This is a genomic window from Pseudomonas sp. Marseille-Q5117 (assembly GCF_946901175.1).
In the GTDB taxonomy this organism is placed as follows: Bacteria; Pseudomonadota; Gammaproteobacteria; order Pseudomonadales; family Pseudomonadaceae; genus Aquipseudomonas; species Aquipseudomonas iranensis.
Genome location: NZ_CAMPPP010000008.1, coordinates 1 through 56002 on the forward strand (window position 1 = coordinate 1; position 56002 = coordinate 56002).

A 56002-nucleotide genomic window follows, 5' to 3' on the forward strand; every position below is an offset into this window, starting at 1 on the left:
CAACGTCGTTGTCCCGGACGCGACGGACCCGCACCAGGGCGGACTGGCGGCGGGGCGTTACGTCTGCATCGCGATCGCCGATAACGGCGTGGGCATTGCCGCCGACGATCTCGACAAGGGCATGGAGCCGTTCTACACCACGAAAGAGGAAGGTAGCGGCGCTGGCCTCGGGCTATCGATGGTCTACGGCTTCGTCAAGCAATCCGGCGGTGTGGTCAAAATCGAATCGACGCCGGGGCTGGGCACCACGGTGCGCCTGTTCTTCCCGGCGGATGACAGTCAGCTATCGACACCTGGCTCCGCTGAAACCGCAGAAAACCTCAAGGGCACGGAGCGCATCCTGATCGTCGAGGATCGCGCCGAAGTCGCTGAACTGGCGCGCTTCGTACTGTCCGAACAGGGTTACCGGACCACCATCGCTGCAGACGCGAGCGAGGCGCTGGCGATGTTGCAGAGTAGCGAATTTGAGCTGGTCTTCACCGATCTGGTCATGCCCGGTGAGATGAACGGGCTGGCACTGGCGCGAGAAATCAGCCAGCGCTATCCGGCCATGCAGATCCTGCTGACGACCGGCTACTGCGCGGACAAGTCGACGCCCAATGAGCTGGCTGACAATGAGTTCGAATTGATCGCCAAGCCCTACGCGCCGGTGGATCTGCTGCGCAAGCTGCGCTCGATGCTCGGCTGAAAAAACGAACTGACGGCGCACGTTCGGCGTCCATCCTAAAGACCGCATTGAACAACCAGTGAGGGGCCCGATCCCCGAGGAGATGTTGGCAATGAGCGATTATCCGATGGACGAAACCGATTCCGATCACCGCAGCCGCCAGTTCGGCCAGGCGCTGGGGCTGGATGCTGACGAGGTGGAGTCGTGGGTCAGTGCAATCGAAGAGGACGGCAGCGGCATGGGCTATGTCGTGCATTTTTCCAGCGAGACGCCGGTGGACGTACTGGCCAAGGTGCAAGGACTGGGCGAAGACCTGATGATCAATATCGGACCGATTGATTGAGGTCAGGGAGGCGATCCATGCAGGAGCAACCTTTGGTGGTGATAAGTGGCGCCAGTGCCGGCGTCGGGCGTGCGGTGGCTCACCGGTTTGCCGCTGGCGGCTACCGTATCGGCCTGTTGGCGCGTGATCCGGCGGGACTGGCCGCCACGCAAGAGGAGCTGCAAGCGTATGGCGTTCAGGTTGAAGCCATCAGCGTCGACGTCGCCGATGCGCTCGCCGTGCAGCAGGCCGCGCAGCAACTGGAAGCCACGCTCGGACCGCTGGCAGTCTGGGTCAATGTGGCGATGGTCACAGTGCTTGCGCCGATAGAACAATTGTCTGCCGCCGAGATCGAGCGCGTCACTCAGGTGACCTATCTCGGCACGGTTCATGGCACCTTGGCGGCGCTGTCGTTGATGCGTCCGCGCAACAAGGGCCTGATCATCCAGGTCGGCTCGGCACTGGCCTATCGCGCCATTCCGTTGCAGGCCGCCTATTGCGGGGCGAAGTTCGCTGTGCGCGGTTTTACTGATTCATTGCGCTGTGAGTTGCTGCATGAGCGCAGCCATATTCGCGTGTGCATGGTGCAATTGCCGGCGATCAATACCCCGCAGTTCGATTGGGCCCGCAACAAATTGCCCAAGCGTCCCCAACCGGTGCCACCGATTCACGACCCCGACGTGGCAGCACGGGCGATTTTCAGTGTGGTAAAGCATCCGCCGCGAGAGTTGTGGCTAGGGTGGTCGACGATCAAAGCGATTGTCGGCCAGTCGGTCATGCCGGGTTTGCTCGACCGCCTGATGGCGCGCGCCGCCTGGTCCGGTCAGCAGACCAATGAGCCTGAAGACAACGAGCACCCGGACAACCTGTTCGAAGCGCAGCCGGATCGGCATCAGATTCGCGGCCGCTTCGTCGGCCGTTCCAGGGATGCGGCGCTGGCCTTGACCTCGACGCAAGTGCTTGCGGTGTCTGCGCTGATCGCCGGCCTCGTGGCCGTGGTGCTTCTACAGCTCTGACGGTTGCCGGCGAAACCAGCGATAGCCGAAGCCGGCCAGGGTCAGACTCTCGTGCTCGGGGGCGGCATGATTGCGGTCTGCGAGTATCGGTTCATAGCCTTTCAACGTGGCATTGAGCTCGTCGCCGAGGCGCACCGGTTTACCGCTGAGATTGCAGATCATGACCGAGGACGATTGCGCGCGGTGCACGATTGCGAATACTGCCGGATGACCGCTGTCGAGAATTTGCCATTGGCCTTCGCCGACTTCAGCAAGGTTCGCGCGCGCTTGCAGAATGCGCCGGCAGCGACTCAGCAGCGATAGATCATCCGCTTGCTGCGCGACGACGTTGAGTTGCGCAAAAGCGAACGGCCCTTGGTCGATTATCGGTGCGGCCAGCCTGGCTGACGCGGCGGTTGAAAACCCGGCGTTGCGCTCGGCTGACCACTGCATCGGCGTACGCACCGAGAGTCTTTCCGGGCGTCGCAAGTCATCGCCCATGCCGATTTCTTCGCCGTAACGCAGAATCGGCGTGCCGGGCAGCGACGCCAGCAATGCCTGGGCCAGGGCCTGATGAGCAACGTCGCCGCGCAGCATCGGCGCCAGGCGACGCCGGATCCCGCGACCGTAAGCGCGCATGTGCGGATCCGGTGCGAACACTTCCATGACTTCCTTGCGCTCGCGCTCGGTCAAACGTTCCAGATCCAGCTCATCATGGTTGCGCAGCCACACGGCATAACTGGCGCCATCGGGCGGTGTCGGGCGCCGGTGCAGGGCACGGATCAGCGGTTCGGCCTGACCGCGAGCCAAGGCCAGGAACAGGTGATTATTGACCCAGAAATCCAGCGCCAAAGCCAGGCGGTTGCCGTCACCGAAGTAATGGACGAAGCGCTCCGGCTCGACATCGACTTCGCCCATCAGGACGCATTCGGGATTGATCCGCCGCGCCAGCGTCGACAAGCGCTCCAGCAGCCAGACACCTTGTTCCTCGTCGCCACCACCAGCCTGTTCCACCGCATGGGACGCTGCGTCCAGGCGAAAACCTGCCACACCCAGGTCGAGCCAATAGCCCATGATCTGCTCGATTTCCGCGACCACCGCCGGATTGGCCAGATTCAAGTCAGGTTCATGGCGATAGAACAAATGGCGGTAAAACTGCCCGGCCCGTTCGTCCCACTGCCAGATGCTGTCCTCCACCGACGGGAAAATAGGCTGGTTACCATCGTCCACTGGCTGATCCGACCAGATGTAGTAATCACGATAGCGACTATGCCGATCACGCCGTGCTTGAACAAACCACGGGTGCTGATTGCTGGTGTGTTGCAATACCAGTTCCAGCACTACACGTATGCCGCGCTTGTCCGCCTCCCTGAGCAACAGGCGCCAATCCTCTTCGCTGCCGAAGCGCGGCTCGAGCTGTCGATGATCACTGATGTCATACCCGGCATCGCGAAATGGCGAAGCGAAAATCGGTAACAGCCACAGCGTGCCGACGCCCATTGTCTGCAGGTAGTCGAGTCGGTCGATGACTCCGCGCAAGTCACCGCAGCCGTCGCCGTTGCTGTCGAGGAACAGTGATGGATCAATCTGATAGATCAGGGTTCTGCGATACCAGTCGGCGCTCATGTTGAGCCCTCGGCCGGGCGCAGGATCAGCGCTTGTTCCGGTGCCAGCATTCCGTTGAAGGGCTGGTCTGCGGCAACGGTGTCACTAGCGACGTCGACCCGCCAACGACCGGACATTGGAAAGCTGTGTTCGCGCTGGTCGAAATTGATGCAGACAATCCGTTCGTCTCCCGTGCAGTGACGCCGATACGCCAGCACTTGCGGGTGTGACGGCAATTCCTGCCAGTCGCCCAGACGCAACGCTTCACTCTTGCGGCGGCAATCGAGCAATTGGCGATACAGCGTGAGCGTTGATTTGGTTGAGCCTTGTTGCACCTGCACCGCCAGATCGGCGGCGTCCGGCGGGAAGGGCAGCCACGGCGCGGACCCGCTCCAGCCGTGTGGCGGATCGGCAGCCCAGGGAATCGGCCCGCGACTGCCATCGCGGCCGCCGGGGTCCACGCGAGTTTGCGCTTCGACCACGGTGTCCTCCAAGGCCAGCTCGTCGCCCTGAAAAATGAGCGGCGTGCCACGCAGGGTCAGCAGCATCACCGCGGCCGCCCGCGCCCTGCGCAGAGAGCCACCGTAACGACTGCGGATGCGTCGGTTGTCATGGTTGGACAAGGCCCACGTCGGCCACGCTGACTGCGCCCCAAGAAGGTTTTCCACGTCGCGAATGCACAGGCGAAACACCACTGGATCCCAAGGTGCATCCAGGGGCGGAAAATTGAACGACATATGCAGTTCATCGCTGGCGCCGTAGTACGCGGCCACCCGAGCGGTGGAACGGATGTTCACTTCGCCGATCAGCACGCGGTCGCCGGGGTAGCCGTCGACCAGACGGCGCAACCCACGCAGCACTTCATGGCTGTACGGCTGATCATTGATCTGCACCATGGTTTCGCCGGCCAGGCAGCGCGGATCATCGGCGAACGTCGGATCCTTGCCGACGCAATGCACCACATCGATCCGGAAGCCATCGACGCCGCGATCCAGCCAGAACCGCAGCACCTCGTGCATGGCCTGCACGACTTCGGGGTTATGCCAGTTGAGATCCGGCTGTTGCGGCAAAAAGAAGTGCAAATAGTATTGCTGGCTGCCTTCGTCCCAGCTCCAGGCACTGCCGCCATCGATCGAGGCGCGCCAGTTGTTCGGTTGATCTCGCCAGATGTACCAGTCGCGCTTGCGACTGTCGCGGCTGGCGCGGGATTCGATGAACCACGGATGCTGATCGGAAGTGTGATTGGGCACGAAATCCATCAGCACCTTGATGCCACGGTTGTGCGCTTGTGAAATCAGGTTGTCGAGATCGGCGAGATGGCCGAACAGCGGATCGATGTCGGTGTAATCGCAAATGTCATAGCCGGCATCGACCATCGGCGATCGGTACACCGGCGACAGCCACAATGCGTCGATGCCCAGCGCCTTGAGGTAATCGAGCCGAGCGATCAGGCCGGGCAGATCACCAATGCCGTCACCGTTGGCGTCGGCGAAGGAGCGCGGGTAAACCTGATAGATGACTGCGTGTTTCCACCAGGGCGATGTCGACATGGTTTCTCCTTGAACCGTGCTGTGCGGACTCGATCTAGGGCTTGGGCGGCGTCAGTGCACCGGCGGAGGGTTTGAGCTTTTCCTGTAGACCGCGGGCGGTTTTCGCCTGTTCTTCAATGCTTGGCAAAGCGGATTGAGCGAAGGCTTTGAGCTGCGGATTTTGCGATGACATGGCTTCTTTCTTGAACAGCATCAGCTTTTGCTCGAGGGTTTCGGCCTGGCTGTCGATGTAGATGCGGTCGAAGGCGTCGTCCCTTGATTCAAGGCGTAGCTGCTTGGCTTTGGATGCCATCGAGGGCTCGGCGGGAACCGCCATATGCTGGCTTTGCCCCAGTTGCCGGATTTGCTTATCGAAACGCTCGTTGTCGGCGATCATTTGGCTGGCGAACGCTTTGACCTCGGGCAGGCTGGCCTTTTCCAGCGCGATGCGCGAACTGTTGCTCTGGAACAGGCTTTGCTGCGCCGCCTCTTCGATGAAGGCATCAATAGTGTCCGCATGGCCAGGCTGAATACTCATAGCCAGCATCGCCAAGCAGATCGCGACGAATGATTTCATGGTGCATAACCTCCGCAGCCTCTAAGAAATAGTGGCGGGCCCGGCACGGCTCATGGCTGCTGATAGTGGCCAGGGACATTGTCGCCTTCATCGGGCCTGGTGCGTTTCTGTACCTGCACGTCGCTCAGTGAAGCGGTTTTCAATTCAGGGAAAGCGGTCTTGACCAGGGTTTCCGCGAGACCGGGATCAAGGGTGTCGCCATCGTGGATCAGCGTGCGGCTTTGCGGCTGGTTGTCGACGATGAAACTGATGAGGTAGCGGTGCTCATGGGACATGGCTGAAATCCTTGGGTGCATGGCAGCAAAAATTGCAGTACATGCACCTTTGATGAACACCGCTGACAAGCATTCAAATAAACGCTTTGAAGAGCGACAGACGGTGCCGCTTCGCCGATGAAAAGGGTCTCGCTCAAATTTCCTTGATTGGCGTCTCGCCCTGTACGGCTTTGATCAGGTTGATCACGTGCAGGCAATCGGCCTTGTTCACATACGACTCGCCGCTGGCCACCGTCTCGTGGTTGCGCGCGCGCAGACGCCAGCGCCATTGACCTTTGCCAGAGCTCGGGGTGCCGCGGGTTTGTCGGTAGATTTCGAAATACATGGGTTCGCTCCCTGCGATTGATAGGCGCGCCAACCTCTGTGGCGCATCGACGCAAGCCTAGCGCAGCGGTTTTTTTTGGCTATCGCGGATTTGTTTCCAATCGTTCGCGGATGTTTCTGCAAAAGCCGCCGCATAAACGTTTATGGACGGCATCCCCAAGGCCTTTCTACACTGCCGCTATTCCGGGAGCAGGGGCAATGGATGAACCGCAATGAACTACGCAAGGCCGACATCAACCTGATGGTGGTGTTCGAGACCCTGATGCTGGAACGCAATGTGACCCGCGCAGCGGAGAAGCTGTTTCTTGGCCAGCCGACCATCAGTTCGGCACTCAACCGTTTGCGCACGATGCTCAATGATCCGCTGTTCATCCGCGTCGGCCATCGCATGGAACCGACGGCCCGCGCCGAAGACATTTACCGCCATCTCAAACCGGCACTGGATTCACTGTCGGCGGCGCTGAGCCTGACCCGCGATTTTGATCCCGCCACCAGCACCATGACCTTTCGCATCGGCCTGTCCGATGACGTCGAATTCGGCCTGCTGCCGCCGCTGTTGCGCGCATTGCGTCAAGAGGCGCCGAACGTGGTGTTCGTGGTGCAGCATGTCGATTACTGGCGCATTCCCGACCTGCTCGCTGCCGGCGATATCACCGTCGGCATCAGCCAGACCCGGGGCCTGCCGGCCAACGCCAAACGCAAACTGCTGCGGCACATCCAGCCGAGCATCCTGCGCGCCGATGCCTCTGCTACACCGCTGACCCTCGACGAATATTGCGCTCGCCCGCATGTGCTGGTGTCGCACACCGCCAATGTCAGTGGCTACGCCGATGAGTGGCTGGCGGAGCTGGGCCGCACGCGGCAGGTGGTGTTGTCGGTGCCGCAGTACAGCGCACTGCCAGCGCTGCTGGCCGGCACCGACCTGATCGCCAGTCTGCCGGATTACGCCGCAGCGGCGATGGCGGCGTCCGGGGCGCTGTTCCAGGAACCGTTTCCGTTCAAGACGCCGACACTGGACCTGTCGATGGTCTGGCTCAGCCACGTCGACAGCGACCCGGCCGAACGCTGGCTGCGCTCGCGGCTCGAAGCGTTCATGAGTGAACGGCCGCTGATTCCGTCCTGACAAGCACCACGCAACCCTGTGGGAGCGAGCCTGCTCGCGAAGCGGTTCGGCAGGCGCAGATGTGCAACCTGAAAGGACGCTTTCGCGAGCGGGCTCGCTCCCACAAATGACGCTGTGTGATTGTGGTATATGTACGCCCCCCGCACCCACCGACTGGAGATCCGTAATGCCACACCTGCACATGGAATACACCGCCAACCTGACGCAGTTGAACGCTGACATCGCCCTGATTCGGCTCAACAACACGCTGGTCGGTTCCGGTCAGTTCGGCGCAGAGTTCGATATCAAGAGCCGCGCGATCAAGATCGACAACTTCAAGGTCGGCACGGCGCAAGGCGAGCGTGCCTTCGTCCATGTGAAGCTGGCCTTGCTCAGCGGGCGCTCGGCGGAGATCAAGAAGCAGCTCTCGCAAAGTCTGCTGGCAGTGTTGCAGGAACTCTGCGAATGGCCGGCCGGGCTCGAAGTGCAACTGTGTGTCGAACTGCTCGACATCGATCGCGAGTCCTACAGCAAAGCTGCGATCGGCGTCTGACGCTCAGGCGTTTTCCAGCTCGCTGCACACTTGAATCACCTGTTCGCGCAGCCAGACGTTGGCGCTGTCCTGATCGGCGTTCTGGCTCCACTGCATGTCGAGGGTGAAACCCGGCAAGCCATTGGGCGCCTCGCAGTGGTTGAACACCGCGTCGTTGGTCAGCAAACGCTGGATACGCCGGGGCAGGGTGAGGATGAAATCGGTGCCGGTGATCATCTTCAACGCGGCGCTGTAGCTGTTCGAGCGCGCGACGATCTGGCGTTTCTGCGCCTGCCGCGCCAGCCAGCCATCGACCATGTTGGTGCTCGAGGTCCACGGCGTCGGGAACACATGCCGACGTTCGGTGAATGCTTGCAGGCTCAAACGCGGTTCCAGTGGCGTGGCGCGTTTGTCGAAGACGCAGACCAGGTCATCTTCCAGCAGCATCCGTGATTTCAGATCCGCATGCTGGCGGTGAAAGTGCGGGCCGAAACTGATCACCAGATCGAGGCTGCCGTCGCGCAACTCTTCGGCCGGAACGTCGGTTTCAAACTTGTGCATGTTGACCATCACCGGCAAATCGTCGAAGTCGAAGCGCTTCAACAGTCGCGGCAGAATCAGTTGCTCGAAGTATTCCGGTGCGCAAATGTTGAAAGTCACCGCCTGCCGGCTCGGGTCGAAGGCCGGGGCACCGGCGTGGCAGAGGTTGATGCTTTCGAGGATTTTCTGCACATGGCCGTACATGCTGCAGGCCTTGTAGGTCGGGCGCATGCCGGTGCGGGTGTTGATGAACAGTTCGTCTTCGAAACTGGTGCGCAGTTTCTTCAGGCAATAACTGACGGTGGACTGGCTGACGAACAAAGTTTCCGAGACATCGGTGACACTGCTCTGCTCGTACACGGCCACAAATACCATCAAGTCCTGCATGTCGAGCTTGCGAAGCAAATTACTGTTCAGCATGAGTTCCGTCTCGCTGTGCCCCCTTGCGCAGAATTCGCGCAAACGTGTGCGTACGATCCTAACGGAACGATGGTGCCAGGAGAAACCCTTGTAGGACATTTCACGGACACATGTGGGACAGAAACTTTTAGCAACACGACGTTGCCAATCTCGTGCGCGAAAGATGGCCAGAGGCCTCTAGCCCGGGCGAGGCAAGTAGCGTGCGTAGTGGCGAGGGTCGAAGCGCATCCCCATCAGCAGCATGATCACCATCACCGCCGTCAACGCCCACCACGCGCTTTCGAAATTGCCCAGCCGATCGCGAATCATCCCTGCCAACAGTGGCGACAGTCCTGCGATCAGATAACCGATCCCCTGTACAAACGCGGTCAGGCCACCGGCGCGCTGCGGCTCGTCGCAGTGATCCAGCGCGACGATCAGGCTCATCGGAAACAGACCGCCAATCCCCAGCCCCAACAGACAAGGCCACAGCAGCGCAAGATGTTGCGGGGCGAGAATCAGCCCGCAGAAACCGCCGATGATCAGCAACAGCAGAACCGCCAATATCCCGCGTCGATCACGGCTGCGATTGGCGATCGCAGGCACTGCCAGGCCGGAAATGACCTCCATCGCTGTAAGAAAACCCAACAGCAGCCCGGCGTTCTGTTCACTCCAGCCTTTTTCCACGTAATACGGGGCGAGCCAGGCGAGGACACAGGTGTAGGACGCCGTACCGAGGCCAAAGAAAATCGCCAGCAACCAGGCGCGAGGGCGGGTGATGAAAGACTCCCGCCGGGTCACCGTTGATATGGCTTGCGCGGGCTGCAAGCACCAGACCAGCAATGCGACCAATGCCAACGCGGCCCAGATGGCCAGCCCCACGCGCCAGTTGCCGGCCTGCACCATCACCAGCGGCGCGAACGATGCGGCAATCGCCGCGCCGCCCATGATTGACGTGACGTAGACGCCCATGCACAACGCCACGTTGTCAGCAAAGCGCGATTTGATCAGCGCCGGCATCAATGCCTGAATCAGGGCTATGCCAATGCCGGCCAGTATCGCGCTGACGATCAGCTCGGCCGCCGAATCGATAAACAGCCGTGACAGGCTCGCCAGCCCGATGACCAACAGCGACAGCAGCACCGTGCGTTGTTCGCCCAGGCGCCGGCTGATGCCCAGGCCGAAGAACATCGCCAGCCCCATGGCCATCACCGGCAGCATCGTCAGCAGAGAGGCAAGCGTGAAGCTCAACGGTATATCGCCACGGATCGCCGACAGCAGCGGCCCGATGGCTGCCATTGATGGGCGCAGATTAAGTGCGACAAGAATGATCGCGAGCATCAGCCAAGCGGCGGGGCGGGTGTGATTCATCAGCGGGCCTTCGAATGCAGGGGCTGATGATTAGGCGTCGCGACGCGCGCATCGGCAAATCAGAAAACCCCGGGCCAGACCTAAAAACTCGATAACACCCCTGTCCTAATGTGGGAGCGAGCCTGCTCGCGAATGCGTTACTCCAGACAAACAATTATTGACACTGCGCTTTCGCGAGCAGGCTCGCTCCCACAGAGGACATTGCGAAGTGCCTGAAACTGAATAAACCCTGAACCATTCTCAAATACTCGCAAACTTTCACGTTCGTACTCCGAGGCAACTAATCATTAGCATCTTTTTCACGAAAAATTGATCCATGGCTGCCTAAAGTTGGGCATGCCTCGGTGAATGACATTTTCACAATCGACGAGGCTCTTCTTTCAGGAACAGTCACTCATCATGTTGAAGTTAAAAGCCGTGCGCCCGGAATGGGTGACGTTGTTTGCCAGCGCCTTTTTATTGCTCGGTTTCAATCTGGTGCTTTGGCAACATCTGTTCGAGATCACCGCCGCCGATGGCAAGGGCATCGCCATGCGCGTGGCCTTCGCTGTGATGATCTTTGCCGCGTTCAACATAGTCCTGACGTTATTCGCGTTCCGGCCGCTGCTCAAACCACTGTTGACTCTTTTGTTTTTAGTCAGCGCCGGCGTGGCTTATTTCATGAGCCAGTATGGCGTGATGATTGATGCTGGCATGTTGCGCAACTTTGCCGAGACCAACGTCACGGAAGTGCGCGATCTGCTGTCGTTGAAGTTGTTTGCTTATATTCTCTTGCTGGGTATTTTGCCGTGTTTGTTGTTGTGGAAAGTACCGGTCAATTATCGCCGCTGGCATCGCGAGTTGTTCAGCAAAGTTATTGTCAGTGTTGCCTCGGCGGCGGTGATCGGTGTTGTCGCATTGGCCAACTATCAAGGCTTGTCGTCGCTGTTTCGCAATCACCACGAAATTCGCCTGATGCTGGTGCCGAGCAATTACATCGGCGCATCCATTGGTTATCTGCAAGAGCAAGTGGTTTCGGCGCAGCAGCCGTTCATCAAGATCGGCGAAGATGCCCAGCGCAATCCCGACCTGCAGCTACAGCCACGCAAATCCCTCACGGTGCTGGTGGTGGGGGAGAGTGCGCGGGCGCAGAACTTCGGCATTCTCGGTTATGACCGCGACACCACCCCGCAACTGGACAAAGAGGCTGGCCTGATCGCTTTTACTGACGTGCATTCCTGCGGCACGGAAACCGCAGTCTCGGTACCGTGCATGTTCTCCAACATGGGCCGCAAGGATTACAACGCCAGCAAGGCCAGGAATGAAGAAGGCTTGCTCGATGTGCTCAAGCGTGCCGGCATCGATGTGATCTGGCGCGATAACCAGTCCGGCTGCAAAGGCACTTGCGACCGCGTCACGGTGCAGGATGTCAGCAAGTTGCAAGACCCTGCGCTGTGCGCCAACAGCGAGTGTCGCGATGAAATCCTCCTGCAAGGTCTGCAAAGTTTCATCGATCATCTGGACAAGGACACCGTGCTGGTTCTGCACCAGATGGGCAGTCATGGCCCGGACTACTTCAAGCGTTATCCCAAGGAGTACGAACACTTCACTCCGGTCTGTGAAAGTAACGCGCTGAACAATTGCAGCCGCGAAAGTATCGTCAACGGTTACGACAACACTTTGGTCTACACCGACCATGTGCTGGCGAGCCTGATCGATGTGCTGCGCAGCAATCAGGACAAAGTCGACACCGCCATGCTCTATCTGTCGGACCACGGCGAATCGCTGGGCGAATACAACCTGTTTCTGCACGGCACGCCTTATATGCTGGCGCCCGAGCAACAGAAGCATGTAGCGATGCTGGCGTGGTTCTCCGACAGCTATCAGAAGGCCTACTCGGTCGACACCCATTGCCTGCAACTGAGCCGGGACAAACCGCTGAGCCAGGACAATCTGTTTCACTCGATGCTCGGCCTGCTGGAAGTGCGCAGCAGCGTGTATCAGCCGGCGCTGGACATGTTTGCCGGTTGTCGCGGCGCGGTGATCGACGGCGTGTTGGCCAAGCAGTGAAGCGTTTCCTGCCCGTCGCGCCAATGCGACGGGCCTTTCTGTTTCTGCTGTCAGACTATTCTTGCTGACAGGCAAGACATTTCCTTACAGCTCTTGCCCTTCAAAGGCGCGTAAATCGTCGGTGGCGATATATACTGCGCGCCATTCTTCAAGGGAGAGCCGTGTGGCTATCGATATTCACTGGATTCGCGACAACGAAAGCCTCGCGCAGTTTTGCGCCGAGTGGCAGCAGCTGCCGTTCGTTGCCCTCGACACCGAATTCATGCGGGTCGACACCTTCTACCCGATTGCCGGCCTGTTGCAGATCGGCGACGGCAAACGCGCCTACCTGATCGATCCGCTGACCATCAACGCCTGGCAACCGCTGGCTGCGTTGCTGGAAAACCCGGCGGTGCTGAAAGTCCTGCACGCCTGTAGCGAAGACCTCGAAGTGCTGTTGCGCCTGACCGGCAGCCTGCCGGCGCCGCTGTTCGACACGCAACTGGCCGCCGCTTACCTGAACCTCGGCTTTTCGATGGGCTACTCGCGTCTGGTGCAGGAGGTGCTCGGCATCGACCTGCCCAAGGGCGAGACCCGTTCCGACTGGTTGCAGCGTCCGCTGTCCGAAACCCAGATCAGCTATGCCGCCGAAGACGCCGTGCATCTGGCCGAAGTGTTCGTCGAGTTGCGCCCCAGGCTGTCCGACGACAAGTTCGCCTGGGTGCTGGAGGATGGCGCCGAACTGGTCGCCAACCTGCGCCGCGAGACCGATCCGTACGAGGTCTATCGCGAGGCGAAACTGGCGTGGAAGCTGTCCCGTGCGCAACTGGCCGTGCTGCGTGAGCTGTGCGCCTGGCGCGAAAAAGAAGCCCGCGCCCGCGACCTGCCGCGCAACCGCATCGTCCGGGAACACTCGCTGTGGCCCCTGGCCCGCACGCAGCCGGATAACCTCGCGGCGCTGGGCAAGATCGAAGACATGCACCCGCGTACCGTACGTCAGGACGGGCAGTTTCTGCTTGATCTGATCAAGCGCTCTGGCAGTGTGGGGCCGGATCAATGGCCGCCGGCAGTGCCCGAGCCGTTGCCGATCGAAGCCGCTGCGCTGATCAAACAACTGCGCGCGCTGGGTCAGGCCGAGGCCGAACGCCTGGGTATTGCCCCGGAACTGATGCTGCGCAAGAAAACCCTCGAAGCCCTGGTCAAAAGCGGCTTCCCCGAGGGTCCTTACCAATTGCCCGATTCGCTGCGTGGCTGGCGCCGCGAATTGCTCGGCCAGAAGCTGCTCGACAGCCTGGCCACCGCCGGAGAACAGCCTTGAAACGTATTTGCTCCATCTACCAAAGCTCCAAGCGCAGCGGCATGTATCTCTACGTGCTCAAGAGCGATGCGCTCGAGCGCGTGCCGGATGCGCTGATGACGGCTTTCGGCAAAGCGAAGCATTCCTTCGATCTGGTGCTGTCGCCCGAGCGCAAGCTGGCCAGCGAAGACATCACCGTGGTTCTGGAAAACCTCGACAAGCAGGGCTATCACCTGCAGATGCCACCGGCCGAGGACGAGTACATCGAGCACTTGCCCGAAGAGTTGCTGCGACGCAACGACCCGGTCTGACCCGCGAGGCCCTGTCCTGGGCCTCGGTTAACCCTGGAACTGTTTTTACCGCGATGGCCGGCCCCAACCCGGCGGCTGTCTGCACGGTTTGCGAAAGGTTTGAAGATGCGCGTTCTGATTGCTGAACACGACCACGCGATATACGCCCGCCTGCTGCGTCAGGCACTGCCCGAGCTTGAAATCCTGACCAGCGGCGACTCCGCTGAACTGGCGCGGCAGGCCGCCGATTGCCCGGTGTGGCTGGGCCAGCCGGATCTGCTCGCGACCCTGCTGCGCCAGGGCCATCAACCGCAATGGCTGCAATCGACCTGGGCCGGCATCACGCCGCTGCTCGCCGACGGCCTGCGCCGCGACTATCGCCTGACCCGCGCCGTGGGAATCTTCGGTCAGGTCATGGCCGAATACGTGCTGACCTACATCCTCGGCCATGAACGCGAAGTGCTGGCGCGGCTGGTCAGTCAGGTCGAGCGCAAGTGGGACAACCGCAGCGGCCAGAGTCTGGTCGGGCGCAAGGTGCTGATCGTCGGCACCGGTGACATCGGCCAGAGCGTTGCGCAGTTTCTCCTGCCGTTCGGCGTCGAGCTTTATGGCATCGCCAGCAGCGCCCGCGAACAGGCGCCGTTTGTCGAAGTCGGCGCGCTGGCGGATCTGCCGCGTCTGGTGGGCGAGGTGGACTACGTGGTCAATCTGCTGCCGAACACCGAACACACCCACGATATCTACGACGCGGCGCTGTTCAAGCAATTCAAACCGACCGGACTGTTCATCAACGCTGGACGCGGTGTCGCGGTGGTCGATGCCGATCTGGTTGAAGCTTTGAAAGAAGGGCACCTGGCCGGCGCGGTGATCGACGTCTGCCGTCAGGAACCATTGCCGCAACGCCATCCGTTCTGGACCGCGTGGGGCTTGCTCCTGACCGGGCACAGCTCGGCACCGACCTCGCCGGCGCTGATGGTGGATTTGTTTGTGCAGAATCTGAAAGCGTATGAGGCGGGTGAAGCGTTGCGCGGCGAGGTGGATTTCACCCGCGGTTACTGACTCACCACCGATTTCGCTGTGGGAGCGAGCCTGCTCGCGAAGAGGGCGTGTCAGTCGACAACAGCGTGTCTGACACAGCGCTTTCGCGAGCAGGCTCGCTCCCACATTGGTTTCAAAGTGCAGTCACCAGTTTGCTCAGTGGGCGGCGCTGGCGCTGACAAGCGGATTTACCGACAGTCGCCAGCGCTTGGCCCTTGCGCTCGCTGGCACTAGACTGGCGGCCTTTTCACCACCTTGATGTTGATGCTTGAGCCATGGCCGCCATAGTCGAACCGTTCTGGAAACGCAAAACCCTCGATCAGCTCGATCACGAGGAGTGGGAATCGCTGTGTGACGGCTGCGGTCTGTGCTGCCTGCAAAAGCTCGAGGATGAAGAAGACAACAGCGTCTATTACACGCGCATCGCCTGCAAACTGCTGGATCTGAAAACCTGCCAGTGCAGCGATTATCCGAACCGGATCAAGTTTGTCCCGGACTGCATCCAGCTTACGCCGGGTCAGGCGGAAGAATTCAAATGGCTGCCGCCGACCTGCGGTTATCGGCTGGTCAGCGAGGGCAAGGATCTGCCGTTATGGCATCACCTGGTGTGTGGCGACCGCGACGCGGTGCACCATGAGCGGATTTCCCAGTCGGGGCGCATGCTCGCCGAAGGCAGCGTGCCGGAGGATGACTGGGAAGATCATCTGATTTTTCGCGCGGGCTGATGAGGTGGTGGGTTGTTGAACCCGTAAAGATCAAAAGATCGCAGCCTTCGGCAGCTCCTACAATGGAAAACGTGATTCCGTGTAGGAGCTGCCGAAGGCTGCGATCTTTTGCTTTAAAGCCTCAGACGCCGGCTTTCGGCGAGGTCAGCGAATCGTTGCCGGTAACGGTTGCCGTTTCGGTGGCCACTTCGGCATTGGTCTTCAGCTTGTTCAGCTCTTCCCCAGCGCGTTCGATCTTCGCCCGCACATTGCTCATGTCCTGACGGCCTTTTTCCAGCAGGCTTTTCGCCGAGCAGTGCCCGGTAATGCCACGGGCCACGGCCATGCCGCCGAGCGCCACTTGAATCAGGCCGAACACGCCGCCACGGCGCAGGCCCTTGCCGACCATCAGCACGCCGCCGGTCAACGAGCCGACGCGCTCCCAGCCATGCACGTTCTTGTGCAAAGGCGACTGGAACGGGGTGGATTCGATGCGTTCTACGCGTTTGAGCTCGCTCATGATCTATCTCCTGGCAGGGTGCGATTGATAGATAAGCTGACTGCCAGGGCGGTCAGCTTGTTCCATCGAATGTGCGACGCTTCAGCGGAATTTCGGCCCGGAGCGGGTGTTCAGGCCTTTGGCCATGCGGTCGTAGAGCACGACGTTGACCGTGGCGGCGAGGTTCATGCAGCCGGTGGTCGGGATGTACACGACGTCTTCGCACCAGTCGCGAATCTCTTTATCCAGCGAACCGTCCTCGGGGCCGAAGATGTACAGGGCGCGGTCGGGGTGGGTGTATTCCGGCAACGGCCGGGCGCCTTCGACCAGTTCCACGGCGACGGGCACGCAGTTGAGCGGGAGGATTTTTTTCAGGTCGTCGATGCCGATCAGCGGGATGTCGTAGTGCACGCGCTTGGTGTCGGTGACGAAATCGGCGGCGCGTTCATAACGCTTGCCGGTGTAGAACACCGACGCCACGCCGTAACAGCCTGCGGCGCGCATCACCGAACCGACGTTCTCCGGTGATTTGGGGTTATACAAACCAATGCAGCTGTACCGTTTGTCTGCCACGAGCGGGGTGCCTTCGGGAAAAAGAGGGCGATTATACGGGGATTGGGGGAGGGCGGGCAGATTCGAGATTTGTGGTGATTGACCCGGCCTTTTCGCGAGCAGGCTCGCTCCCACAGTTGAAATGCGATCCCCTGTGGGAGCGAGCCTGCTCGCGAAAGGGCCAGCTCAGGCGATGAAGATCTTCAATCTTCTTTTTTCATCAGGCCAGCCAGGGCCGCAAACGGGTTATGCGTGGCCTTGGCGATTTTTGGTGTGCTCAGCGAGCCGTCGCCGAAATACTGCTGATCGGTGTAACGCGAATGTTCGTTGTCGTGGCAATACAGGCACAACAGCTCCCAGTTGGAGCCGTCCTGCGGGTTGTTGTCGTGGTTGTGGTCGCGGTGGTGCACGGTCAGTTCGCTCAGGCGCTTGCCGGAAAACTCGCGGGCGCAGCGGCCGCAGACGTGCGGGTACATTTTCAGGGCCTTGTCGCGGTAGCCCATTTCCTTGTCGCGCTGGTTGTCGGCGAGGATGCGGTCCAGCTTCGACGTGTTGGTGGGGGTGGACGAACTCATGGGTTCACCTTTGCAGAAAGACTGATGACGGTTATGCGCAGAGTTTAGCTCAGCCCTTGAGCTTCTCGGCAATCCAGATCGTGTGGCGGGTGCCCTTGTTGCCGTGGGCGAAGACCTGGACTTCTTCGGCCTTGAAGCCGGCCTTCTTCAATTTGTCGGAAAACTGCCGGTCGGCGCTGGCCGACCACACCGCGAGCACGCCTTTGGGGCGCAGGGCCTTGGCGCAGGCATTCAGACCAGCGGCGGAGTACAGCCAGCTGTTGGCCTTCTGAGTCAGGCCTTCGGGGCCGTTGTCGACGTCGAGCATGATCGCGTCGAAACCGTTCGGCTCGCTTTGCAGCACCTTGGCCACGTCTTCCATGCGGATCACCGTGCGCGGATCGAGCAATGGCCGACCGGACTTCTCCCCGAGCGGGCCGCGATTCCACTCGACTACGCCGGGCACCAGCTCAGCGACCACCACTTCGGCGGATTTGCCCAAGTGCTTGAGTGCCGAAGCGAGGGTGAAACCCATGCCCAGGCCGCCAATCAACACCCGCGAATTCGGCCGGCCGGCGACCTTGCGGCAGGGGATCTCGGCCAGTGCGTCCTCGGAACCGTGCATGCGCGTGTTCATCAACTGCCCGCCGTCGCCGCCCTGGATCTTGATGACGAAGTCCTCGCCATACTCGAACAGGCACAAGGCACCGCCGTTTTCAGGGATCGGGGTGGTGTCGAGCAGAACGAAACGTTTCATGGAAATCTCTACAAGGGGGAAGGCAAGCAGGCGCGTTGGGAGTAGCCTGAGCACAGACTAGAGGCCAAACGGAGCCCTTGATGAAGCGCACCATTCTAACGGTCATTACCCTGGCCGCGCTCGCGATTACTGCAGTGCAGGCCCAGCAGAGCGTTCCGGTCAGCCCGACGCCGCAACCCGGTTCGCCCGGCACCGCGACGCCGACACCGTATCCGCAGATCACGCCGATCACCCTGCCCAAGTCGGGCGCCGGCAGCGGCAGCCCGCGCTGGGCCCGATCGAAATGCCCAGCCCGCCGAGCAAGGATCAACCGGTGCCGGGCATCGAGCCGAACGGCAACAAGGTCAAGTCCCCCGGTGGTTAAACCTGTTGTGCGGCGAGTTGGCCGTCGGCCATGCGCAGGCGTTTGGACAGCGAGACGGCGAGGGCGCGGATGATTTTTGCGGCGATTTTCGGTGCGTCGTTGAGCATTTTCTCCAGCGAGTCCTTGCCCAGGTTGAGCAACTGACAATTGCTCGCCGCGATACATGTGGCCGAACGGCGTTCGCCATCAAGCACGGCCATTTCACCGAAGGCCCGGCCGCTGCGCAGGGTGGCCATGGTGATCACCTGGCCGTCAGCGCCGGTTTTCTGCACAGCGACCTGGCCGGTGTGGATGATGCACATGAAACTGCCGGCATCACCCTCGCGAAAAATCGCCTCGCCCTCAGCTACGGTGCTGATGCTGAAGTAACCGGAAGCGGCCGCAAAGTCGGCCAGTTGCAATTGATCGAACAGGCCACAGTCCATCAGCCAGTCGCGGATTTCGTTGTTCAGAAAGGTCGGTTCGGACATGTCGATGCGGTCTTTTTGTTATCACATTTCAAGGCTATACACGGATCCCGTAGGAATGGGCTTTTGTGGCGAGGGGATTTATCCCCGCTCGGCTGCGCAGCAGTCGCAAATCCTGCCAACTCGGTGCTTCAGGAATACTGAGTTTGCAGGTTTTGGGGCCGCTTCGCAGCCCAACGGGGATAAATCCCCTCGCCACAAGGGTCTGCAGTTAAGACCCAAGCCACCCACAGAGTTCCTCAGGCAATCTGCAAAACCTTGAACACAAATGCATATTCGAGCGCTACGTCACGTAATCCCTGATAGCGCCCGCTCATGCCGCCATGCCCGGCGCCCAGTTCGGTCTTGAGCAGCAGCACGTTGTCGTCGGTCTTGGTTGCGCGCAATTTCGCCACCCACTTGGCCGCTTCCCAATACTGCACACGGCTGTCGTTGTAACCGGCAATCACCAGCAGTGGCGGATAAGCCTGCGCGGTGACGTTTTCGTACGGCGCGTAAGCCTTGATCCGATCATAGACGTCCGGTTCTTCCGGGTTGCCCCATTCGTCGTATTCGGTGACGGTCAGGGGCAGCTCGGGGTCGAGCATGGTGTTGAGTACGTCGACGAACGGCACTTCTGCAATCGCCACGCCGAACAGGTCCGGGCGCTGGTTGAGCACCGCGCCGATCAGCAAACCACCGGCGCTGCCGCCACTGATCGCCAGTTTCTCCGCCGTGGTGATGCCGTTGAGGATCAGAAACTCGGCGCAGGCGATAAAGTCGCTGAAGGTGTTGTGTTTGTGTTCCTGCTTGCCGGCGCGATACCAGGCTTCGCCCAATTCACCACCACCGCGTACGTGAGCGATGGCGAATGCCATGCCGCGATCGAGCAGGCTCAGTCGTGCGTGGGAAAACCATGGATCGAGGCTGGAACCGTAGGCGCCGTAACCGTACAGATACAGCGGCACCGGTTTACCGACCATCTCGCGCTTCATCACCAGACTGATCGGCACCTGCGTGCCGTCGGGGGCGGTGGCCCATAGACGCTGGCTGACATAGGCGTCGGCATCAAATTGGCCGAGTACCGGAGTTTCCTTGAGCACCGTTTGCTCGCCGCTGGCGAGGATCAACTGGCGCACCTGGGCCGGGCGATTCAACGCTTCGTAGCGCAAGCGAATGCGATCGCTCTCGAATTCCAGGCTGTTTTGCACATGCAGACTGTAGGCCGCATCGGGCAACTGCACGCGATACGACGCCTGGCCCTGCGGGTGAACCTCGATGATCGGCAGGCCACCTTCGCGCAGGCTCAAGGTCATCGCCTCTTCGTTGAGGCTGACGCCGTCGAGCATCACTTCTTCGTTGTGCGGGATAAGGTTCTGCCAGTCGGCTTCGCTCGGCGGCACGCCAGTGTCCGGGGCCTGATACAGGGCGAAGTTGATGCCGTCGCGGTTGGTGCGGATAAACCAGGTCCAGACGCCATCGAGCAGGCCGTGGTCGACGTCGTATTCGTGATCTTCGACCCGTGGCGCCAGGCAGCTGAATGGCAGATGTGGCTGATTGGCGTCCAGCGCCCAGACTTCACTGGTGGTCTTGCTGCCCAGCGACAGCAGCAATTGCTGTTCAGAGCTGGCGCGGTAGCAATGGAGGAAGAACCGCCCGTCCGGCTCGTGAAAAACCTCTTCGGCGGCAGTGCCATCGAGGCGATAGCGGAACAGTTTATGCGGGCGATGGGTGTCGTCGAGTACACCGAAAAACAGGGTCAGGCTGTCGTTGGCCCAGGTCATGCTGCCGTCGCAGTCCTCGAATTCCAGTTCGCTGACCCTGTCGTTGGACAGCTCCTTGACGAACAGCGTGTAGACCTCGTCGCCGGAAGCATCGACGCTGTAGGCCAGGCGCTGGTGATCGGGGCTGATGCTGAAAGCACCGAGCGAGAAGAAGCCGCCATTGGCCAGCGCATTCGGATCGAGCAGCAATTGTTCGCGGCTTTCGTCGAGGGTCAGGCTGTCGTCGGCAGAACGCGGGCAGCGGTAGTGCCGGGCGTATTCGTCACCGGCGGTGGTGCGCGTGTAATACAGATACGGGCCCCAAGGCGAGGGCAGGGACAGATCAGTCTCGAGAATCCGCCCCTTGATCTCATTGAACAGGCTTTCGCGCAGTTCGGCCTGATCGGCGGTTTGCGCTTCCTGATAAGCGTTTTCAGCCTTGAGGTAGTCGAGCACCGCTTCGGTGTCGCGCTCCTGCAGCCAGGCATACGGGTCGGCGCCGGGCGCCCGGTGGGCAATCGGGGCAGTCATGACATTGGCGGATTCGGGCATGGAAGGCTCTCGGACAATATTCGGAATTGGGTTGTTCGCAGGTCTTGAAAGCGCCGCAGCCCTTGTGGGAGCGAGCCTGCTCGCGAAAGCGGTGTGTCAGGCAACGCTGTTGCAACTGACAGTCCGTATACGCGAGCAGGCTCGCTCCCACAGGGGCGGCTGCTGGCCGTCTGGTATTGGGACAAGCCGCATGGGCGAAAAGTCGTTACTATAAGCGCCTATTTGCCTGCCTTGCCATGGACACCATGACCGAGAACGACTATCTGATCGCCTGGGGCCTTTACGCCTTTGCCGCCGTGGGCTGCCTGCTGGTATGGATGCGCCTGACCACCTGGATGTGGCGCTGGCTGCGCGAGCCGCTGCGTGTGCTGATGGCGGTGTTGCTGTTCAGCCCGACCATCGTCGATCCGGTGAAGGCCAAAGTAGCACCGGCCATCGCCATCACCGCCCTGGACATGCTGTTCAAGGTCGGCAACAACGCCTGGCGCGCGGTTTCCGATCTGTTCATGTACGGCATGATCGCCTTCGGGGTGTATCTGGTTTTCGTCTTGATCCGCCTGCCGATCGAGCGCGCCTCGACAGCGCGGCGTGAACGCGCCGAGGCCGCCAAGGCCGCGGCCCGTGCCGAAGAGCGCGACGATGATCAACCGTTCGGCGGCGCCGGTGATGACCGCTACGGCCGCCCGCCAGTGCCGAACAATCCGCAGCGCATGCGGGTCGAGCCGCGTCTGTAACCCGAGAGTCCGCACATGTGTGAATTATTGGGCATGAGTGCCAACGTGCCGACCGACATCGTGTTCAGCTTCACCGGCCTGATGCAGCGCGGCGGCCGCACCGGCCCGCACCGCGACGGCTGGGGCATTGCCTTCTACGAAGGGCGCGGCCTGCGGTTGTTTCAGGACCCGGCGGCGAGCAGCGAGTCGGAAGTGGCCAATCTGGTGCAGCGCTATCCGATCAAGAGCGAAGTGGTCATCGGCCACATCCGCCAGGCCAACGTCGGCAAGGTCTGCCTGTCCAACACCCACCCGTTCGTTCGCGAACTGTGGGGGCGCAACTGGTGTTTCGCGCACAACGGTCAGCTCGCCGACTTCACCCCGATCAAGAGTTTCTACCGCCCGGTGGGCGATACCGACAGCGAAGCGGCATTCTGCGATTTGCTCAACCGTGTGCGCGCGGCGTTTCCGGAACCGGTCGATATCGAAGTGCTGCTGCCGGATCTGGTCGCGGCTTGCGCTGAATATCGCAGCAAGGGCGTGTTCAATTGCCTGCTCAGTGACGGCGACTGGCTGTTCTGTTACTGCTCGACCAAACTCGCCCAGATCACCCGCCGCGCACCATTCGGCCCGGCGCGGCTCAAGGATGTCGATGTGATTGTCGACTTCCAGGCCGAAACCACGCCCAACGATGTGGTCACGGTGATTGCCACCGAGCCTTTGACCGAAAATGAAACCTGGACCCGCTACGAACCGGGCCAATGGAGCCTGTGGCGACGCGGCGAATGCGTCAGCCAGGGCAAGACCGAATAAGGATTTGCACCCATGTTGCTCAGTTATCTACGGCTGGTGTTGTTTGCGGCGGGCCTGTTGATCGGTGTCCAGGTGCCGGGATTCATCAACGATTATGCCCAGCGTGTCGAAGCGCATCTGATCGAAGCGCAGACCGGCCTGCGTGGTTTCCAGGGCACGGCCGATCAGTTTTTCAAAGGCGATATGCAGGCGCTGGTCGCGCATTACCGGGCCAGCGAAGACCCGATTTTCCGCAGCGATGCCGACAGCCTGAACACCTTGCTCACCCGCCAGGTCGCGCTGGACAAGCAATTCCAGGCGATGCAAGGCCCGTGGTATGTGCGCTTCCTGCAAGTGGTCCTGGCCGCCGATCCGGATATTCGCAAGGAAACCTGGAACGGTTACAGCTATCAGATCCTGCTGACGCCCGAGGCGATGATCTGGGGCATGAGCGGCGCATTGCTGCTGTCGTTCGGCATCGAATGCCTGTTCCGCCTGATCGACTGGGTCGTTCTCGGCGGCCGCCGCCTGCGCCAGAGCCGACCGATCGAAGATCGCGACGTGCGCGGTTTGTAAGACCTGCTCAATCCCCTCTGGCAACAGAGGCCTTATGGCATGGGGGATTCTGTGGCGAGTGGGCTCTGTGGTGAATGAGTTCTGTGGTGAGTGGGTTCTGTGGCGAGGGGGTTTATTCCCCCTGGGCTGCGCAGCAGCCCCCAAAACCTGCAAATGCGGTACCTCTGAAAGACCGCGTTGGCCGCAATCACGACTGCTGCGCAGCCCGACGGGGATAAATCCCCTCGCCACTAATCATTCAGTGAGGGTGATGCAGTCCTTGCCCACCTTTTGCGCATATCCCGCCAAGACCTGCTGACACAACGTCACAATCTCCTCGACCCACTCAACCCCGACCCGCCACGACACCACCACCGGCAAATCCCCTGGTCGCTGCTCGATGTCGAGCAAGATCAATTCGCCACGTGCCAGCTCCTCGGCCACCAGCACCGGCGGCAGCGCGCCGATACCGAAGCCGTCACGCAACAAGCGGGTGATCGCCGACACCGAATTTACACAATTCAAGCGGGGCGCCAACACGCCGTTGGCCTGCATCAGCGCGACGATATCCTGATGCGGCCGTGAGTTTTTCGAGTAGGTGATGATCCGCTCCTGCGCCAGTTCGGCGAGGTCGGCGTAGTCGCGGTTGTAGATCGAATTGCTGGCGACGATCCAGCCCAGCGGATGGCTGGCCAATTCCAGGCTGCGCACGCTTTCGTGGCGGATCAGATCGGTTTGCAACACCAGATCGAGAAAGCCTTTTTGCAGCTGTTCGCATAGATTCAACGCGGTATCCGCGACCAATTCGATTTCCACGCGTGGGTACAGATCGGTCATCTGCGCCACCAGCGGGCTCAGCCAGGTATGGATCACTGTGTCCATCACGCCGATACGCACCCGCCCGACCTTGCTCGAACGGGTCTCGATCGATTGTTTCAGCGCCGCCATGGTGTCGAGCATCTGCTCGGCATAGTCGAGCACTTTCAGGCCTTCCGGGGTCAGGCTGACGCCGCGTGAATCGCGCAGAAACAGCTTCACGCCCAGTTCGCCTTCGAGCACCGCAATGCGGCTGGAAATCGACGCCTGGGTGGTGAACAGCTTGTCAGCGGTCAGGCGAAAACTCTTCAGGCGCGCGACCCAGACAAAGGTCTCGAGAAACTTCAGATTCATGGACAAGGCTCGGCTGACAAATTTTTCTTATGCCTAAGGCGGGTTTTTATTCGTTGGACGGCGCAGGGCAGGGCGACGAAAAATCGGCGCATCCGGTTCCCACGATAGGCGTCGTCGGAGCTTCGAACAAGACCAATAAAAGCCCTGCGGAGATTTGCCATGAGTGCTCCCGACACCCTCCCGTTATCCAAGCCTGTGACGCGCCCCGGGCCGTTCGACTGGTACCGCAACATCAACCAGCAGGAGCGCCGCACGTTCTGGAGCTGCAAGATCGGTTACGGTCTGGACGGCATGGACACGCAGATGCTCAGCTTCGTTGTGCCGACGCTGATCGCGATGTGGGGCATTACCACTGGCGAAGCGGGGCTGATTCACACCAGCACCCTGATCGCCTCGGCCATCGGCGGTTGGGTCGCCGGGATTCTCTCCGACCGCATCGGCCGCGTGCGCACCCTGCAACTGACGGTGCTGTGGTTCGCCTTCTTCACCTTCCTCTGCGGCTTCGCGCAAAACTACGAACAATTGCTGATCGCCCGCACCCTGATGGGCTTCGGTTTCGGCGGTGAATGGACCGCCGGCGCGGTGCTGATCGGTGAAGTGATCCGCGCCAAGGATCGCGGCAAAGCGGTGGGCATGGTGCAATCCGGCTGGGCGCTGGGCTGGGGCCTGACGGCGATTCTGTATGCGCTGCTGTTCTCGGTGTTGCCGGCGGAAGATGCCTGGCGCGCGCTGTTCATCCTTGGCATCGTGCCGGCGATATTCGTGATTTTTGTCCGTCGACTGGTGAAAGATCCTGAGATCTATCGCGAAGCCAAAGCCGCGCAAACCCCGGAAAACCCGGCGAAGTTCTACGAGATCTTTGCCCCCGGCATGCTCTTCACCACGTTTCGCGCTTCCTTGCTGACCACCGGTGCGCTGGGCGGTTACTACGCGATTACCTCCTGGCTGCCGACTTTCCTCAAGAATGAGCGCGGTTTGAGCGTGCTCGGCACCGGAGGTTATCTGGCGATGGTAATCGTCGGTTCCTACGTCGGCTATGTGATCAGCGCGTATCTGACCGACCTGCTAGGGCGGAAAAAGAATTTCATCTTGTTCGCGGTCGGCTCGTTCACCATCGTTCTGCTCTACACGCAGATGCCGGTCAGCAACGGCGTGATGCTTTGGCTGGGCTTCCCGCTGGGCTTCTTCGCTTCGGGGATTTTCAGCGGCATGGGCGCGTTTCTGACTGAATTGTTCCCCACGCGCATTCGCGGCTCGGGCCAGGGTTTCTGCTACAACATCGGCCGCGCACTGGCGGCGTTGTTCCCGCTGTTGATCGGCCTGCTCAGCCAGAAAGTGCCGCTGAGCATGGGCATCGGCGCCTTCGCGGCGGTGTCATATGGCGTGGTGATTCTGGCGGCGCTGAGCCTGCCGGAAACCCGTGGCAAGCAACTCGACGCGCAGTAACTGATACCCTGCGCAGAAGTCTCCTACAGATAAAAAGACCAGCAGCTACAGGAGTGTTCACCGTGAGCCGCCTGCTATTGAATTGCGACATTGGCGAGAGCTTCGGCAGCTGGACCATGGGTCTGGACGCCGAGGTCATGCCCTTCATCGATTGCGCCAACATCGCCTGTGGGTTCCATGCCGGCGACCCAAGCATCATGCGCAAAACCGTGGCGCTGGCCCTCGAACACGGCGTGCAGATTGGCGCGCACCCGGCCTATCAGGATCTGGTCGGATTCGGCCGGCGCTCCATGGCCTATTCCGCGCAAGAGCTGCAAGACATCCTGCATTACCAGATCGGCGCCCTCGACGGCATCTGCAAGGCGCAGGGCGGGCGTGTGAGTTACGTCAAACCCCACGGCGCGATGTACAACGACATGATGGCCAACCCGGCACAATTGCGCGCGGTGGTACAGGCCGTGGCCGTGTATGACCGCAGCTTGCCGCTGATGTTGATGGCGACCCGAGACAACGCTGCGGCGCAGCAGATCGGCGATGAATACGGCGTAACTCTTTGGTTTGAAGCGTTCGCCGACCGTGCCTATGACAGTGGCGGCCGGCTGGTCTCACGGCAACTGCCGGGCGCCGTGCATCACGATGCCGAAAAAATCATCGAGCAAGCGTTGACCATCGCCCGTGGCGGCGAACTCAGCGCCAGCGATGGCAGCGCCTTGATCCTGCGCGCCAACACCCTGTGCGTCCACGGCGACAACGCCATTTCGGTGGCCGCCGTGCGGCGTATTCGTCAGGCCTTGCAGCAGTCGAGTGCGTCATGAATCCACGGGTTGAAGTGGTGGCGCTGGATTGCCTGATGCTGCGTCTGTTCGATGACATCGCCGAAGCCAACATGCCGTGGATGCTCGCCGCCAGCGAGCGCTTGCGCACGGCGTTTGGTGCACAACTGATCGATCTGGTGCCGTCCTATACGACGTTGATGGTGCATTACGATCTGACGCTGTTGAGTCCGGCGCAGGCGCGCGAATTGATCGCCGAAGCGCTGGTTGATCTGGCGCCGAATGCGCGAAGCGCTGGGCAGTGTCACGTCTTGCCGGTCTGGTACGACTTGAGTGTCGGCCCGGAACTGAGTCTGTTGGCCGAACGCAGCGGGCTGGCGGTGAAGGAGGTGATTCGTCGCCACAGTGCGCGGGAATATCAGGTGTTCGCCCTTGGCTTTGCGCCGGGTTTTGCCTTCATGGGCCTGGTCGAAGAAATGCTCGCCGCGCCGCGCTTGAACACACCGCGCAAGAAAGTCGCCGCTGGCAGCGTCGGTATCGCCGAGCGGCAGACCGCAGCGTATCCGGTGGTCTCACCCGGTGGCTGGAACCTGATCGGGCGCACCCCGGCAAAACTCTTCGATCGCCATCGCGACGGCTATAGCCTGATGCAACCCGGCGACACGGTGCGCTTCGAAGCGGTCGACCACGCTGAATTCATACGCTTGGGCGGCGACGACTCCCCACTGGAGGCGCTGGCATGAGTCGATTGACGATCGAAGCCAGCACGCCGCTGTGCCTGTTGCAGGACGCCGGGCGGTTTGGCGTGCGACATCTGGGCGTGACCCAGGGCGGCGCGGCGGACTGGTGCTCCATGAGCTGGGCCAACTGGCTGTTGGGTAATGAACTGGATGCGGCGGTGGTTGAAATCACCCTCGGCGGGTTTGCCGTGGTGGCTGAGGAGGATTGCCTGCTGGCGCTGGCAGGAGCGGATCTCGGCGCGCAGATCGACGGCCAGCCGCTGGCGCCGTGGCGCAGTTTCCGGTTGGCGAAAGGGCAGACATTGCGCTTCACCCAGCCGTTGCTCGGCGCCAGGGTCTATCTGGCGGCCCCCGGCGGTTTTGCCGCGCCGAAGGTACTGGGCAGCAGTGCCACGGTGCTGCGAGAAGAATTGGGCGGACTTGATGGCATGGGCCTTCCGCTCGCCAAAGGGGCGGCGCTCGGTTACAGCGGCGAAGCGTCAGCGGTGCGCGAAATGCCTTCGACGCTGCGGCCGGATTTCAAAATGCACGCGCCTTTGGACTTGGTGCTCGGCGCACAGATCGGCCAGTTCAGCGGGCAGAGCCTGTTCGATGTCTTCAACAGCGCCTGGACCATCGACAGTCGCGCCGACCGCATGGGCATCCGCCTCCTCGGCGCGGCGTTGCAGTATCAGGGCGCGCCGATGATTTCCGAGGGCATTCCCTTGGGCGCTGTGCAGGTACCGCCGGACGGACAGCCGATTGTGTTGCTCAATGATCGGCAGACCATTGGCGGCTATCCGCGCCTGGGCGCGTTGACGCCGCTGTCGTTGGCGCGATTGGCGCAATGCCTGCCGGGAGCGAAGGTGAGATTGAGGCCGGTAGTGCAGGACGTCGCGCACCGCGAGCATGTCGAGTATTTGCAGCGCTTTAAAGATCGCTAAAAGCTTCGCGAGCAGGCTCGCTCCCACAGGTAAAAGCATTCCAATGTGGGAGCGAGCCTGCTCGCGAAGGCGTTCGTCGTGTTAACGATTACTTGGAAAGAAACCGCATCCCTTCTTCAAGCCCGCGCAACGTCAGCGGATACATCTGATCTTCGATCAGATCGCGGACGATGTTGGTCGACGAGGTATAGCCCCACGTGTCCTTCGGATACGGATTGATCCAGATGAGCTTCTTGTATTTCTCCATGAAGCGCTGCATCCACACGTAACCCGGCTCTTCGTTCCAGTGCTCGACGCTGCCGCCAGCCTGGGTGATTTCGTAGGGCGCCATGGCGGCATCGCCGATGAAGATCACTTTGTAGTCGGCGCCGTATTTGTGCAGCAGATCCTGGGTCGAAGTGCGCTCGGAAGTGCGGCGCATGTTGTTCTTCCACACTGATTCATAAATGAAGTTGTGGAAGTAGAAGTACTCCAGGTGCTTGAACTCGGTCTTGCAGGCCGAGAACAATTCCTCACAGATCTTCACGTGCGCGTCCATAGAGCCGCCGATGTCGAACAATAGCAACAGCTTCACTGTGTTGCGCCGTTCCGGCCGCATCTGGATATTCAGCAGGCCGGCGTCCTTGGCGGTGTGGTCGATGGTGCCGTCGATGTCGAGTTCTTCTGCCGCACCTTGGCGGGCGAACTTGCGCAAACGACGCAGGGCGACCTTGATGTTGCGCGTGCCCAGTTCCACCGAATCGTCGAGGTTCTTGTACTCGCGCTGATCCCAGACCTTGACCGCTTTGCCCTGACGCTTGCCGGCGTCGCCGACCCGGATGCCTTCAGGGTTGAAACCGCCGGAGCCGAACGGGCTGGTGCCGCCGGTGCCAATCCACTTGTTGCCGCCGGCGTGGCGTTCTTTCTGTTCTTCCAGACGCTTCTTGAACTCTTCGATGAGCTTGTCCAGCCCGCCAAGGGACTGGATCTGCGCGCGTTCTTCGTCGCTCAGCGAGCGCTCGAATTCCTTGCGCAACCAGTCTTCGGGAATCAGCGCCTGCAAGTGATCGTCGAGTTTCTCCAAGCCATTGAAATAGGCGCCGAACGCCCGGTCGAACTTATCGAAATGGCGCTCGTCCTTCACCAGAATCGCCCGCGACAAGTAATAGAACTCGTCCATGTCGGCGAAGGTCACGCGCTGTTTCAGCGCGTTGATCAGGTCGAGCAGCTCGCGCACCGACACCGGTACCTTGGCTGCACGCATTTCGTTGAACAGGTTGAGCAACATGGCAGCAGCCTCTTAGCGGGTGCCGCGCCGGCTCATGAACGCCAGGCGCTCAAGCAGTTGCACGTCCTGTTCGTTTTTCACCAGTGCGCCAGCCAGTGGCGGAATGGCTTTGGTCGGATCGCGCTCGCGCAGCACCGCTTCGCCGATGTTGTCGGCCATCAGCAGTTTCAGCCAGTCGACCAGTTCCGAGGTCGAAGGCTTTTTCTTCAGGCCCGGTACCTTGCGCACGTCGAAGAACACGTCGAGCGCTTCGCTGACCAAGTCCTTCTTGATGTCCGGGTAATGCACATCGACGATTTTCTGCAGAGTAGTGCGGTCGGGGAAAGCGATGTAGTGGAAGAAGCAGCGGCGCAGGAAGGCGTCCGGCAGCTCTTTCTCGTTGTTGGAAGTAATGATGATGATCGGGCGTTTCTTGGCCTTGATGGTCTCGTCGATCTCGTAAACGTAGAACTCCATCTTGTCGAGTTCTTGCAACAGGTCGTTGGGGAACTCGATGTCGGCCTTGTCGATTTCGTCGATCAGCAGAATCACCCGCTCCTCGGACTCGAAGGCTTCCCAGAGCTTGCCTTTCTTCAAGTAGTTGCGCACGTCGTGGACTTTTTCATTGCCTAGCTGCGAGTCGCGCAAACGGCTGACCGCGTCGTACTCGTACAGACCCTGATGGGCCTTGGTGGTGGATTTGATGTGCCAGGTGATCAGCTTGGCACCGAACGACTCGGCCAGTTGCTCGGCGAGCATGGTCTTGCCGGTTCCCGGTTCACCCTTGACCAGCAGCGGCCGTTCCAGGGTGATGGCGGCGTTGACCGCCAGCTTCAGGTCATCGGTGGCGACGTAGGCCTGGGTGCCTTCGAACTTCATCTGCAAATCCTCGAACGGTAACGCTGACCTTACGGGCAGGGCGGGGCGAAATAATCGGATGCCCGACTATAACGCGCACGCCGGTCGACTGTGAACGCAGACGGCTTATTCAGTCTCTGAATGGAGCGTCACATGTTGACTCAGTCTCGGCGGATGGCCAGTATTCCGGTATCGCCGATTTGGCGATAGCCTTTCTTGCTCGGTTAGTAAAAAGGCAGAAAATCGATGTTACCCATGAAACGGCCGCGTCTGCGATCTGCGCACGTCCTGTCGGATTTCAGGTTGGCGCTGACATTTATCAATGGTCAGGAACTGACAGTTGATTTGGGGATGGATATTCATACTTATCCAGGTCTGCGGACACTGCTTGATCGCGAAGTCTTTGCGACTGCCGCAGTCGGAGACGAGGGTTGGATCGTTGAATGGATTGAACCCGACGTACAGATCGGTGCAGACACCTTGTATATGGATGCGCTAGCGCAAAATGCCCAGGATGAGAACACGCGCATTTTTATCGATTGGCGCGCCCGTACCGGACTTTCTCTCAATGATGCGGCCGAAGCGCTCGGTGTGAGCGCTCGCAGCATCAGCCGTTACAGCAATGGGCGTGAAGCAGTGCCACGTTCTTTGGCGTTGGCCTGTCTGGGCTGGGATTCGCTGCAACAGCGTTCATCGATAGCGGCCGAAGACACAGGTCGATATGTCGTCAACCGCAAAACTTAATCCTCATCTGGCTTCGGCCGTTCGTACCGCGCATTGAATGCCTGGATGAAGCCATTGCGCAAAATCTGCAAAAACGCTTCGAAGGCGTTGACGTTCTGCTGGTGGACATTGCCGCTGAGTTCGACGCGGGTGGCGAACTGGTTTTTGTTCTGGTTCTTCAGCACGGTCTCGGTGCCGCCGACCAGTGCTTCCCAGATTGAGCGGAACAGGCCTTTGTTTTTGTTTTCGACGTCTTGCTGCCAGTTGAATACGTCGACGTCGCGCAGCAGGGGTTTGATGTAGCCGGTGAGTCGGGCTTTCTCTGCCTTCGCTTCGATAACCACATCGCCGTGGCCGGCGTTGAAGTCGAATTTGCCGTAGGCGGCGGCGAAGTCGTTCATGCGTTTGAGCTCGATGTCACGGGCGCGCAGGCGGAATTCGAAGTCTTCGAAGTTGCTCAGTGGATCGAAGGTGGCGGTGGTTTCCAGCGGCGCGTGGCCCAGCAGCAACGCCTTGCCTTCAAAGCGCGCGTCGCGCTTGCCTTCCTTGTCGACCACATTGGTCAGGTTATAGATGCTGGCGTTGACGTTGCTGGCGTTCATGTTCACCGGCGGCTTGGAATTGAAGTTGCGGAAGGTGATACGGCCATCGTTGATCTGCACTTCATCGAGGGTGATCGGCAGCAGCTTGCCCAACTGCTCACGCCAGTCGGTGCCCTGACCGGTCTGCGAGTTCTGTTTGTTGGGGCCGCCGTCGACAAAGTTGATTTCGGGGTTGAGAAATTGCACCTGCGCGACCACGGCATGGTCGTACCACAGTGAATGCCAGCTTACCGACAGGTCGATCAACGGCGCATCGACGAACGGCACTGGTACCTTGCCATCGACCTTGACGATCTTCAGGCCGTTGATTTTATAGGCGCCACGCCACAGCGCGAGATCAACATCGGTGATCTGGCCACGGTAATCGCCCATGTCCGCGAGTTTGTCATTGAGGTAGTCGCGTACCAGATAGGGCAGGGCGAAATGCAGGGCGACCAGCAGCACCACGACACCCGTCAGGGTCCAGAGCGGCCAGCTGTAACGACGTTTCATGCCATTGTTCCTTCAAGAGTGTGGCTTGACGATTCAAAGCGATTGACTCCGCGCGTTTGCAGACGTTCGACCCGACTGGACTGTGATCGGCAACGGGCTTACCTTGGAAGGCTGAATTCAACGCTGCATAAGGACCCAGCCATGAGCCGTATTTACGCTGACAACGCCCATTCCATCGGTAATACGCCGCTGGTCCAGATCAACCGCATCGCGCCGCGCGGGGTCACGATCCTGGCCAAGATCGAGGGGCGCAACCCCGGTTACTCGGTCAAATGCCGAATCGGCGCCAATATGATCTGGGACGCCGAAAGCAGCGGCAAACTCAAGCCAGGCATGACCATTGTCGAGCCGACTTCCGGTAATACTGGTATCGGTCTGGCCTTCGTTGCCGCTGCGCGTGGCTATAAGTTGATGCTGACCATGCCGGCGTCGATGAGCATCGAGCGCCGCAAGGTTCTGAAAGCCTTGGGCGCGGAACTGGTTTTGACCGAGCCGGCCAAGGGCATGAAGGGCGCCATCGAGAAAGCTGCGGAAATCGTCGCCAGCGATGCCGACAAATACTTCATGCCGGCGCAGTTCGATAACCCGGCCAACCCGGCAATTCATGAGAAGACCACCGGCCCGGAAATCTGGAACGACACCGACGGTGCCGTGGATGTGCTGGTGGCTGGGGTAGGTACCGGCGGAACCATTACTGGTGTCTCGCGGTATATCAAGAACACCGCCGGGAAACCGATTCTGTCGGTGGCCGTCGAGCCAGCGTCTTCGCCCGTCATCACCCAGGCTCTGGCCGGTGCCGAAATCAAGCCGAGCCCGCACAAGATTCAAGGCATCGGTGCCGGTTTTGTGCCGAAGAACCTCGATCTGTCGATGGTCGATCGCGTCGAGCAGGTGACCGATGAAGAATCCAAGGCCATGGCTTTGCGCCTGATGCAGGAAGAGGGGATTTTGTGCGGCATTTCCTGTGGTGCTGCCATGGCGGTGGCGGTGCGTCTGGCGGAGAAACCAGAGATGCAGGGTAAAACCATCGTCGTGGTGCTGCCGGATTCGGGTGAGCGTTATCTGTCGAGCATGCTGTTCAGTGACCTGTTTACCGAGCAGGAGAACCAGCAGTAAGCCTGTTGATTCATGTCAGCCAGGGTTCAGGCGCCGCATGTTAATAAAGGCTTTGTTGCGTAATGCTTAACACTGAATCTTGTGGCAGGCGGGTTTTTCCCGGAGCCGGTAGTGTTTATCATGGCCGGCTGCCATGCCGGGTAAAGGGCATTGCGCAGCGTTGTCTTTATTCAAGGAGTTGTTGATGACCGTTTCGTTTGCCGCCAAGGCGTTTGTGCTGTTGCTGTTCCTGGGCAGCACGCTCTATGTGCATTTGCGCGGCAAGGCGCGTTTGCCGGTACTGCGTCAGTTCGTCAACCATTCGGCGCTGTTCGCCCCATATAACGCTTTGATGTACCTGTTCTCCGCAGTGCCTTCCAGACCGTATCTGGATCGCAGCAAGTTTCCGGAACTGGATGTGCTGCGCGACAACTGGGAGACCATCCGCGACGAAGCCATGCACTTGTTCGACGAAGGCTACATTCGCGCCGCCGAGAAGAACAACGACGCCGGATTCGGTTCGTTCTTCAAGAAGGGCTGGAAGCGTTTCTATCTGAAGTGGTACGACAAACCGCTGCCATCGGCCGAAGCACTTTGCCCGAAAACCGTGGCTCTGGTCAGTGCCATACCTAACGTCAAGGGTGCGATGTTTGCACTGCTGCCGGGCGGCAGTCATCTCAACCCGCACCGTGACCCGTTCGCCGGCTCCCTGCGTTATCACCTCGGCCTATCGACACCCAACTCCGACGATTGCCGGATCTTCGTCGACGGCCAGATTTACGCCTGGCGCGACGGCGATGATGTGATGTTCGACGAGACCTACGTGCACTGGGTCAAGAATGAAACTGATCAGACTCGCGTCATTCTGTTCTGCGATGTCGAGCGTCCGCTGAGCAACCGCGTGATGACCCGCATCAATCGCTTCATTAGTGGCTGGCTCGGCCGCGCCACCGCGCCGCAGAATCTCGACGACGAACGCGTTGGCGGCATCAACCAGGCTTATGCCTGGAGCAAGAACTTCAGCGACCGTTTCAGCGGCGTGGTCAAGCAGTGGAAGCGCCGGCATCCCAAGGCCTACCGCGTAATGCGCCCGGTGCTGGCGGTGCTGGTGCTGACCTTGCTGGGGTATTGGTTGTTTGGTTGAGGCTGGCTCAGAAATAAAAAACCGCTCCTCAGGAGCGGTTTTTTCACAATCGGCCAGCGACCAGCACCGAGGGCTCATCTTCGATACCGGTGATCAGCAGCTGCAACAGACGCCGTTGATTAGCGGTCAATTCATGATCAGCCAGTCTTTTGGTTTTCAGCGATCTGACCAATGCTTCGGGAGGTCTATGCTTCGCTTTTTTCATGTTGCCTCCCGGTTTGATCAGTAATTGATTGGCTTTCACAGTACTGGATTCTCCAAGGTTTTGACAAGGCGGCCTTCGATGTCGTAGCTGAAACCCAGCTTCTGATAAACGGGTATCGCACCGTCCAGCGGCTCTTGTATTTCGATAACATCGCAGCCAACGAAGTCCGCGTATTGCTCAATTACCATGATCGCTAGTAGTCCTATCCGATTTTTCAAAGGATGTGTTCCGCCAGGGCGCCCTTCCAATCTCACAACTCGTAATCTGCGTCGACTATTGTTCGGGTTTGCAAAACACAGGCCGCAGAGCTGCCCGTCGAACCAGATAGAGATGTCCAATGCGCGTGGTTCACGTGATTTCCAGGCGATGACTTCATGCCAGAAAAAGCAGGGTTCTTCCCATGTTTCAAAAGCATTCAGCGCATGCCTGTTTATCGGTTCGAACCGAATGAGAGATAAATCCATAATCGAAGCGTCGGCCGCCTTAAGTTGGCCCTGTAAGCCGGCAATCTGCGAAGCGGCCCGCTTCCTCGCCTCTGACCGATAAACCTGATACCGCAAATACGTCCGTTCCCTTGGCATATGATCTCTTGCATTCCATGTCTCCTGACAATCCATTGCCGCCGCCAATCACCCTAATCATCCCGCCCCAAGCTGTCGCTACCGGCCCTTTGCCCAAGTCATTGCAATCTGTGTCCCGGGCTGGTTATAGTCAGCCCGCCCGAGCCGCTGTGCTCGCGCTTTCATTTCTCCAATAAAGATCAGCATCCATGCCTGCATCCCTCATCAACGCGGTAGTCGATTCAGCGGTCAACGCTGGCGTCGTGCCGTGCGGGAATCAGCAGCCTGTGCAGATCAGTCATTACCCTCCACCTGTCAGTAGCACGCCGGTGTGCGCAGTCGTTTCGCCGCCGGGCGTTGGTGTGCGGGGTTGATCGGCAGTTTCTGCTGACCCCTGCGCCCGCCAGAACAACCTACTGAATTTCAGCTTCGGCTGAGTTGGCTTCTTGCCTGACTACAGGTGGTATTCATGTTTGTCCTTTCGAAACAATCCGCGCTCGCGGCGACGTCCACGAGCCTGTTCGTTCTGCTGTGGAGCAGCGGGGCGATTTTCTCCAAGTGGGGCCTCGCCCATGCTTCGCCCTTTGCCTTTCTGCTGATTCGCTTCGCCATCGCCCTGTGCGGGCTGGTGTTGCTGGCGCCGCTGCTCAAACTCAAGGTGCCCAAGGGTGGCAAGCCGATGCTGTTTGCGATCGCCACGGGACTGGTGTTGCTAGGGGCCTATCAGATCTTTTATCTGCTGGCGCTGGACTGCAAAGTCACGCCGGGGGTAATGGCGACGATCATGGGCGTTCAGCCGATCCTCACCGTGGTGCTGATGGAGCGCCAGCGTTCGGCGAGCCGCCTGTTCGGCCTGGCGCTGGGCCTGGCCGGGCTGGTCATGGTGGTTTATCAAGGGATCGGTCTGGCTGGAATGTCCTGGGCCGGCATGCTGTTCGGTTTGCTGGCGCTGGCGAGCATGACGCTCGGCTCGATCATGCAGAAACGCATCACCAACAATCCCCTCGGCACACTGCCAGTGCAGTACCTGGCCGGCCTGTTGCTGTGCGCGATTTTCGTACCGTTCCAGCCGTTTCACTTCGAACACAGCGCAGGCTTCATTGTCCCGGTGTTATGGATGGGCCTGGTGGTTTCAGTGCTGGCGACGCTGTTGCTGTATCGACTGATCGCGCGGGGCAATCTGGTGAATGTCACCAGCCTGTTCTATCTGGTGCCGGCGGTAACGGCGGTGATGGATTACCTGATTTTCGGTAATCGTCTGGCGGCGTTGAGTGTGCTGGGAATGCTGCTGATTATTGTCGGGTTGGTGTTTGTGTTCCGAAAAAGCAGTTAGCAGAAAACAGGCGGTGGTTGATCCATCGCCTTCGCGAGCAGGCTCGCTCCCACATTGGAATGTATTCTTCTGTGGGAGCGAGCCTGCTCGCGAAATATCTGCGGCAGAAAATCTAACGGACTGACACCTTTGCAGGCTTCACCACCGCCGGCTTCAACACCAGCCACAACGCCGCCGCAATCAGCACCCCGCCATAAATGTGCGCCATCGACAACGGCTCATCCAGCAACAACGCCCCCCACAACACGCCGAACGGCGGGATCATGAAGGTCACGGTCATCGATTTCACCGGGCCGATCGAGCTGAGCAGGCGGAAATAGATGATGTAGGCAAACGCCGTGCAACCCAGACCCAGGCCGAGCAGCGACAGCCAGACCTGCCAGCCGCCCCAACTCACCGGCGGCGCAGTGAAGGCGCTGTAGGCGAACAACGGCAGCAAAAACAACGTCGCCCCGAGCATGCTGCCCAGTGCCGACAAACGGCTGTCCAGCCCACCGGCCTGATCCAGCCAGCGCCGTGCAAGGAATCCGGCAAAGCCGTAACAAGTGGTCGCCAGCAGGCAGGCGACCGCGCCCATCAGCAGTTGCAGATCGAAGGCCACGGGACCGGCGCGCGTCAGCACACCGACGCCGAACAGACCGAGGAACACGCCGCTGAGCTTGGCCGCCGTGAGCTTTTCGCTGAAGAACAAACCGCCAATCAACACGCCCATCAGCGGCGTCGTGGCGTTGAAGATCGCCGAATAGCCGGCCGGCAATACCTGGGCGGCAACCGAATACAGTGTCGCCGGAATCCCCGAGTTGATTACGCCCAGCAGCATCACGGTCTTCAGCTTGCCCTTGAAATCCCAGCTGATGCGCATCAGCCCAAGGATCACCAGCAGCCCGGCAGCCGCGATCGACACCCGAAAGAAGCCGGTCGGGATCGTGCCGATCACCGGGGCAATGATGCGCATGAACAGAAAACTCGCGCCCCAGATAGCGGCCAGCGACAACATGCGGAAAATATCGACAGGGCTCACGGCGGGCTCCTTCCTTGATCGGGACGAGAGTGTTGCCGAGCGTCCGGATCATGGCAACCGCTATTCGGGCTTTTAATTCTGCTTGCCATGCATCGGCACGAGAAACCTCGTCAACGGTCGCCCCGGTATCGGTTTTGGCAGAAATTGCGCTTTTCCTGCGGACGGTTCCGTGACTAAGCTCAAACGAATCGATTTCCCGCCGAGGTTTCATTTATGTCGCAGCAATGGCCAGCCACCGAGATCGCCCGGATGATCCTCGCCGGCTTCGACGATTACCGCGAACATTTTCGCCGCATCACCGATGGTGCGCGGGAGCGCTTCGAACAGGCGCGCTGGCAAGAAGCCCAGGCCGCCTCGGCGGCGCGGATCAGTTTGTACGAAGAAAAGGTTGGCGAAACCGTCGCTCGCCTGCGCGAGTATTTCGACGAAGAGACCCTGATGAACGTCAGCTGCTGGCCGCTGGTGAAAAGCGCCTATATCAGTGTGATCGACCTGCGCTTCGACGATGAGCTGTCCGAAACCTGGTACAACTCGATTTTCTGCGGGCTGTTCAGCCACGACCTGATCAGCGACGGCTGCATGTTCATCCACACCACGCGCCCGAGCCTGCGCCGTGCCCGCGCCGCGCAAACCCGCACGTACAAGCCGCAGGGCCAGTTGTCCGCGATGCTCGCCAGTATCTTTTCCGACTACCGCTTCAGCGAGGATTACGCCGATTTGCCTGGCGACCTGCTGCGGCTCGAAGCGCAATTGCGCGAGAACCTGCCGAACTGGGTGTGCAAGGACCCGGAGCTAAGCGTCGAGCTGTTTTCCTCGGTGCTTTACCGCAACAAGGGCGCGTATCTGGTCGGACGCATTTACACCCGCGATGAGCAATGGCCGCTGGTGATTCCGCTGTTGCACCGCGAAGGTCGGGGCATTCAGATCGATGCGTTGATCACCGACGAAGCCGATGTGTCGATCATCTTCTCGTTTACTCGCTCGTATTTCATGGTCGATGTACCGGTGCCGGCGGAGTTCATCGGTTTTCTGCGACGCATTCTGCCGGGCAAGCACATCGCCGAGCTGTACACCTCGATCGGCTTCTACAAGCACGGCAAGTCGGAGTTTTACCGCGCGCTGATCAATCACCTGGCCAACACTGACGACCAGTTCATCATGGCCCCGGGCGTGCGCGGCATGGTCATGAGCGTGTTCACCCTGCCGGGTTTCAACACCGTATTCAAAATCATCAAGGACCGTTTCTCACCGTCGAAGAACGTCGACCGGGCAACGGTGATCGAAAAGTATCGACTGGTGAAAAGCGTCGATCGGGTCGGGCGCATGGCCGATACCCAGGAATTCGCCGATTTTCGTTTTCCGCTGAGCAAGTTCGATCCGGCGTGTCTCGAAGAGCTGCTTGAGGTGGCGCCATCCACGGTTTCGGTCGAAGGCGAGACCGTGCTGATCCGCCACTGCTGGACCGAACGCCGGATGACCCCGCTCAACCTTTATCTGGAAAATGCCAACGACGCCCAGGTACGTGAAGCGCTGGAGGATTACGGCCTGGCGATCAAGCAACTGGCGGCGGCGAATATTTTTCCCGGCGACATGCTGCTGAAAAACTTCGGCGTCACCCGTCACGGGCGCGTGGTGTTTTACGACTATGACGAAATTTGCTTCCTGACCGAAGCCAACTTCCGCCACATCCCGCAACCGCGCACGCCGGAGGACGAAATGGCCTCCGAGCCGTGGTACTCGATCGGACCGCTGGACGTGTTTCCCGAAGAGTTTCCGCCGTTCCTGTTTGCCGATGCCGGGCAGCGGAAATTGTTCGATCAGTTGCATGGCGAGTTGTACAACGCCGATTACTGGAAGGGCTTGCAGGAGGCGATTCGGGCGGGGAAGGTTATCGACGTCTTCCCATACCGGCGCAAAGGCCTCGACAACGAGTAGCTCTTTTAAAAGCCCCTCACCCCAGCCCTGTGTATGTACCGGACACATGGTGGACAGGTGTTCGGAGACATGGTGGACACTTTTTAATAGGCACATTGCTCATCATCAAGGAGATGACCTGTGTCCTGGCAAGAGGCATCCACCATGCAACTTCGTACAGAGTTTGTGCGTTTAGCTCGGCAAGAAGGGTCGAATGTTCGGCAGCTTTGCCGTCGATTCAATATCAGCCCAAGTACTGCCTACAAATGGCTCAACAGGTTTGAAACCTCGGGTGCAGAGGGCTTGCACGATCAGTCCCGGCGACCGAAAACATCACCCAAACGTTGTGCTGAAGAGGTTGAGCAGCAAATTTTGACCATGAGTCAGCAATACGAGGCTTGGGGTGCCCGCAAGCTCAAGCGCGTGCTGGAAGACGAAGGCGCTGTGATGCCCTCTGTCAGCACGGTGCATGCGGTTTTACAGCGTCATTCGCGTGTTGATCCAAAGGCTGCCGAGATCAAACCATTTATCCGATTTGAGCACGAAGCGCCTAACGATCTATGGCAGATCGACTTCAAGGGACACTTCGGCCTGAGCCAAGGACGCTGCCATCCATTCACGATACTGGACGATCACTCACGCTTTTCGTTGTGTATTGCCGCATGTGCCAATGAGCAGCGCCAAACCGTTCAGGACCATCTAATGCGGGCGTTTCGACGTTACGGCTTGCCGTTACGCATGACGATGGACAACGGCTCGCCATGGGGCGATCAGACTGGCGTTTACACCGCGCTGGAAGTCTGGCTGATGAGCCAGGGCATCAAGGTTGGCCACTCCCGGCCTTATCACCCGCAAACTCAGGGAAAACTGGAACGCTTCCATCGCAGCCTGAAAAGTGAAGTCCTGCAAGGCCGGTATTTCACCGATCTCGACGACGCACAACGGGCGTTTGATACCTGGCGCGACATCTACAACCAGAAGCGCCCTCATCAGGCGCTGGGCATGGCGGTGCCGGCGACTCGTTACAGTGGCAGCCCACGGGAATATCAGGAGCAACCGGCGGAGCCGGATTACAACGACGCAGATGTGGTCAGGAAGGTACAGGTGGGAGGTGAAATCTTCTGGAAAAACCGGGAATACAAGATCGGAAAGGCTTTTTACGGCAGGTACATAGCGATCAGGGAGACGACGGAAGACGGCATCCACGATGTCTACTGGAGTAGACATCGTGTCGCTCGAATCGACTTGAACTTGCAGATCGTGACGGCAGGTAAGAAGATCTAAAACCGTCCACCATGTCTCCGAACATGTGTCCACCATGTCTCCGGTACATACACCCTCTCCCAGAGGGAGAGGGAGCTGACCGAGGTGTCTTGGGTCAAACGCCGACCTGAAAGAGCTCGGCGATTATGGATTCGGCAAAGCTCTTTCAGGTCGATGTACCTTTGAAGCATCCCCCAATCGGTCCCCTCTCCCTTTGGGAGAGGGCTAGGGTGAGGGTCGCAATCCCCCTGACACGCCACAACCCCCCCAAATCTGCGACAATCCGCCCCTGCATAAATAGACGACCGAATTGCCTACCCGATGACCGACGAATCGCCCTCCATCGACAAACTGCTGAAAAACCTCGATCACGCCATGCTCGCCGACCGTCACCGGCTGCGGCGGCAGTTGCTTGAGCTGCGCAAGAAACCCGACGAGGCCAAACTGGCCCAGTGGGTGACGCGCATGCAGGCGTCCTGTGATCAGGTGCTGGCGCGCCGTGCCAGCCTGCCGGTGATTCGTTATGACGACAGTTTGCCGATCGCGGCCAAGCGCGACGAGATCAAAAAGGCCCTGGAGCAACATCAGGTGCTGATCATCGCCGGCGAAACCGGCTCGGGTAAAACCACCCAGTTGCCGAAGATCTGTCTGGAAATCGGTCGCGGCCAGCACGGTCTGATCGGCCATACCCAGCCGCGTCGGATCGCCGCGCGCAGTGTCGCCAGTCGCGTTGCCGAAGAACTCGGCACGCCGCTCGGTGCGCTGGTCGGCTATCAGGTGCGGTTTGAAGATCAAAGCGATGCCAACACCCTGATCAAACTGATGACCGACGGCATTCTGCTGGCGGAAACCCAGAACGACCGTTATCTGGAACGCTACGACACGATCATCGTCGACGAAGCCCACGAACGCAGCCTCAACATCGACTTCCTCCTCGGCTATCTGAAAACCCTGCTGCCACGCCGTCCGGACCTGAAGGTGATTATTACTTCGGCGACCATCGATCTGGAGCGCTTCTCCAAGCATTTTGATGACGCGCCGATCGTCGAAGTGTCGGGCCGTACCTTCCCGGTGGAAAACTGGTATCGGCCGCTGACCCTGGAGCAGGACGAAGAGGGCAACCGGGTCGAGGATGACCTGACCGTCGATCAGGCAATTCTCGCCACCCTCGACGAAATCGCCGCCTACGAGCGCAGCGAACGACGCAGCCCCGGCGATGTGCTGGTGTTCCTGCCCGGCGAGCGGGAGATTCGTGACGCCGCCGATATGCTGCGCAAGGCCCAGCTCAAGCACACCGAAATCCTGCCGCTGTACGCGCGTCTGTCGCCGGCCGAGCAGCAGCGAATCTTCCAGTCGCATCCGGGCCGCCGCGTGGTGCTGGCGACCAACGTCGCCGAAACCTCGCTGACCGTACCGGGCATTCGCTATGTGATTGACAGCGGCACCGCGCGCATCAGCCGCTACAGCTACCGCGCCAAGGTGCAGCGCTTGCCGATCGAAGCGATATCCCAGGCCAGCGCCAATCAGCGTAAAGGTCGTTGCGGGCGGGTTGAGCCGGGTATCTGCGTGCGTTTGTACAGCGAAGAGGACTTCCTTGGGCGCCCGGAATTTACCGATCCGGAAATTCTGCGCACCAACCTCGCCGCCGTTATTTTGCAGATGCTCCATCTGCGCCTTGGTGAAATCACCGCGTTCCCGTTTATCGAGCCGCCGGACGGCAAGGCGATCAGCGACGGTTTCAACCTGCTGCAAGAGCTGTCGGCGGTGGATCGCAACAGTCAGCTGACACCGCTCGGTCGCCAGTTGGCGCGCTTGCCGGTCGACCCGCGCATGGGCCGCATGCTGCTGGAAGCGGCCAAGCTCGGCAGTCTGCAGGAAGTGCTGATCGTCGCCAGTGCGATGTCGATTCAGGACCCGCGCGAACGTCCACCGGAGCGTCAGCAAGCGGCGGATCAGGCCCATGCGCAATGGAAGGATCCGGATTCGGACTTCGCCGGGCTGGTCAATCTGTGGCGTGGTTTTGAAGAACAGCGCCAGGCGCTCACGGCCAATCCGCTGCGCAATTGGTGCCGGAAGAATTTCCTCAATTACCTGCGCCTGCGCGAGTGGCGTGATTCTCATCGTCAGTTGAGCCTGATCTGCCGCGACATGCAGTTGAGCCTGAACAAGGAGCCGGCGGATTATCCGAAGCTGCACAAAGCGGTGCTGGTCGGCTTGCTCAGCCAGATTGGCCAAAAAACCGAAGACGGCGATTACCTCGGCGCGCGGCAGCGGCGCTTCTGGATTCACCCGTCGTCGGGCATCGGCAAGAAGCGCCCGCAGTGGCTGATGACCGCCGAACTGGTGGAAACCACCAAGCTTTACGCGCGCATGGTCGCCAAGATCGATGCCGACTGGATCGAGCCGCTGGCCGGGCACCTGATCAAGAAGAATCACTTCGAGCCGCATTGGGAGAAGAAGCGCGGCCAGGTCGTAGCCTATGAGCAGATCACCCTGTTCGGCCTGATCGTCGTCGGTCGTCGCCCGGTGCATTACGGCCCGGTCGATCCGGTGGTATCTCGTGAGCTGTTTATCCGCGAAGGTCTGGTGCGCGGTGAGATTCAGTCGCGGGCCAAATGCCTGAGCGCCAATCAGAAACTGCTCGAGCAGCTCGACGAACTGGAGGCCAAGGCGCGCCGGCGCGACATTCTCGCCGACGAAGAAACCCTCTACGCCTTCTACGATGCGCGTCTGCCGGCGGAGATCCATCAGACCGCGACCTTCGACAGTTGGTACAAGGTCAACAGCCAGAAAGATCCGCAGTTGCTGATCATGCGCGAAGAAGACGTATTGGCCCGCGAGGCCAGCGAAGTCACCGCCCGTGATTACCCGGATACGTTGCACATTGGCGATCTGGAGCTGGCGCTGACTTATCATTTCGAACCCAATCACCCGCGCGACGGCGTGACCTTGCGCGTGCCGGCGCCGCTGCTGCCGATGTTGCCGCCGGAGCGTCTGGAATGGCTGGTGCCGGGGCTGATCGAGGCCAAGTGCATAGCCCTGGTGCGCAATCTGCCGAAAGCCCTGCGCAAGAACTTCGTGCCGGTGCCGGACTTCATCAAGGCCGCGTTGCAGCGCATGACTTTCGCCGAAGGTTCGCTGCCGCAAGCGCTCGGTCGCGAGCTGCTGCGCATGACCGGCGCGCGGGTCAGCGATGACGCGTGGGCGGAAGCGGCGCAGCAGGTTGAAAGCCATCTGCGCATGAACCTGGAAATCGTCGACGGCGAGGGCAAGTTTCTTGGCGAAGGCCGCGATCTGGCTGAGTTGACTGCACGTTTCGCCGAAGCCAGCCAGGCCGCGCTGGCGGTGCCGCAGAGTGCGAAAAGTCAGCAGCCGGTCGAGGCAAAAGTTTTCGCGCCGGTGGCGGAAAAGACCCAGCAGAAGATCGCCGGGTTGTCGATGACGGTGTACCCGGCGCTGGTGGAAGAGGGCGGCACGGTCAAGGAGGGACGCTTCTCCACCCCCGCCGAGGCCGAGTTCCAGCATCGTCGGGCCTTGCAGCGTTTGCTGATGCAGCAACTGGCCGAGCCGGCCAAGTTCCTGCGCGGCAAGTTGCCCGGGCAGACTGAACTGGGCTTGCTTTATCGTGAGCTGGGCCGGGTCGATGCGCTGGTCGAAGACATTCTGCTGGCCAGCCTCGACAGCTGCATTCTCGAAGGTGAAGACCCGTTGCCCCGCGATGGCGCCGGATTGGCGGCATTGGCCGAACGCAAGCGCGGCAACTGGACCGAGCACGCCGAGCGGGTTGCGCGGCTGACGCTGGAAATCCTCAAGATCTGGCACGGTCTGCAAAAACGCTTCAAGGGCAAGATCGATCTTGCCCAGGCAGTGGCACTCAACGACATCAAGCAGCAGATCGGCAATCTGGTCTATCCGGGTTTCGTCCGCGAAACGCCGATGCAGTGGCTCAAGGAGTTGCCGCGTTACCTGAAAGCGGTCGAGCAACGTTTCGAGAAACTCGGTGCGCAGGTGCAGAAGGATCGGGTCTGGAGCGGCGAACTCGCTGGCCTGTGGACGCAATACCAGACCCGCGCAGCCAAGCATGCGCAGGAAGGCAAGCGCGATCCGCAGTTGGAGTTGTACCGCTGGTGGCTGGAGGAATACCGCGTGTCGCTGTTCGCTCAACAATTGGGGACGAAAGTGCCGATCTCCGACAAGCGCCTGAGCAAACAGTGGAGCCAGGTCGAGCCCTGACCTGCAGCCATACACAATCCCCCTGAGGAAGCGGTCTCTGTGGCGAGGGGATTTATCCCCGCTGGGTGGCGAAGCCGCCCAAAGACCTACGCCTCGGTTCATCGATCGTTCCCACGCTCTGCGTGGGAATGCCTCTGGGGACGCTCCGCGTCCAGTGACGCGGAGCGTCACGGGCTGCATTCCCACGCGGAGCGTGGGAACGATCATCAAAAGATCGCAGCCTTCGGCAGCTCCTGCAGGGATCGAGTTGAGCAGGAGAAAGGCGCCAAAATTCTGGGTTTATGGCAAACTTCGCCACCATAACCCGCCGTTTCGCGACCCAGAGCCTTCGGCCGTGTCGCGCTGCGGAATAAAACGATGCCAGGTTTGCGTCCCCCGGATGGGAATAGACCCTTTGCGTGTTGGTACGACGGTTCCAGCACTTTCTGCCTGAACAGATTAGAGAAACGACCATGCATAACGTCGTCATCAGCGGCACCGGCCTGTACACACCGGCCAACAGCATCTCCAACGAAGAGCTGGTGCAGTCTTTCAATACCTACGTCGCCCAGTTCAACGCCGATAACGCCGAGGCCATTGCCAGCGGTGAAGTCCAGGCCCTGACCGAATCCAGCGCCGCGTTCATCGAAAAGGCCTCGGGCATCAAGAGCCGCTTTGTCATGGACAAGGACGGCATCCTCGATCCGCAACGCATGGCCCCGCGCCTGCCCGAGCGTTCCAACGATGAATGGTCGGTGCTCTGCCAGATGGCCGTTGGCGCTGCCGAACAAGCCCTGCAACGAGCCGGCAAAACCGCAGCCGATATCGACGGCGTGATCGTTGCCTGCTCCAACCTGCAACGCGCTTACCCGGCCATCGCCATCGAAGTCCAGGAAGCGCTGGGCATTGAAGGTTTCGGTTTCGACATGAACGTGGCGTGTTCTTCGGCCACCTTCGGCATCCAGGCCGCCGCCAACAGCGTACAGCTTGGCCAGGCGCGGGCGATCCTGATGGTCAACCCGGAGGTCTGCACCGGGCACCTGAACTTCCGTGATCGCGACAGCCACTTCATCTTCGGCGATGCCGCGACTGCGGTGATCATCGAGCGCGCGGATCTGGCGACCTCCGCGTACCAGTTCGACGTGGTCAGCACCAAACTGCTGACCAAGTTCTCCAACAACATCCGCAACAACTTCGGCTTCCTCAACCGAGCGGCGGAAGAGGGCATCGGTGCCCGCGACAAGCTGTTCGTGCAAGAAGGCCGCAAAGTGTTCAAGGATGTCTGCCCGATGGTCGCCGAGCTGATTGGCGAGCACCTGGAAGAGAACCAGCTCAACGTCGGCGACGTGAAGCGTTTCTGGCTGCACCAGGCCAATCTGAGCATGAACCACCTGATCGTGCGCAAGCTGCTCGGCCGCGAAGCTACCGAAGAAGAAGCCCCGGTGATTCTCGACAGCTACGCCAACACCAGCTCGGCCGGTTCGGTCATTGCCTTCCACAAATACCAGGATGATCTGGCCTCGGGTTCGCTGGCGGTGCTCAGTTCGTTTGGTGCCGGTTATTCGATCGGTAGCGTGTTGCTGCGCAAGCGCTGAAACAGGTTAATTTCCCCTTAATCGCGTCGATCTTTCCTACATCCGAAGCGGCTGAAACGCTGTAATTTTTCGGACGTCGCGGCAGGTGCACACCTGCCGCGTTCATTTTCGAAGTCCGGACAAGGGGATTGATGGATGGCGGCTGACGACACCCAACTGCTCACGCGCCTGCTGGCGGGGGAGCAAAACGCTTTCAAGGAACTGGTCACCACGTATCAGAGCGCCATGCGCGCTGTGGCTTACGCGATTGTCGGCCAGCGTCATGTCGAAGAAGTGGTGCAGGATGCCTGGCTGTCGGTGGTGCGTCATCTGGGCAGCTTCGAAGGCCGCTCCAGCCTCAAGACCTGGTTGCTGACCATCACCGCCAATTCGGCCAAGAGTCGCTACAAGCACAATCGCCGGGAAGTCCTGCTCGATGACCTGCCATCGCCCCACGGCACCATCGGTGACGATCGATTTTCCTCGAGCGACGGTCATTGGCTGGTCGCGCCGTTTGCCTGGCATCAGGACACCCCAGAGGCACTGCTCACCGAAAACGAACTGCGCGAATGCCTCGAACACACGTTGCTGAGTCTGTCCGAGTTGCAGAGCAGTGTCCTGCTGTTGCGCGAACGCCAGGGTCTGGAGCTGGAAGAGATCTGTAATCTTCTGGAGATCTCGCTCTCCAATGTCCGCGTGCTGCTGCACCGGGCACGCTTGAAGGTCTTCGCGACCGTGGAACATTTTGAGGAGACAGGAGAATGTTGACCTGCAAGGAGCAAGTGGCACGATCCAGCGATTATCTCGATGGCCAACTGAGCTTTCGCGAGACGCTGATGGTGCGTCATCACCTGTTGTTCTGCCCCAACTGCCGGCGCTTCATGCGGCAGATGCGCGTGATGCAGGCAACCCTGAAGGCGCTGCCGGAAAAACCGGAAGAGGGAGTGGATGCTTTGGCTGAGCGTCTGGCGACGCAGAGGCGCGACGACAGTCCTTGAAAGAGTCAGCCCGGGGCAGCGTCAGCGAACGGATGATGGGGATCGCTGGCATTGCGCCGGGCTGCAGGACATCAGCTTCGAACGACAAGTCGCAAGGGGAGCGGTGACTTGCAGCTTGTCGCTCGAAGCTTGTAGCTGTTTTCTTAGAACTTCGCTTCAGCATCCAGCTGCAGGGTGTTGGCATCTGCATCGCGCTGGCTGCGACTGGCGAAGTCGGCCTTGGTCAGGAAGTACGTGGCGCCGACGGCGAAGTTCTTGTCGATGTCGTAACCGACCTTGAACTTGTGCCCGCGCGAACCGGTGGTGCCGTTGGCAAAGTCGGAGTCGGTGAAGGCGCCGACCACGGCGTTGCGCTGCACGTCGCGATAGTTGTAGTCGAGGTTGAAGCCGAAGACTTTAGACTTGGCGCCGAGCAACCATGCGGTGTCCTGATCGGTCACGGCATCGTTGTTCTTCACGTACTGGCCGTAGAACGACAGCGGCATTGGCAGGCCGCCGATGTCGATCTGGCTGAACCCTTCATACAGACGGAATTCGTTGTTCGCCGAGTTGCCGTTGACTGCCAGCGCGCACGGCGTCGAGGTGCCGGTGCAGCGGCTGTCATCGTCATTCTGGTAAGCGTAAACGCTGCCGCCGACGGTCATCTTCAGGTTGTCAGTGATGTTGAAGCGGCTGCCCAACTGGCCAGCGGTCAGGCGCAGGTCGTGGCGGAATTGCACGCCGTCGCCGTCAACGTTGTCCTTGAGGTTGTAGTTACCCAGGCTGCCGAACAGTTCGGCGCTGCCGCCCAGTGGGTATTTGTAGGTAACGGCCAGACCTTCCGGGTTGATGTCGCTGTCCCAGATCACGTCGCCCATGCTTACCCATGGTTGCAGCATCTTGCCGCCGATCACGTGAAGGTTCTTGATCTGATCCGGGTGATAGTCGATGTAGCCGAGGTCGAGCCAGATCTGCTTCTTGTCGAAGTAGTTGTCCTGATCCTGGTTGGTCGAGCGCGCGTCGTCACCGCCGCCGGTGGCGATACGGATGCCGGTGTCGACTTGCGGGTTGATCTCGGTATAGGCGCCCAGACGCGCACGGATGCGCTGGCGGTCCTTGTCGCGGCCGCCGTTGTTCGGCTCGCCGTCGATCTTGATGGTTTCCTGGCGGATACGTACGTCGCCCTTGAACTGGGTCTTCGCCGCCCACGCCAGTTTCTGGTCAAACAGGCTCTGTTCGTTGGTCTTCTTCGCGACCGCCGCCACTTGTTCGTTGGTTTCCTGCTGCGCCTGTTGGGCGATTTGCTGAGCCTTCTGATCCTTGGCCAGTTCTGTTTGCAGCTCGATGTACTGCGCCTGGGAAATCGACCCGTTGGCCTTGAGCATGTCGAGCAGTTTGGCGTCGACTGCAGCACTGGCCGGAACGCTCATGGCCAGCAACAAGCCGCCGCACAGGGCCGCTGCAGTTTTCGTGGAAGCAAGACGCATAGCAATCTCCGAAGATGAAGGGGATGGCTGAACCATCCTGGGCACAACCGGCCTGAAGGCCGGAAAACTGTGTCCGGGTTAGAACCCGGCGCTCTAAAAACAGGCGCCAGTATCGCGATGGTTTATGACAGAGCGGTGGCACAGTGATGGCAGGTTGATGACGATGCGGATCAGCCGTGAACTATCGAGTTAGAGCGCTGTCGGCCGATTGAGCGTGTGCAACCGGGTCGCGATCAGCGATACTCGCCGGGCTTTGTCGCCAAGCTGTGGAGTGCCAGTGAATGCCGTTGCAACGCCTGCAAGACCTGTCAGAAATCGCCCCGGCAAGCTGGGATGCGCTGGTGCCGGACAACCAGCCGTTCCTGCGCCACGCATTCCTCAGTGCGCTGGAAGACAGCGGCAGTGTCGGCCCGCACTCGGGCTGGCAGCCCGAACATTTACTGCACATCGAAGATGATCGACTGATCGCCGCACTGCCCAGTTATCGCAAGTGGCATTCGTACGGCGAGTACGTGTTCGACCATGGCTGGGCCGACGCCTGCGCCCGCGCCGGCATCGATTACTACCCCAAACTCCTGACCGCCGTGCCGTTCAGTCCGGTCAGCGGCCCGCGCTTGCTGGCGGCAACAGTGGAGGACGGTTTCGAACTGCTGAAAAGCCTGCCGGGCTATTTGCAGATCGAAGAACTGTCCAGCGCGCATATCAACTTCACCGATCCGTTTACCGATGCGGCGATGGCCGGGCAGCCGGGCTGGCTGCAGCGTATTGGCTGTCAATATCACTGGCAGAACCGTGAATACCGCGACTTTCAGGACTTCCTCGACGCCCTCAGCTCTCGCAAGCGCAAGCAGATGCGCAAGGAACGCGAGCAGGTGGCGGGGCAGGGCTTTGAGTTCGAGTGGCTGGAGGGGCGTGATTTGGACGAGGCACAGTGGGATTTTGTTTACGCCTGTTATGCCAACACCTACGCGGTGCGGCGTCAGGCGCCGTACCTGACGCGGGAGTTCTTCAGCCTGCTGGCCGAACGTATGCCCGAGGCGATTCGCGTGGTCCTGGCCAAGCAGGGCTCACGGCCGGTGGCGATGGCGTTCAGCCTGGTCGGTGGCGACAGTTTCTACGGGCGGTATTGGGGTTGCCTGGCCGAGTTTGATCGGCTGCATTTCGAGACGTGTTTTTATCAGGGCATGGATTACGCGATTGCCCAAGGCATCCAGCGTTTCGATGCCGGGGCACAGGGCGAGCATAAGTTGATTCGCGGCTTTGAACCGGTGATCACCCATTCCTGGCACTACCTGCGCCATCCGGGGTTGAAAGCGGCGGTGAAGGATTTCCTCAAGCAGGAGCGTGCCGGGGTTCTGGCCTATGCCGAAGAGGCCCGGACAGCGTTGCCCTATCGCCAGACCTAGTTCCAGATTTCCTGTGGGAGCGAGCCTGCTCGCGAAAGCGTCGGGTCAGTTGACGAATTTGTCGCTGATCCACCGCATTCGCGAGCAGGCTCGCTCCCACAGTCTTTTCACCACACCGCCAAGCATCAATCGATGCCGACAAAGCCGCCGGTCTGGTGCGCCCACAACCGTGCATACAAACCACGATGGGCGAGCAGTTCGGCGTGGGTGCCGCTCTCGGCGATCTTGCCGTTTTCCAGCACCACCAGACGGTCCATGCGCGCGATGGTCGAGAGACGGTGGGCGATGGCGATCACGGTTTTGCCCTGCATCAAGGTCTCGAGGCTTTCCTGAATCGCCGCTTCGACTTCCGAATCCAGTGCCGAGGTGGCTTCGTCCATGATCAGGATCGGCGCGTCCTTGAGCAGCACCCGCGCAATCGCGATGCGCTGGCGCTGACCGCCCGAGAGTTTCACCCCGCGCTCGCCGACATGCGCGTCGAAACCGCTGCGGCCTTCAGCGTCGGACAGCAGTGGAATGAACTCATCGGCGCGAGCCTTGTGCACCGCCTCCCACAGTTCGGCGTCGGTGGCGTCGGGTTTGCCGTAGAGCAAGTTGTCGCGGATCGAGCGGTGCAACAGGGAGGTGTCCTGAGTGATCATGCCGATCCGCGCACGCAGGCTTTCCTGGCCGACTTCGGCGATGTTCTGCCCGTCGATCAGGATGCGCCCGCCCTCGACGTCGTACAGGCGCAGCAACAGGTTGACCAAGGTTGATTTGCCGGCGCCGGACGGGCCGATCAAGCCGATTTTCTCCCCCGGTTTTATCGTCAGATTGAGGTCGCCGATGATGCCTCTCTTCTTGCCGTAGTGAAAATCCACGTGCTCGAAACGCACTTCGCCCGAGGCCACGGCCAGCGGTTTGGCCTGCTCGCGGTCGGTGACGCTGACCGGTTGCGAGATGGTGCGCAGACCATCCTGGACCATGCCGATGTTTTCGAAAATGCCGGTGACTACCCACATGATCCAGCCGGACATGTTGACGATACGAATCACCAGGCCGGTGGCCAGGGCAATCGCGCCGACGGTGATCAGCGACTGCGTCCACAGCCACAACGCCAGCGCCGTGGTGCCGACGATCAGCAGGCCGTTCATGGTAGTGATCGCCACGTCCATGCTGGTCACCACGCGACCGGCCATTTGCGCTTTGACGGTCTGTTCTTCGATGGCTTCCTTGGCGTAGTGCTGTTCGAAGTTGGTGTGGGCAAACAGTTTCAGCGTGGCGATGTTGGTGTAGCCGTCGACGATACGGCCCATCAATTTCGAGCGCGCGTCAGAGGCTTCGACCGAACGCTCTTTCACGCGCGGCACGAAGTAATACAGCGCGCCGATGTAGGCGACGATCCAGGTCAGCAACGGGATCATCAGGCGCCAGTCGGCCTCGGCGAACAGCACCAGCGAGCTGATCGCATAGATCACCACGTGCCACAGTGCATCCACCGCTTGCACGGCGGAATCGCGCAGCGAGTTGCCGGTCTGCATGATGCGCTGGGCGATGCGCCCGGCGAAGTCGTTCTGGAAGAAATTCAGGCTCTGCTTGAGCACGTAACTGTGGTTCTGCCAGCGGATCATGCTGGTCATGCCGGGGCTCAGGGTCTGATGCACCAGCAGGTCGTGCAGGGCAAAGAAGATCGGTCGCAGCACCAGAGCGACCACCAGCATCCAGGTCAATTCGAGGGCGTGGTCGCTGAAGAAATTCGGGTTGGGCGTGCCTTGCGCCAGATCGATGATGCGGCTCAGGTAGCTGAACAGCGCTACTTCGATCAATGAGGCAAACAGGCCGATGACGAGCAGGGCAGCGAAACTCGGCCAGACCTGCTTCAGGTAATAGACGTAGAAGGGCCAGACGCGGTCCGGCGGAGACGCCGTCGGGGCGTCGCGGAAGATATCGATCAGTTGTTCGAAACGGCGATAGAGCATCAGATAACCGCCCGGAATCCGGGCTCTCCTTTTATCAGTGCGAGCGGCGCAGGCTCAGCCCGGCGCCGCTCGATATGCCCAGCGAAACTCAGTCGATGCGCTTGGCCGACTTGATGATCACAGGGTCGACAGGCACATTCTGCATGCCTTGTTTGGTGGTGGTCTGCGAGTTGACGATGATGTCCACGACGTCCATGCCCTTGACCACTTTGGCGAACACCGCGTAACCGGCGTCGCGACCCGGGTCGAGGAATGCGTTGTCGGCAACGTTGATGAAGAACTGGCTGGTCGCTGAATCAGGGTTGGAAGTACGCGCCATCGACAGGGTGCCGCGAACGTTGTGCAGGCCATTGCTGGCCTCGTTCTTGATCGGCGCCTTGGTTTCTTTCTGTTGCATCTGCTGGGTGAAGCCGCCGCCCTGAGCCATGAAGCCCGGGATCACGCGGTGGAAAATGGTGTTGTTGTAGAAACCGCTGTCGACGTATTCAAGGAAGTTCTTCGTGCTGATCGGTGCCTTGACCGGGTCCAGTTCGATTTCGATCTGGCCGTTGGTGGTGTCCAGCAGCACGTGGGGCGCCTTGGCCGGGGTAGCAGCCATCAGGTTGGCGGCAAACAGTACGGAGCCGGCGGCGAGGGCGAGTTTTTTCAGCATGGGTCAGTGATCCTGAGAGTGAAGGTCGGCTGTGGCGAGAAAATCCAGCAGCGTGTGATTGAAGCGTTCGGGTTGATCGAGCGGGGTGGCATGGCGCGAGTCGTCAATGACCACCAGCCGCGCATCCGGCAGCAGTTTTACATAGGTTTCCTTTAACGCCACCGGTGTGTAGTCACGGTCGGCGCTGATGACGAGCGTTGGACAGGACACCCGGGAAAGTCGTTCCTGAACGCCCCAGCCCACGATCGCATCGAAGCTGGCGAGATAAGCACGTTTGTCGTTTTTTGCCCAGCGTTCGGCCATTTTCCGTCGCAGATCGGCCTGTTCCGGCTTGGGGAAAAGTTTGCTGCCGAGGGCTTTGCCGATGGTTTCCAGGTTGAGCAGGCGCATCAGGCTCCAGCGTTTGAACCACTGCCAATAATCATCGCGGCTGCGCAATTTGACCTGTGGCGCGCTATTGACGATGGTCAGGCTCTTGAGCGCTTGCGGCTGATCGACAGCCAGCTGAAAACCGATCATCCCGCCCATCGACAGCCCGACGTAGTGTACCGGGCCGAGGCGCAGGTGTTCGATCAAGGCCAGCAGGTCGGCGCTGAACCCGGCGATGCTGTAGCGCTCGCGGGGTTTGTCCGAGCGCCCGTGGCCGCGTATGTCCGGGACGATCACCCGGTAGTGCGCGGCCAGCGCGGGGATCTGCATTTCCCAGTCCAGGGTGCTCGAGCCGAGCCCGTGAACCAGCAGCAACGGCGCACCGTGGCCATATTCCTCGTAGTGCAGGTTGCAACCTTCGTGCTCGAAATACGCCATCGGTGAACTCCGTGTCAGGCTTGTTCGGGGGCGGCAAACGGTGCGTCCAGCGGCAAGGTGTCGAAGGTGCGCAGCAGTTCGATAAGGATTTGCGTGGCCGGGCCCAGGGGTTTGTCCTTGTTCGAATACAGATAGAAACTCGAATTGCGGCTGCCGCCTCGGTCCAACGGTAGCAGCTTGAGCGAACCATCCTTCAATTCGCGGTCGATCATGTGCCGCGGTAGCCAGGCAAAACCCAGGCCGCTGCTGACAAAGGTCGCGGCGGTGGCGAGGCTGCCGACGGTCCAGCGCTGTTCGGCGCCGAGCCAGCCGACATCGCGCGGCTGCTGGCGGCCGGAGTCGCGGATCACCACTTGCATCTGGGTTTCCAGATCCTGAAAGCTCAGCTCGCGATTGAGCCGATGCAGCGGGTGATCAGGGTGGGCAACGGCGACGAACTCGACATCGCTCAACTCCGCACCCAGGTAGCCCGGAATGCTCAGGCCGGTGATCGCCAGGTCCGCCACGCCTTCGAGCAGCACTTCCTCGACCCCCGACAACACTTCCTCGCGCAGACGCACGCGGCAGCCGCGACTCTGCGGCATGAACGCGGTCAGGGCGCGGACGATCCGCGCGCTCGGGTAGGCCGCATCGACCACCAGCCGCACTTCCGCTTCCCAGCCTTGCTCCATGTGATGGGCGAGGTCTTCGAGTTGGCTGGCCTGTTTGACCAATTGCCGCGAACGGCGCAGCAATACGCCGCCGGCCTCGGTGAGCACGGCTTTGCGCCCGTCGATGCGCAGCAATGGCACGCCGAGCTGATCCTGCATGCGGGCGACGGTGTAGCTCACCGACGATTGCGAACGGTGCAGGGCCTCGGCGGCCTGGGCGAATCCGCCGTGGTCGACCACGGCCTGCAACGTTCGCCATTGATCAAGGGTCACGCGGGGCGCTTTCATCAATAGCTCCTCTTGTCCTAAGCTGGCCGTCCCTCATGGAGACTGCCGAATGAAAAAATTCTGTTGTGTGGTGCTGGCGCTGCTGCCGTTGACCGCGTTTGCCTATCCGATCGATGTGCAAAAGGATCTCAACGGCATGAAGATCGACTACGAGACTTACGACACGGACAACGACATCGGCTCGATCCGTGTGGCCAACTACGGTGATGTCGACGCGACCTGCCGTGCGGTGTTCAGCAACGGCCCGGAAGCACCGCGCACGCGCAGCATCGATGTGCCGGCCGGCAAGCATAAAAACGCCACGGCCAAGTTCACCCGCGAGATCATCAAGCTGCGCATCAAACTGACCTGCACCCCGAAATAGCACCGCGAACCGTTGTGGGAGCGAGCTTGCTCGCGAAAGCGGTATGTCATTCAACAATGATGTCGACTGATACGGCCAATTCGCGAGCAAGCTCGCTCCCACAGGGTATGTGTCAGCATCTAAACTAATTATTCGATGCTTTGCAGCAATTATTTGCGCTTTTTCATCGATTCGACTCTGTTTAACCTTCACTCCATCGACTTACAACATATTCGGATGGAGGCTACACACCATGTCCCGCGTTCTGATCATCGAAAGCAGTGCCCGCCAGCAAGACTCGGTTTCCCGTCAACTGACCCAGACCTTCATCGCTCAGTGGAAAGCCGCGCACCCTGCCGATCAGATCACCGTGCGTGACCTCGCCGCGAACCCGGTGCCGCATCTGGACGCCAACTTGCTGGGTGGCTGGATGAAGCCCGCCGAACAGCGCAACGACAGCGAACAGGCGTCCCTGGACCGCTCCAACCAATTGACTGATGAGCTGCTTGCCGCCGACGTGCTGGTGATGGCTGCACCGATGTACAACTTTGCGATCCCGAGCACGCTCAAGGCCTGGCTCGATCATGTGCTGCGCGCCGGGGTGACCTTCAAGTACACCGAAACCGGTCCGCAAGGTCTGCTCAACGGCAAGCGCGCCTTTGTCCTGACTGCTCGCGGTGGCGTGTATGCCGGTGGCCCGGCGGATCATCAGGAACCGTACCTGCGTCAGGTGATGGGTTTCATCGGGATCAACGACGTGACCTTTATCCATGCTGAGGGCATGAACCTGGGCGGTGACTTCCAGGAGAAGGGCCTGAATCAGGCCAACGCCAAACTGTCTCAGGTCGCTTGATCGGTTAATCGCCAGATAATCGCCGATTGTTTAAGTGACCTGGCGCAACCCCTTCAAGGTTCCACGCGCATCGAACCTCCCTTTGCACTTTTGCTCCTGAGTGCTGTAGCCCGATTGAACGCTTTAGCGAGATCGGGCTTTTTTT

At 60.2% G+C, this 56002-nt stretch carries 55 protein-coding genes and 1 pseudogene; 31 read left to right on the top strand and 25 right to left on the bottom strand.

Features of this window, described 5'->3' with window-relative positions:
* The 3 genes from OC605_RS14440 to OC605_RS14450 form a co-directional block, all read left to right on the top strand.
* Positions 1-688, top strand: a 688-nt coding sequence (locus OC605_RS14440) for a response regulator (RefSeq protein WP_262137843.1), incomplete at its 5' end; no start/stop codon positions are given.
* A gap of 91 nt (positions 689-779) precedes the next feature.
* A complete protein-coding gene (locus tag OC605_RS14445; protein WP_262137846.1) occupies positions 780-1010 on the top strand; it encodes a hypothetical protein in 231 nt (76 codons plus the stop codon).
* Between the two features lie 17 nt (positions 1011-1027).
* A complete protein-coding gene (locus tag OC605_RS14450) occupies positions 1028-2005 on the top strand; it encodes an SDR family oxidoreductase (RefSeq protein WP_262137848.1) in 978 nt (325 codons plus the stop codon).
* On the opposite strand, the gene OC605_RS14455 is transcribed toward OC605_RS14450, so the two are convergent.
* From OC605_RS14455 to OC605_RS14475, 5 genes are all read right to left on the bottom strand, one after another.
* Positions 1994-3610 carry an alpha-amylase family protein gene (locus tag OC605_RS14455; RefSeq protein WP_262137849.1) on the bottom strand — a complete coding sequence of 539 codons (1617 nt, stop codon included), beginning with the start codon at positions 3608-3610 and terminating at the stop codon, positions 1994-1996. The two genes, OC605_RS14450 and OC605_RS14455, sit on opposite strands and share 12 nt — an antisense overlap.
* Positions 3607-5139, bottom strand: a complete 1533-nt coding sequence (locus OC605_RS14460; RefSeq protein ID WP_262137850.1) for an alpha-amylase family glycosyl hydrolase — start codon at positions 5137-5139, stop codon at positions 3607-3609. The genes OC605_RS14455 and OC605_RS14460 overlap by 4 nt, the downstream gene beginning before the upstream one ends.
* 34 nt (positions 5140-5173) lie before the next feature.
* Positions 5174-5695 carry a DUF4142 domain-containing protein gene (locus OC605_RS14465; RefSeq protein ID WP_186568346.1) on the bottom strand — a complete coding sequence of 174 codons (522 nt, stop codon included), beginning with the start codon at positions 5693-5695 and terminating at the stop codon, positions 5174-5176.
* A 50-nt stretch (positions 5696-5745) separates the two neighbouring features.
* Complete coding sequence (locus OC605_RS14470; RefSeq protein WP_186568348.1) at positions 5746-5970, bottom strand: hypothetical protein; 225 nt, start codon at positions 5968-5970, stop codon at positions 5746-5748.
* A gap of 133 nt (positions 5971-6103) precedes the next feature.
* Positions 6104-6295, bottom strand: a complete 192-nt coding sequence (locus tag OC605_RS14475; RefSeq protein ID WP_133335258.1) for a YegP family protein — start codon at positions 6293-6295, stop codon at positions 6104-6106.
* Positions 6296-6496: 201 nt separating this feature from the next.
* On the opposite strand from OC605_RS14475, the gene OC605_RS14480 reads away from it, so the two are divergent.
* Entirely contained in the window at positions 6497-7417 is a 921-nt protein-coding gene (locus OC605_RS14480; RefSeq protein ID WP_262137855.1) for a LysR substrate-binding domain-containing protein, read from the top strand.
* Positions 7418-7583: 166 nt separating this feature from the next.
* A complete protein-coding gene (locus OC605_RS14485) occupies positions 7584-7949 on the top strand; it encodes a 5-carboxymethyl-2-hydroxymuconate Delta-isomerase (protein WP_016771238.1) in 366 nt (121 codons plus the stop codon).
* Between the two features lie 3 nt (positions 7950-7952).
* Here the strand turns inward: OC605_RS14485 and OC605_RS14490 are convergent, their stop codons facing one another.
* Positions 7953-8888: a LysR family transcriptional regulator gene (locus OC605_RS14490; protein WP_024012014.1), complete on the bottom strand. Its 936-nt coding sequence runs from the start codon at positions 8886-8888 to the stop codon at positions 7953-7955.
* A 177-nt stretch (positions 8889-9065) separates the two neighbouring features.
* A complete protein-coding gene (locus OC605_RS14495; RefSeq protein ID WP_262137856.1) occupies positions 9066-10238 on the bottom strand; it encodes a cyanate transporter in 1173 nt (390 codons plus the stop codon).
* 399 nt (positions 10239-10637) lie between these two features.
* On the opposite strand from OC605_RS14495, the gene OC605_RS14500 reads away from it, so the two are divergent.
* The 5 genes from OC605_RS14500 (at position 10638) to OC605_RS14520 (ending at position 15616) form a co-directional block, all read left to right on the top strand.
* Positions 10638-12287 carry a phosphoethanolamine transferase gene (locus OC605_RS14500; protein WP_262137857.1) on the top strand — a complete coding sequence of 550 codons (1650 nt, stop codon included), beginning with the start codon at positions 10638-10640 and terminating at the stop codon, positions 12285-12287.
* Between the two features lie 163 nt (positions 12288-12450).
* Positions 12451-13584, top strand: coding sequence for a ribonuclease D (rnd, locus tag OC605_RS14505; RefSeq protein WP_125925306.1), 1134 nt, complete (start codon positions 12451-12453; stop codon positions 13582-13584).
* Positions 13581-13874, top strand: a complete 294-nt coding sequence (locus OC605_RS14510; protein WP_016771234.1) for a YcgL domain-containing protein — start codon at positions 13581-13583, stop codon at positions 13872-13874. Before rnd ends, OC605_RS14510 begins: the two co-directional genes overlap by 4 nt.
* A gap of 105 nt (positions 13875-13979) precedes the next feature.
* Positions 13980-14912, top strand: a complete 933-nt coding sequence (locus OC605_RS14515; protein WP_262137859.1) for a D-2-hydroxyacid dehydrogenase — start codon at positions 13980-13982, stop codon at positions 14910-14912.
* 254 nt (positions 14913-15166) lie between these two features.
* Positions 15167-15616: a YcgN family cysteine cluster protein gene (locus OC605_RS14520; RefSeq protein ID WP_016771232.1), complete on the top strand. Its 450-nt coding sequence runs from the start codon at positions 15167-15169 to the stop codon at positions 15614-15616.
* A 121-nt stretch (positions 15617-15737) separates the two neighbouring features.
* Here the strand turns inward: OC605_RS14520 and OC605_RS14525 are convergent, their stop codons facing one another.
* The 4 genes from OC605_RS14525 to OC605_RS14540 form a co-directional block, all read right to left on the bottom strand.
* Positions 15738-16115, bottom strand: coding sequence for a DUF2892 domain-containing protein (locus OC605_RS14525; RefSeq protein WP_262137860.1), 378 nt, complete (start codon positions 16113-16115; stop codon positions 15738-15740).
* Positions 16116-16196: 81 nt separating this feature from the next.
* The gene (locus tag OC605_RS14530; protein ID WP_007911337.1) at positions 16197-16667 is read right to left on the bottom strand and encodes an RNA methyltransferase; all 471 of its coding nucleotides are present in this window, start codon (positions 16665-16667) and stop codon (positions 16197-16199) included.
* 182 nt (positions 16668-16849) lie between these two features.
* A complete protein-coding gene (locus OC605_RS14535; RefSeq protein ID WP_003222612.1) occupies positions 16850-17221 on the bottom strand; it encodes a YajD family HNH nuclease in 372 nt (123 codons plus the stop codon).
* 49 nt (positions 17222-17270) lie between these two features.
* Complete coding sequence (locus OC605_RS14540; protein WP_024012020.1) at positions 17271-17957, bottom strand: spermidine synthase; 687 nt, start codon at positions 17955-17957, stop codon at positions 17271-17273.
* An 80-nt stretch (positions 17958-18037) separates the two neighbouring features.
* Between OC605_RS14540 and OC605_RS14545 the strand changes: the two are divergent.
* Positions 18038-18321: pseudogene (locus OC605_RS14545) on the top strand (hypothetical protein).
* On the opposite strand, the gene OC605_RS14550 reads toward OC605_RS14545, so the two are convergent.
* A complete protein-coding gene (locus OC605_RS14550; RefSeq protein WP_016771227.1) occupies positions 18318-18791 on the bottom strand; it encodes a cyclic nucleotide-binding domain-containing protein in 474 nt (157 codons plus the stop codon). The pseudogene OC605_RS14545 and the gene OC605_RS14550 overlap by 4 nt on opposite strands.
* 236 nt (positions 18792-19027) lie before the next feature.
* Entirely contained in the window at positions 19028-21082 is a 2055-nt protein-coding gene (locus tag OC605_RS14555) for a S9 family peptidase (RefSeq protein ID WP_186568359.1), read from the bottom strand.
* A gap of 236 nt (positions 21083-21318) precedes the next feature.
* On the opposite strand from OC605_RS14555, the gene OC605_RS14560 reads away from it, so the two are divergent.
* Genes OC605_RS14560 through OC605_RS14570 form a run of 3 tightly spaced genes read left to right on the top strand, consistent with a single transcriptional unit; the run spans position 21319 to position 23163 of the window.
* Positions 21319-21816: a hypothetical protein gene (locus OC605_RS14560; protein WP_016771225.1), complete on the top strand. Its 498-nt coding sequence runs from the start codon at positions 21319-21321 to the stop codon at positions 21814-21816.
* A 15-nt stretch (positions 21817-21831) separates the two neighbouring features.
* Positions 21832-22608: a class II glutamine amidotransferase gene (locus OC605_RS14565; RefSeq protein WP_024012022.1), complete on the top strand. Its 777-nt coding sequence runs from the start codon at positions 21832-21834 to the stop codon at positions 22606-22608.
* Between the two features lie 12 nt (positions 22609-22620).
* Complete coding sequence (locus OC605_RS14570) at positions 22621-23163, top strand: DUF2937 family protein (RefSeq protein WP_016771223.1); 543 nt, start codon at positions 22621-22623, stop codon at positions 23161-23163.
* 234 nt (positions 23164-23397) lie between these two features.
* Here OC605_RS14570 and OC605_RS14575 read toward each other — a convergent pair whose 3' ends face one another.
* The gene (locus tag OC605_RS14575; RefSeq protein WP_262137863.1) at positions 23398-24312 is read right to left on the bottom strand and encodes a LysR family transcriptional regulator; all 915 of its coding nucleotides are present in this window, start codon (positions 24310-24312) and stop codon (positions 23398-23400) included.
* 159 nt (positions 24313-24471) lie between these two features.
* Between OC605_RS14575 and OC605_RS14580 the strand changes: the two genes are divergently transcribed.
* The 4 genes from OC605_RS14580 to OC605_RS14595 all read left to right on the top strand — a co-directional run bounded on the left by OC605_RS14580 (position 24472) and on the right by OC605_RS14595 (position 28194).
* Complete coding sequence (locus OC605_RS14580; protein ID WP_071174695.1) at positions 24472-25758, top strand: MFS transporter; 1287 nt, start codon at positions 24472-24474, stop codon at positions 25756-25758.
* Between the two features lie 62 nt (positions 25759-25820).
* Positions 25821-26573, top strand: a complete 753-nt coding sequence (locus OC605_RS14585; RefSeq protein WP_262137865.1) for a 5-oxoprolinase subunit PxpA — start codon at positions 25821-25823, stop codon at positions 26571-26573.
* On the top strand, positions 26570-27274 hold the full coding sequence (locus OC605_RS14590) for a 5-oxoprolinase subunit B family protein (RefSeq protein WP_262137866.1): 705 nt from the start codon (positions 26570-26572) through the stop codon (positions 27272-27274). The genes OC605_RS14585 and OC605_RS14590 overlap by 4 nt, the downstream gene beginning before the upstream one ends.
* Complete coding sequence (locus OC605_RS14595; RefSeq protein WP_262137867.1) at positions 27271-28194, top strand: biotin-dependent carboxyltransferase family protein; 924 nt, start codon at positions 27271-27273, stop codon at positions 28192-28194. The genes OC605_RS14590 and OC605_RS14595 overlap by 4 nt, the downstream gene beginning before the upstream one ends.
* An 88-nt stretch (positions 28195-28282) precedes the next feature.
* On the opposite strand, the gene OC605_RS14600 is transcribed toward OC605_RS14595, so the two are convergent.
* On the bottom strand, positions 28283-29461 hold the full coding sequence (locus tag OC605_RS14600) for a vWA domain-containing protein (RefSeq protein WP_016771218.1): 1179 nt from the start codon (positions 29459-29461) through the stop codon (positions 28283-28285).
* A gap of 12 nt (positions 29462-29473) precedes the next feature.
* On the bottom strand, positions 29474-30319 hold the full coding sequence (locus OC605_RS14605; RefSeq protein WP_007911294.1) for an AAA family ATPase: 846 nt from the start codon (positions 30317-30319) through the stop codon (positions 29474-29476).
* A 225-nt stretch (positions 30320-30544) separates the two neighbouring features.
* On the opposite strand from OC605_RS14605, the gene OC605_RS14610 reads away from it, so the two are divergent.
* On the top strand, positions 30545-31042 hold the full coding sequence (locus tag OC605_RS14610; protein ID WP_186568373.1) for a helix-turn-helix domain-containing protein: 498 nt from the start codon (positions 30545-30547) through the stop codon (positions 31040-31042).
* Here OC605_RS14610 and OC605_RS14615 read toward each other — a convergent pair.
* Positions 31039-32115 (bottom strand): DUF748 domain-containing protein, encoded by a 1077-nt coding sequence (locus tag OC605_RS14615; RefSeq protein WP_071174698.1) that lies wholly within the window; start codon positions 32113-32115, stop codon positions 31039-31041. The genes OC605_RS14610 and OC605_RS14615 overlap by 4 nt on opposite strands.
* A 141-nt stretch (positions 32116-32256) precedes the next feature.
* On the opposite strand from OC605_RS14615, the gene cysK reads away from it, so the two are divergent.
* Positions 32257-33231 carry a cysteine synthase A gene (gene cysK / locus OC605_RS14620; RefSeq protein ID WP_122505872.1) on the top strand — a complete coding sequence of 325 codons (975 nt, stop codon included), beginning with the start codon at positions 32257-32259 and terminating at the stop codon, positions 33229-33231.
* A 184-nt stretch (positions 33232-33415) separates the two neighbouring features.
* Positions 33416-34354, top strand: a complete 939-nt coding sequence (locus OC605_RS14625; RefSeq protein WP_186568375.1) for an aspartyl/asparaginyl beta-hydroxylase domain-containing protein — start codon at positions 33416-33418, stop codon at positions 34352-34354.
* 43 nt (positions 34355-34397) lie between these two features.
* Here the strand turns inward: OC605_RS14625 and OC605_RS14630 are convergent, their stop codons facing one another.
* Positions 34398-34598 (bottom strand): hypothetical protein, encoded by a 201-nt coding sequence (locus tag OC605_RS14630; RefSeq protein WP_262137870.1) that lies wholly within the window; start codon positions 34596-34598, stop codon positions 34398-34400.
* Positions 34595-35140, bottom strand: a complete 546-nt coding sequence (locus OC605_RS14635) for a hypothetical protein (protein WP_186568377.1) — start codon at positions 35138-35140, stop codon at positions 34595-34597. Before OC605_RS14635 ends, OC605_RS14630 begins: the two co-directional genes overlap by 4 nt.
* Before the next feature lie 448 nt (positions 35141-35588).
* Here OC605_RS14635 and OC605_RS14640 point away from each other — a divergent pair, with 448 nt between their 5' ends.
* A complete protein-coding gene (locus OC605_RS14640; RefSeq protein WP_262137872.1) occupies positions 35589-36452 on the top strand; it encodes a DMT family transporter in 864 nt (287 codons plus the stop codon).
* Positions 36453-36564: 112 nt separating this feature from the next.
* Here the strand turns inward: OC605_RS14640 and OC605_RS14645 are convergent, their stop codons facing one another.
* Entirely contained in the window at positions 36565-37473 is a 909-nt protein-coding gene (locus OC605_RS14645; protein WP_186568381.1) for a DMT family transporter, read from the bottom strand.
* 213 nt (positions 37474-37686) lie between these two features.
* Between OC605_RS14645 and aceK the strand changes: the two genes are divergently transcribed.
* From aceK to OC605_RS14675, 6 genes are all read left to right on the top strand, one after another.
* Positions 37687-39408, top strand: coding sequence for a bifunctional isocitrate dehydrogenase kinase/phosphatase (gene aceK, locus OC605_RS14650; RefSeq protein WP_262137874.1), 1722 nt, complete (start codon positions 37687-37689; stop codon positions 39406-39408).
* 144 nt (positions 39409-39552) lie between these two features.
* Positions 39553-40671 carry an IS481 family transposase gene (locus OC605_RS14655; protein WP_410056002.1) on the top strand — a complete coding sequence of 373 codons (1119 nt, stop codon included), beginning with the start codon at positions 39553-39555 and terminating at the stop codon, positions 40669-40671.
* A 300-nt stretch (positions 40672-40971) separates the two neighbouring features.
* On the top strand, positions 40972-44883 hold the full coding sequence (gene hrpA, locus OC605_RS14660; RefSeq protein ID WP_262137876.1) for an ATP-dependent RNA helicase HrpA: 3912 nt from the start codon (positions 40972-40974) through the stop codon (positions 44881-44883).
* A 452-nt stretch (positions 44884-45335) separates the two neighbouring features.
* Complete coding sequence (locus OC605_RS14665) at positions 45336-46457, top strand: beta-ketoacyl-ACP synthase III (protein WP_056783622.1); 1122 nt, start codon at positions 45336-45338, stop codon at positions 46455-46457.
* 135 nt (positions 46458-46592) lie between these two features.
* Entirely contained in the window at positions 46593-47204 is a 612-nt protein-coding gene (locus OC605_RS14670; protein WP_262137878.1) for an RNA polymerase sigma factor, read from the top strand.
* Entirely contained in the window at positions 47198-47434 is a 237-nt protein-coding gene (locus tag OC605_RS14675) for an anti-sigma factor family protein (protein WP_024012036.1), read from the top strand. The genes OC605_RS14670 and OC605_RS14675 overlap by 7 nt, the downstream gene beginning before the upstream one ends.
* A gap of 143 nt (positions 47435-47577) precedes the next feature.
* Here OC605_RS14675 and OC605_RS14680 read toward each other — a convergent pair whose 3' ends face one another.
* Entirely contained in the window at positions 47578-48900 is a 1323-nt protein-coding gene (locus tag OC605_RS14680; protein WP_073472890.1) for a putative porin, read from the bottom strand.
* A gap of 281 nt (positions 48901-49181) precedes the next feature.
* Here OC605_RS14680 and OC605_RS14685 point away from each other — a divergent pair, with 281 nt between their 5' ends.
* Positions 49182-50306 carry a GNAT family N-acetyltransferase gene (locus tag OC605_RS14685; protein ID WP_262137881.1) on the top strand — a complete coding sequence of 375 codons (1125 nt, stop codon included), beginning with the start codon at positions 49182-49184 and terminating at the stop codon, positions 50304-50306.
* A gap of 125 nt (positions 50307-50431) precedes the next feature.
* On the opposite strand, the gene OC605_RS14690 is transcribed toward OC605_RS14685, so the two are convergent.
* The 4 genes from OC605_RS14690 to OC605_RS14705 form a co-directional block, all read right to left on the bottom strand.
* The gene (locus OC605_RS14690; RefSeq protein ID WP_071174707.1) at positions 50432-52264 is read right to left on the bottom strand and encodes an ABC transporter ATP-binding protein; all 1833 of its coding nucleotides are present in this window, start codon (positions 52262-52264) and stop codon (positions 50432-50434) included.
* Positions 52265-52352: 88 nt separating this feature from the next.
* A complete protein-coding gene (locus OC605_RS14695) occupies positions 52353-52916 on the bottom strand; it encodes a peptidylprolyl isomerase (RefSeq protein WP_016771201.1) in 564 nt (187 codons plus the stop codon).
* Positions 52917-52919: 3 nt separating this feature from the next.
* Positions 52920-53723 (bottom strand): alpha/beta fold hydrolase, encoded by an 804-nt coding sequence (locus OC605_RS14700; protein ID WP_125925318.1) that lies wholly within the window; start codon positions 53721-53723, stop codon positions 52920-52922.
* 14 nt (positions 53724-53737) lie between these two features.
* Complete coding sequence (locus OC605_RS14705; RefSeq protein ID WP_016771199.1) at positions 53738-54661, bottom strand: LysR family transcriptional regulator; 924 nt, start codon at positions 54659-54661, stop codon at positions 53738-53740.
* A gap of 49 nt (positions 54662-54710) precedes the next feature.
* Here OC605_RS14705 and OC605_RS14710 point away from each other — a divergent pair, with 49 nt between their 5' ends.
* Both OC605_RS14710 and OC605_RS14715 read left to right on the top strand, forming a co-directional pair.
* Complete coding sequence (locus OC605_RS14710; protein ID WP_016771198.1) at positions 54711-55025, top strand: hypothetical protein; 315 nt, start codon at positions 54711-54713, stop codon at positions 55023-55025.
* Between the two features lie 232 nt (positions 55026-55257).
* Entirely contained in the window at positions 55258-55857 is a 600-nt protein-coding gene (locus OC605_RS14715) for an FMN-dependent NADH-azoreductase (RefSeq protein WP_073472882.1), read from the top strand.
* Positions 55858-56002: the final 145 nt, after the last annotated feature.

Excerpts from the sequence above, each read along its gene's own strand:
- OC605_RS14445 (WP_262137846.1), top strand. The coding sequence starts at position 780 with ATGAGCGATTATCCGATGGACGAAACCGATTCCGATCACCGCAGCCGC.
- OC605_RS14450 (WP_262137848.1), top strand. The coding sequence starts at position 1,028 with ATGCAGGAGCAACCTTTGGTGGTGATAAGTGGCGCCAGTGCCGGCGTC.
- OC605_RS14455 (WP_262137849.1), bottom strand. The coding sequence starts at position 3,610 with ATGAGCGCCGACTGGTATCGCAGAACCCTGATCTATCAGATTGATCCA.
- OC605_RS14460 (WP_262137850.1), bottom strand. The coding sequence starts at position 5,139 with ATGTCGACATCGCCCTGGTGGAAACACGCAGTCATCTATCAGGTTTAC.
- OC605_RS14465 (WP_186568346.1), bottom strand. The coding sequence starts at position 5,695 with ATGAAATCATTCGTCGCGATCTGCTTGGCGATGCTGGCTATGAGTATT.
- OC605_RS14470 (WP_186568348.1), bottom strand. The coding sequence starts at position 5,970 with ATGTCCCATGAGCACCGCTACCTCATCAGTTTCATCGTCGACAACCAG.
- OC605_RS14475 (WP_133335258.1), bottom strand. The coding sequence starts at position 6,295 with ATGTATTTCGAAATCTACCGACAAACCCGCGGCACCCCGAGCTCTGGC.
- OC605_RS14480 (WP_262137855.1), top strand. The coding sequence starts at position 6,497 with ATGAACCGCAATGAACTACGCAAGGCCGACATCAACCTGATGGTGGTG.
- OC605_RS14485 (WP_016771238.1), top strand. The coding sequence starts at position 7,584 with ATGCCACACCTGCACATGGAATACACCGCCAACCTGACGCAGTTGAAC.
- OC605_RS14490 (WP_024012014.1), bottom strand. The coding sequence starts at position 8,888 with ATGCTGAACAGTAATTTGCTTCGCAAGCTCGACATGCAGGACTTGATG.
- OC605_RS14495 (WP_262137856.1), bottom strand. The coding sequence starts at position 10,238 with ATGAATCACACCCGCCCCGCCGCTTGGCTGATGCTCGCGATCATTCTT.
- OC605_RS14500 (WP_262137857.1), top strand. The coding sequence starts at position 10,638 with ATGTTGAAGTTAAAAGCCGTGCGCCCGGAATGGGTGACGTTGTTTGCC.
- OC605_RS14515 (WP_262137859.1), top strand. The coding sequence starts at position 13,980 with ATGCGCGTTCTGATTGCTGAACACGACCACGCGATATACGCCCGCCTG.
- OC605_RS14520 (WP_016771232.1), top strand. The coding sequence starts at position 15,167 with ATGGCCGCCATAGTCGAACCGTTCTGGAAACGCAAAACCCTCGATCAG.
- OC605_RS14525 (WP_262137860.1), bottom strand. The coding sequence starts at position 16,115 with ATGAGCGAGCTCAAACGCGTAGAACGCATCGAATCCACCCCGTTCCAG.
- OC605_RS14535 (WP_003222612.1), bottom strand. The coding sequence starts at position 17,221 with ATGAGTTCGTCCACCCCCACCAACACGTCGAAGCTGGACCGCATCCTC.
- OC605_RS14540 (WP_024012020.1), bottom strand. The coding sequence starts at position 17,957 with ATGAAACGTTTCGTTCTGCTCGACACCACCCCGATCCCTGAAAACGGC.
- OC605_RS14550 (WP_016771227.1), bottom strand. The coding sequence starts at position 18,791 with ATGTCCGAACCGACCTTTCTGAACAACGAAATCCGCGACTGGCTGATG.
- OC605_RS14555 (WP_186568359.1), bottom strand. The coding sequence starts at position 21,082 with ATGCCCGAATCCGCCAATGTCATGACTGCCCCGATTGCCCACCGGGCG.
- OC605_RS14560 (WP_016771225.1), top strand. The coding sequence starts at position 21,319 with ATGGACACCATGACCGAGAACGACTATCTGATCGCCTGGGGCCTTTAC.
- OC605_RS14565 (WP_024012022.1), top strand. The coding sequence starts at position 21,832 with ATGTGTGAATTATTGGGCATGAGTGCCAACGTGCCGACCGACATCGTG.
- OC605_RS14570 (WP_016771223.1), top strand. The coding sequence starts at position 22,621 with ATGTTGCTCAGTTATCTACGGCTGGTGTTGTTTGCGGCGGGCCTGTTG.
- OC605_RS14575 (WP_262137863.1), bottom strand. The coding sequence starts at position 24,312 with ATGAATCTGAAGTTTCTCGAGACCTTTGTCTGGGTCGCGCGCCTGAAG.
- OC605_RS14580 (WP_071174695.1), top strand. The coding sequence starts at position 24,472 with ATGAGTGCTCCCGACACCCTCCCGTTATCCAAGCCTGTGACGCGCCCC.
- OC605_RS14590 (WP_262137866.1), top strand. The coding sequence starts at position 26,570 with ATGAATCCACGGGTTGAAGTGGTGGCGCTGGATTGCCTGATGCTGCGT.
- OC605_RS14595 (WP_262137867.1), top strand. The coding sequence starts at position 27,271 with ATGAGTCGATTGACGATCGAAGCCAGCACGCCGCTGTGCCTGTTGCAG.
- OC605_RS14600 (WP_016771218.1), bottom strand. The coding sequence starts at position 29,461 with ATGTTGCTCAACCTGTTCAACGAAATGCGTGCAGCCAAGGTACCGGTG.
- OC605_RS14605 (WP_007911294.1), bottom strand. The coding sequence starts at position 30,319 with ATGAAGTTCGAAGGCACCCAGGCCTACGTCGCCACCGATGACCTGAAG.
- OC605_RS14610 (WP_186568373.1), top strand. The coding sequence starts at position 30,545 with ATGTTACCCATGAAACGGCCGCGTCTGCGATCTGCGCACGTCCTGTCG.
- OC605_RS14615 (WP_071174698.1), bottom strand. The coding sequence starts at position 32,115 with ATGAAACGTCGTTACAGCTGGCCGCTCTGGACCCTGACGGGTGTCGTG.
- cysK (WP_122505872.1), top strand. The coding sequence starts at position 32,257 with ATGAGCCGTATTTACGCTGACAACGCCCATTCCATCGGTAATACGCCG.
- OC605_RS14625 (WP_186568375.1), top strand. The coding sequence starts at position 33,416 with ATGACCGTTTCGTTTGCCGCCAAGGCGTTTGTGCTGTTGCTGTTCCTG.
- OC605_RS14635 (WP_186568377.1), bottom strand. The coding sequence starts at position 35,140 with ATGCCAAGGGAACGGACGTATTTGCGGTATCAGGTTTATCGGTCAGAG.
- OC605_RS14640 (WP_262137872.1), top strand. The coding sequence starts at position 35,589 with ATGTTTGTCCTTTCGAAACAATCCGCGCTCGCGGCGACGTCCACGAGC.
- aceK (WP_262137874.1), top strand. The coding sequence starts at position 37,687 with ATGTCGCAGCAATGGCCAGCCACCGAGATCGCCCGGATGATCCTCGCC.
- OC605_RS14655 (WP_410056002.1), top strand. The coding sequence starts at position 39,553 with ATGCAACTTCGTACAGAGTTTGTGCGTTTAGCTCGGCAAGAAGGGTCG.
- hrpA (WP_262137876.1), top strand. The coding sequence starts at position 40,972 with ATGACCGACGAATCGCCCTCCATCGACAAACTGCTGAAAAACCTCGAT.
- OC605_RS14665 (WP_056783622.1), top strand. The coding sequence starts at position 45,336 with ATGCATAACGTCGTCATCAGCGGCACCGGCCTGTACACACCGGCCAAC.
- OC605_RS14670 (WP_262137878.1), top strand. The coding sequence starts at position 46,593 with ATGGCGGCTGACGACACCCAACTGCTCACGCGCCTGCTGGCGGGGGAG.
- OC605_RS14675 (WP_024012036.1), top strand. The coding sequence starts at position 47,198 with ATGTTGACCTGCAAGGAGCAAGTGGCACGATCCAGCGATTATCTCGAT.
- OC605_RS14680 (WP_073472890.1), bottom strand. The coding sequence starts at position 48,900 with ATGCGTCTTGCTTCCACGAAAACTGCAGCGGCCCTGTGCGGCGGCTTG.
- OC605_RS14685 (WP_262137881.1), top strand. The coding sequence starts at position 49,182 with ATGCCGTTGCAACGCCTGCAAGACCTGTCAGAAATCGCCCCGGCAAGC.
- OC605_RS14690 (WP_071174707.1), bottom strand. The coding sequence starts at position 52,264 with ATGCTCTATCGCCGTTTCGAACAACTGATCGATATCTTCCGCGACGCC.
- OC605_RS14695 (WP_016771201.1), bottom strand. The coding sequence starts at position 52,916 with ATGCTGAAAAAACTCGCCCTCGCCGCCGGCTCCGTACTGTTTGCCGCC.
- OC605_RS14700 (WP_125925318.1), bottom strand. The coding sequence starts at position 53,723 with ATGGCGTATTTCGAGCACGAAGGTTGCAACCTGCACTACGAGGAATAT.
- OC605_RS14705 (WP_016771199.1), bottom strand. The coding sequence starts at position 54,661 with ATGAAAGCGCCCCGCGTGACCCTTGATCAATGGCGAACGTTGCAGGCC.
- OC605_RS14710 (WP_016771198.1), top strand. The coding sequence starts at position 54,711 with ATGAAAAAATTCTGTTGTGTGGTGCTGGCGCTGCTGCCGTTGACCGCG.
- OC605_RS14715 (WP_073472882.1), top strand. The coding sequence starts at position 55,258 with ATGTCCCGCGTTCTGATCATCGAAAGCAGTGCCCGCCAGCAAGACTCG.